Genomic DNA, 55,683 nt, shown 5'->3' with positions numbered 1-55,683 from the left:
GCGCAGAAGGGCGCGCATTTCATCGAGCTGGCCTGCCAGCGCCGCATCCCGCTGCTCTTCCTCCAGAATATCTCCGGCTTCATGGTCGGCGGTAAGTATGAGGCGGAAGGCATTGCGAAACATGGCGCGAAGCTGGTGACGGCGGTCGCCACCGCAACCGTGCCCAAGATCACGCTGCTGATCGGCGGCAGCTTCGGCGCCGGCAATTACGGCATGTGCGGCCGGGCCTATTCGCCCCGCTTCCTGTTCACCTGGCCCAACAGCCGCATCTCGGTGATGGGCGGCGAGCAGGCCGCCTCGGTGCTCGCCACCGTCCATCGCGACGCCGAGAAATGGACGCCTGAAGAGGCGGAGGCGTTCAAGGCCCCGATCCGCCAGCGCTACGAGGACGAGGGCAATCCCTGGCACGCCACTGCGCGCCTGTGGGACGACGGCATCATCGATCCGGCGCAGACCCGCGACGTGCTGGGCATCGCGCTCGCCGCGACGCTCAACGCGCAGATCCCGGAACGCCCGGCGTTCGGCGTGTTCCGGATGTGAGTTGTGCAATACTGAAATCGCTAACGGGGGGAGGCGAATTTGCAGCGAGACTATGCGCCCATCATGAACCTGGCACTCGAACTCGAGAATACCGATCCTGCCGATCACGCGCTGCGCGACGAGACTGAAGGCCGTTATCGGGCGGCGATCGACGGTTTCGTCGACCAGCTGGTCGCGGAACGCAGATCCGCCGATGCGGCGACGCGCGCGGTCAACGACGATCTGGACGAGATTTCCGCGCTCTCCGCTGCCGAGCTCCATTCGACCTACGACAAGATACGCTATGATCTGCTGAACCGGATCGAGGACGTGGCAGGCCCATCGCCCTGGCAGCGCGCTGCCCAGAAGCGCCTGGTGGGCCTTGGCGGCGTGGTGCTCGTCGTGCTTCTCGCCGCCGGCTATTTCGGCCTGCGCCAGTATAACCTGACTCCGGTGACGGCTCCGCTCGAAACTCGCGCCGGTCTGGAACAGCGGGCCAATGCCCTCGCCAAGGTGCTCCACTACGAGTCCTGGGCAAGCGGACGACGCGGCATGATCAAGAATATCCTGCTCTGGCCGTTCGAACCGCTCGCGGAAGAAGTCGCCGGTGCCCGCGAACTTTCCAGCGTCGCGCTCACCGGCGCAGCCAAGCTGATGGAGCGCGGCGAGGCGTGCGGCCTGCAGCTCGGCAGCGGGGATCAGGCACTGACGCCGCAGGAATATGGCGTGCTGAACAAGGTTTCCGATCATCTGCGCAACAAGGCATCGCAATGGCGTGACCCGCCTGTTTTGACCGTGCTCGATCCGATCCGGTCCGGCTATCCCTGCCCGGCATCCGCGGGGCAGGCCGGGCGTTGACATGAAACCTCCTCCTCTCCGCGATACGCGCGGGAGGAGCCTTGAAGGATCCGCTATGAAGCAGCTTCTCCTCGCCGCCCTCCTCACCCCGCTCCCGGCGCTGGCCCAGACCACGCCCGCGCCCAAGCTGCCCCCGGCCAACCCGCTACCCTATGAGGATGCCGAGGCCGCGGCGGTGATGACGCCGATCAACGCGATGTTCGCCGGCCTCGCCGCGCATGACGGCGCTGCGATCCTCGCCCAGACGCGAGCCGAGGGCGGCGCCACCGTCGCGATCGAGAAGCCCGACGGCAGCCGCGCGATCCGCCATCTGAGCTGGACCGAATTCGCCGCCGGCATCAAGCCGGGCCCGGAGAAGCTCGAGGAGCGCATCTCGATGCCGGCGATCGAAGTCGATGGCGACATCGCCATGGTCTGGGCGCCCTATGTCTTCCTGATCGACGGCAAGGCGCACCATTGCGGGATCAACCATTTCGACCTGGTCCGCGAGAACGCGTCGTGGAAGGTGCTCAACGTCACCTGGTCGCAGCGCGCCACCGGCTGCACCGCGCAATGAGCCGCGACACGCTCTTCCTGCTCGAGCATGAATTCGCCGATCCTGCCCTTGGCGGCAAGCGCGTCTTCTATTGCCGGGACTGCATGGTCGTCGAAGGGCTGCTGGCCACCTTCCCCGAGCGCGCCGCCAATATCGACGTGGTCCGCGTCCCCTGGCCGCGGCCGCGTGCCGCGGTGGTGGAGGCGATCGGGGAGGAAAACCAGAATCTGCCGGCCCTGATGTGGGAGGGCGGCTTCGCCAACGAGATCGAGGCGCTGCTCGCCGCCCTGGCCCAGCGGCACGGCTTTCCGGAGCGGCATCCGTGATTTCCGCTTTCAACCTAGGATTTCGCATGTACCCGTCGGCCCCCATGCAGCGCAATCTTCGCCTCGCCGCCGCCCAGCCTTCACGGCCGGCGCATCGGAGGGGAAGTCGGGGCCCCCGCAGCGTAAACTTCGTAAACTTCCGCGAGGCCGCCCGATGATCCAGTCCCTGCTCATCGCCAATCGCGGCGAGATCGCCTGCCGCATCATTCGCACCGCCCGCGACATGGGCATCCGCACCGTCGCGGTCTATTCGGACGCCGACGCGAAGGCGTTGCACGTCCGGGAAGCCGACGAGGCAGTGCATATCGGCCCCTCTCCGGCCCGCGACAGCTATCTGGTCGGCGAGAAGATCATCGCCGCCGCCAGGCAGACCGGCGCCGAGGCGATCCATCCCGGCTATGGCTTTCTCTCCGAGAATGCCGATTTCGCCGAGGCGGTGGTCGCCGCCGGCCTGACCTGGGTCGGCCCCCGGCCGGACAGCATCCGCGCCATGGGACTGAAGGATGCGGCCAAGGAACGGATGATCGCGGCCGGCGTGCCCGTCACCCCGGGCTATCTCGGCGAAAACCAGGACCCCGCGCATCTCCGGGCCGAGGCGGACAAGATCGGCTATCCCGTGCTGATCAAGGCCGTAGCCGGCGGCGGCGGCAAGGGCATGCGCCGCGTCGATGCGGCCGGCGACTTCGCCGACGCCCTCGCCTCCTGCCAGCGCGAGGCTGCCGCCTCCTTCGGCGATGACCGGGTGCTGATCGAGAAGTACATCCTCTCGCCGCGCCACATCGAAGTGCAGGTGTTCGGCGACACGCACGGCAATGTCGTCCACCTGTTCGAGCGCGACTGCTCGCTCCAGCGCCGCCACCAGAAGGTGATCGAGGAAGCCCCCGCGCCGGGCATGGACCCGGATACGCGCGCGGCGATCTGCGCCGCCGCCGTCCGCGCGGCCAGGGCGGTCGACTATGTCGGCGCCGGCACGATCGAGTTCATCGCCGACGCCTCGGAGGGCCTGCGCGCCGACCGCATCTGGTTCATGGAGATGAACACCCGTCTCCAGGTCGAACATCCGGTGACCGAGGAAATCACCGGTCAGGACCTGGTCGAGTGGCAGCTGCGCGTGGCTTCGGGCGAGAAGCTGCCGCTCCGGCAGGACGAGCTCTCCATCCAGGGCTGGGCGATGGAAGCGCGGCTCTATGCGGAGGATCCGGCCAAGGGCTTCCTGCCGAGCATCGGAGCGCTCGAGATATTCCGCCCGCACAGGGGCGTGCGGCTCGAGACCGGCGTCTATGAGGGCGCCGAGATCAGCCCCTTCTACGACCCGATGATCGCCAAGATCGTCGTGCACGAGGAGAGTCGCGACGCGGCTTGCGAGGCGCTCGCCCGCGCCTGCGCCGCCACCGACATCTATCCGGTCAAGACCAATGCGCCTTTCCTGTGGCGGGCGCTCGACGACGCGGATTTCCGTGCCGGCCGCATAGATACCGGCTTCATCGCGGCCCGGGGCGCCGCACTGCTGCCGCCCCCCGAGCCGACGGAGGACATGATCAGGCAGGCCGCGGCCGCGATCCTGGTCCAGGAATATTATGGCGAGCCGACCATGCTGGCCTTCTGGGACGGCGACCTGCTTTCCGCGCCGCAGCCAAATCCGCTGCGGGGCGCGCTCGGCTTCCGCCTCAATGCTCCGGCAAACCGCAAGGTGGCGGTGAATGTAGAGGGCAAGCTCCACCATGCCGAGTTGCCCGTCGACTGGCGCAGCGCCGAAGTCGTCGGCGAGCCGGTCTCCGGCGGCGTGGCGATCAACGACGACGGATTGTCGTTCCTGGCGTCGCTCCCCCGCGCTGCGGTGTCGGCGGCCGGCGCCGCTTCCGACGGTGCGATCCTGGCGCCAATGCCCGGCCGGGTGACCGCCGTGGAGGTAGCGGCGGGCGACGCGGTCACCAAGGGCCAGCGGCTCGTCACGCTCGAGGCGATGAAGATGGAACATGGCCTCACCGCGCCGTTCGACGGCATTGTCGGCGAATTGCCGGTGGCGCAGGGCAGCCAGGTGAGCGAAGGCACGCTGCTGGTAAAGGTCGAGAAGACGGAAGGCTGACGATGGCGGGCAGGTATTTCGACGAGTGGCAGATCGGCGACGTCGTCGTCCACGAACTGCGCCGGACGGTGACGGAGACGGACAACCTCCTCTTCTCCACGATGACGCACAACACCCAGCCGCTTCACCTCGATGCCGAGGCGGCGCGGGCGAGCGAGTTCGGCCAGATTCTCGTCAACGGCACCTTCACCTTCAGCCTGATGGTGGGGATCACCGTGGGCGACACCACTGCGGGTACGCTGGTCGCGAACCTTGGCTATGACGCGCTGCGCATGCCGAAGCCCGTCTTCATCGGCGACACGTTGCGGGCGGAAAGCGAAGTGACCGAAGTCCGCGCCAGCAAGTCGCGCCCCGGCCAGGGCATCGTCACCTGGCAGCATCGCATGCGCAACCAGCGCGACGAGATCGTCTGCGAGTGCCTGCGCTCCGCCTTGCTCAAGAGCCGGCCGGCGACGTGAAGGATCATGCCGACATCGTCGTGATCGGCGGCGGTGCGGCGGGTATCGGTGCGCTTCGCACGCTCGCCGACGCCGGCAAGGACGTGCTGTTGCTCGAGGCGCAGGACCGGCTCGGCGGTCGCGCCCATACGGTGCACGTCGCCGGCTTGCCGATCGACCTGGGCGCGGGCTGGCTTCATTCCGCCCCCCGGAACCCCTGGGTCGCGATCGCGGAGGCGCGCGGCTTCGCGGTCTATCGCGCACCTCCGCTCTGGGACGAGCAATGGCGCGAACTTGGCCTCTCGAGAGCCGAGCAGGCCGAATTGTGGGAAGTGTTCGACGCATGCATGGCGGCGATGCGCACGCCCCCGCCGAGCGATCGCGCCTCGGACCTGTTGTCGCCGGACGGCGCATGGAACGCGGCGCTCGATGCGCTCTCCGGCTTCATCAACGGCGCGCCGATGCGCGAGATGTCGGTCACCGACTGGCATGCCTATGACGAAGCCTCGATCGACATGGATTGGCGCATCGAGCAAGGCTATGGGGCGCTGGTCGCTTCGCATGCCGCGGGGCTGCCGGTGGCGCTGGCGACGCCGGCGAGCGGGATCGACAGCTCGGCCAAGCGGCTCCGCATTGCCACGCCCCGGGGCACGATCATCGCCGATGCCGCGATCGTAACTGTCTCCACCAACGTGCTCGCAAGCGGCGCCCTGCGCGTGCCGGGCCATGATGCGATCTTCCACGCCGCCTCCCAGCTGCCGCTCGGCCTTGCCGACAAGCTGTTCTTCACGCTGGAGGGCGGCGAGGAGATTGACGACAATGCCCATCTGGTCGGCAATCCCCGCAGCGCATGCACCGGCAGCTACACGCTTCGGCCCTTTGGCCGCCCGATCGTCGAGTGCATGCTCGGCGGCGAAGGGGCGCGAGCAATGGAAAGGGAAGGGCTGAACGGCGCCGCGGAATTCGCGATCGGCGAGCTGTGCCACCTGCTCGGCAGCGCCTGGCGCGGGAAGCTGCGCTTCGTCGCCGGTTCGGCCTGGGCGCGCGAGACGCACGTCCTCGGCAGCTACAGCCATGCCGTGCCCGGCCGGCACGGCGCGCGCGCGTTGCTGCGCACCCCGGTGGACCCGCGCATCCGCTTCGCCGGCGAGGCCTGTTCCGACGGCGAATTCTCCACCGTCCACGGCGCCTATAACAGCGGCGTCGCGGCGGCGCGGGCGCTGCTGGCCTAGGCGGCGGCCTTGTTCGCGGGCTCGGGGTTGGAGAATTCCATCTCCTGGTCGATCCCGCCGAACTTGAGCGCCATCACGTCGCGGGCGTAATTCTGGTTGAGCCGCCATGGCTTGCGCGTGCCCTGGCGCGGCAGCCTGTCCGCCGCGCGCTGGACATAGCCGGAAGTGAAGTCGAGGAACGGCACTTCCTCGACCGGCGCGGCCAGGCGGGGCGTCACTTGCCGCACGCGGCGCTTGCGCATCGCGTTGAGCAGGCGGGTGACGTAATTGGCGGTCAGGTCGCTCTTCAGCGTCCAGCTGGCATTGGTATAGCCAAAGGAGATCGCGAAATTGGGCACGTCGGAGAACATCATGCCCTTGTAGGTCATCGCCCTGGCAGGCTCGAAGGCCTTGCCGTCCACGCTGATCGGCATGCCGCTGAACAGCTGGATCTCGAGACCGGTCGCAGTGACGATCAGGTCTGTCTCCAGCGTCTTCCCCGAGCCGAGCGCCAACCCGGTCTCGGTGAACCGCTCGATCGTGTCGGTCACCACTTCGGCCTTGCCCTCGCGCAGCGCGGCGAACAGATCGGCATCGGGCACCAGGCAGACGCGCTGGTCCCACGGATTGTAGCGGGGGGTGAAATGGGTGGCGACGTCATAGTCCGGCCCCAGCTCGTCGCGCGCCATCTGGACGATCCGCTCGCGAGTCTTTTCCGGGTTCTTGCGGGCGAGGCGGAAGAAGAATTGCTGGAGCAGCACATTCTTCCAGCGCGTGAGGCCATAGGCGGTCATCGACGGCATCCAGCCGCGCATCCAGTTGGCAAGCCTGTCCTGCGAAGGCCGCGAGACGATATAGGTCGGCGAGCGTTGGAGCATGACGACATGGCTTGCCTGCTTCGCCAGTTCCGGCACCAGCGTCACTGCCGTCGCGCCGCTGCCGATCACCACGACCCGCTTGTCCTTGTAGTCGATATCGTCGGTCCAGAATTGCGGATGGACGATGCGGCCCTTGAAGTCGGCCGTCCCGGCGAAGTCGGGGGTGTGGCCGCGCGCGTAATTATAATAGCCGGTGCACAGGAACAGGAATGCGCAGGTGAAGGTCACCGCTTCCCCGCCCCGCTCGGCAGTGACGGTCCACAGCGCTTCCTCCGTCGACCAGCTCGCGCCCGTCACCCGCGTCGAATAGCGGATATGCTCGTCGATCCCATAGTCGCGCGCCGCTTCCTCCAGATAGTTGAGGATCGACGGACCGTCGGCGATCGCCTTGCTCGCCGTCCAGGGGCGGAAGGAGAAGCCGAGCGTGAACATGTCCGAGTCCGAACGGATGCCCGGATAGCGGAACAGGTCCCAGGTGCCGCCCAGCCGCTCGCGGCCTTCGAGCACCACATAGCTGCGGTCCGGGCTGTTCGCCTGGAGATGATATGCCGCGCCCACGCCGGAGATGCCGGCTCCCACGATCACTACGTCGAAATGCTCGGCCACGCGCCTCTCCCGCCGATCTGTTTACACCACTGTAAGCAGGGAAATCGACAGGCTCAATAATCCCGGGAATATTTCAGGCTGACGCTCGATCCGCCGAAGGAGCCCGCCTGGGAAAGCAGGCTCAGCGTGCGGCTGAGCGATATTTCGAGCTGCGTGGCGGTGAAGCCCCGCGCATCGGTGATGATCTCCACATAGATGTCGTTGGTCAGATATTTGCCGGCCGCCAGCGCCGTGCCGCGGCCGGTCGCGTCATCGGCGCCCAGGATGCGCAGCCGGTCGATGCCCGTGGCCGATTTGAGCTGACCGAGCGGATTGAGCCCGCCACCGGTGCCGCTCAGCGACTGGAGCGCGGCGGCAAGCTGGATCGCTTCGGTGGCGGAGAGGTTGGTCACGTTGGTGCCGAAGAACAGGCGCGAAAGCACTTCCTCCTGCGGCAGCGCCGGCGTCGAGCTGAACGCGATCTGCGGCTGCTGCGCGGTGCCCGAGACGGTGAGGATCGCAGTGATTCCCTCCGCGCTGGTATTCGCCTGGATGTCCACCGACGGATTGGTGAGCGCCGAGCCCTGGAAGCGGATCGTGCCGCGCGAGATGTCGAAGCGGCGGCTGGCGAAGCTATAGGTGCCGCGCACGATCTCCATCGTGCCGCGGATGTCGGGCGCCAGCGTGGTGCCGCGCACCGTCACCTGGGTGCGCCATTCCGATTCCAGGCCCATGCCGGTGACGAACAGCCGGTTGTCGGCATCGATGCGCAGGTTGAGATCGAAATCGCCGAACGAACGGCGGATCACGGGCGCCGGCCCCTGATCCTCGCCGGTCGCGCTCTTGCGGCGCACACCGGTGAGTTCGGGCACTTCGGCGGCGCCCTGGCGGATGATCTGGTAATGCGCCTCCGGGATCGTCAGCCGTCCCTCGATCCGGGAGACTTCCGGATTCTTGGTGATGCTGATCTTGCCCGTCGCGGTCGCGCCCAGCGCGTCGCTGCGGGCCAGGCGGGCATTGTTGAGGTCCGCGGTGATCGCGATCGGATAGCCGTTCGCCGAGGACAGGCTTACCCTGCCTTGCGCCGACACCGTGCCGTCCCCTGCCTTGGCGGTGAGCGAATTGAGGATGAACGCGTCGTTCGAGAAGGTGCCGTCCACTTGCATCGCGGTGAGCCGGGTGCCGAAATTCTCGTTCTCGTAATGGAGATTGGTCGCACGAACCACGCCGGTCAGCCTGGGCTCCTCGACCTTGCCGGAGAAATCCGCCGCGATGCCGATCGGCCCGTCGAGCTGCTGGCCGGAGAGGCCCGCCAGCGAAAAGGGCACCGCCGCCGGCCCATTGTAGCGGATGCCGCCCGAAAGCGGTGCGGCGAGCATGCGTTCGGTCCAGGGCCCCGCCTCCGGACCGAGCGGGCTCAGCGTCGCCACCACGCGGCCGATCGTGGCGTTGCCGCGGCGGATCAGCGCACGCGCATCGCCGCCATCGGGCAGCAGCTTGCCGACGAAGCTCACGCGCACCGGCGTCGAGACGCTGGCCAGGCCGGCGCGCGTGAAATCGGCGATCTCGAGCCGGGCATCGGCACTGGGGAAGGCCTCAAAGGAAGTCTGGGCGAAATCGAGGCTGCCCGTCGCGGTGCCGCCGATGCCGAGATCGGGCACGAAGGCGTTGACCACTGCCAGGTCGAGGCTGTCGAGCCGCGCCTGCAGCACCATGCCCTTGCCATAGCTGCCTGCCACCCGCGCGCTGCCCTTGTCGAAATCGACCTTGGTCGGCAGCAGGTGGTAGACGCCCTCGCGGATCGCAACATGCGCCGGCTGGGCCGTGCGGAACTGCACGCCGCTGCCCTGCCCCTGCACCGCCACCAGCCACGCATCGGGCGCGAGCCGGGCATTGGCGGCGATCTGGAAGGGCACGCCGGTGGAACCATTGGCGAAGACCTGCGCCGTCCCGTTGCCGCCGGCATAGGCGATCTTGGCCCGGGCAGTCTTGAGCACGAAATTGCCCTGGCGCAGGTTCGCGACCTGCACGTCGCCATGGATCTCGGGCGTGTCGGCCAGGACGACGCTGCCGTCGATCAGCGCACGGCCGATGGTGAGCCCGGCGGCACCCGGTATCTTCGCATTGGCGGCGGTCGCCTTCACATCGGCGCGCTGCAGCTTCCCTTGCGCCGAGAGCGTCGCCCGTCCCGTCACGCCCGATCCGTTGAACGCCAGCTCGCCGGCGAACGGTCCGTCCGCCGTCTGCTCGACCTTGCCGGTAACGTCCATCCCAGCGAAACGGCCCGAATTGACATCGATCGCGAGGCGGTTGCCGGTCCGCACCAGGACATCGGCATCGAACGGCCCGTAATCGGTATTGCCGTTCGCCACCACCGCCCAGGCATCGCCACGCCCGCGGACGCGCGCCTCGAGGTCGACCAGCCCGATGCCCAAGCCGGGCCTGGGTGCCTTGAGCAACATGATCGGCGCGTTCAGCGTGCCCGTCACCCGCGCGGTGAGCGGGCCATATCGATCGGAAACCGCATCGGCGTCGATCAGGATCGGGCCGGCCGGATCATAGCGCCCCGCTCCGCGCAGGACACGGAATTGCGGCGCCTTCATCTTCACGTCGCTGATGCTGATCACCCCCTTGGGATCGAGCACCAGGCGCGCCGAAGCGACGGCATTGCCCCCCAGGAACGCGCGCGCACCGTCGCTGAAGATCTTCCGCGACTGGCCGGCAATGTGTCCGCGAATGCCCCAGCCGCCGCCGGGTGCGGCGAACAGCTCGGCATCGGTCCTGAGGTCGACGACGCCGACGCCGTCGATCCGATAGTCGTTCACTCGGCCCTTGAGCGCACCGGTATAGCGTCCGCGGCCGATATCGGCGGCGACGATCGCCGTCGCGTCGATCTTGTCCGAGCGGATGCGGAGATTGTCGGAAAGCAGCTGCTGGCCCGAAATCGCAAGGTCGCCGTCGACGACAAGGTTGGTGACCAGTCCCCCGGCCGCCGCGTTGAGACCGGAAACCCGTGCCGCCCGGGCTCTGACGGGCACCAGGATGCGCTTCGCATCCACCCGTGCCCGACCCTCGGCATAGAGGTTCTCGGCAACCGTCTCGCCGAAGCCGAGCGCGCCCGCGGCGAGCTTGTAATCCACCACCGGCCGATCGAACGCCCCGTCCAGTGCCAGCGAGGCGCGCACCGAGCGACCGACCAGATCGGGCGCGATCGCCCCGGCCTTGAGCAGGATCGCATCGACCTTCAGGTCGTGGAACCGATTATGGCCGAAATCGACCTTGCCCGCCGCCTCCACCGACAGCGCGGCGGAGCGCAGCTTGACCGATCCGTCCGCGGCGCGGTCCGCCCATTTCGCGTCGAGGTCGAAATCGAGCTGCGGCGCTGCCAGCCGCGCGACCGGCCCCTTCATCCACAGCCCGGGGTGCAGCGGCCCGCGCAGCTGGAAGCGGCCATTGGTCGCGATCAGGTCGAGATCGGCGAGCGCGGCACCGCCCAGCGTGCCCCGGGCCTTGCCCTGCCAGCGGGCCCAATCCCCCTTGCCCGCCACCGCGAAGCCGAGCGGCGCCTCCAGCCCGGCCAGTCCGGCGACCAGCCCCTTGGCCGGCGCGTCGAGCTTCACGTCGATGTCCAGCCGGTTCTTCCCGGGCGTCGCGTCGAGCCTGAGGGCCAGCCGGTCGCCCCCGGGCACGCCGCGCGCGGCGACCGTGCCGCCATCGAGCAGGATCTGCACGCGTCCGTCCGCGAGATGCGCGTTGCCGGCCAGCCGGCCGAGATAACGGGCGCGACCGTCCACTTCCCTGGCGATGTCGATCCGGGCGACGTCGAGTCTGCCCACATCGATGTTGAGATCGGGCAGCAGCGGCGCATTGGGATCGCCCGAGGGCTTAAGCGCCGGCAGGCGCAGCAGCTTCACTTCGGGGCTGGCGAGGCTGCGCACGTCCACGCGATTGCCCAGATAGGCAAGGGGCCGCCAATCCATCCGGATCTCGCGCGAGGCGGCGAATACGCCCCTGGTGTCGCGCACCTGCACATTCCGCAGGACCATCGCGCCGTAGAGCGATCCGTCGATCCGGCCGATGCGGAAATTGAGGCCCGATTCCAGCGTGATCCCGGCGATCTGGTCGGCGACGAAGCGGCGGCCCGCCTGGGTGTCGAGCCCCAGCACCAGCGCGCCGATCGCCAGCACGAGGCCGGCCAGCGCGATCCCCGTCCATTTCGCCACCCGCTGCCACAAGGGCCGGCCGACAGCCGCGGCGTCGGCCTCGCCAACGGGCTCGGGCGCAGGCGTATCTTCCGCCATCAGAACGCCTGCCCGATCGAGATGTAGAGCGAGACCTTGGATTCGCCCGGCTTGCGGTTGATCGGCGTCGCCACGTCGACGCGGATCGGGCCGAAATTGGTGTAGAGCCGGCCGCCGATGCCCGCGCCGAAGCGGATGTTCTTGCCCGTGGGGTAGATGCCCTCATAGACTTGGCCGGCATCGATGAAGGGCACGATGCCGTAATTGCCGAAGCGATAGCGCGCCTCGATCGCGAATTCGTTGAAGCTGCGCCCGCCCACCGGCTTGCCGTCGGGGGAACGGGGCCCGAGCTCCTGGTAGCCGAAGCCGCGCACCGATCCGCCGCCGCCCGAATAATAGCGCCGCGACGGCGGCAGGTCGTCGCGCGCGATGCCCATGATCGATCCGACGCGCGCGCGCCCCGCGATCACGATGCTGTCGGATACCGGCTGATAATAGGTGCCCTCGAGCATGAAGCGCGCATAGGGCCGCGCCGCGCCGCGCACCGACGTTTCCGGGCTGGCATTGGCCTTGATCCGGAAGCCGCGTGTGGGATTCAGCAGATTGTCCGAGCTGTCATAGCCCAGGAACAGCGGCGCCGCCGCGATCAGCCAGGTGCCGCGATCGCGCCGGTTGCTGTTGTAGTTCCAGCGATCCTCGTTCGCGCCGACCAGTTCGGCACCGTAGAAATAGGTCCAGCGCTTCTGCCAGATCGGCGTCGAGTCGCGCGAGAAGCGGAACGAGAGCGTGCCGGTATAGCTCTCATACGCGTCATAGTCCTGGTGGTTGAGCGCCGCGGCGATCTGGAAGGTCTTGTCGCGCTGCCCGGCGTTCGAGCGCCGGAAAGTGGTGGTAAGCCCCTGTTCCTGCGTGCCGAGCACGCCCGCGACGATCAGCGCCCCTTCGGGCGGGAACAGGTTGCGGTGCGTCCAGCTGCCGGTGAGCCGGATGCCCTGGCCGGTGGAATAGCCCAGCTCGGCCGCCAATGTGCGCGGGCGGCCGGGATTCTGGCGGACGAGCAAATCGACCACCTCGGTGTCGTCCGGCCCCGCCTGGCCCGTACGCACGGGCTCGACCGAGACGGTCGAGAACAGGCTGGTGGCGATCATCGCCTCGCGCAGATCGTCGACGGCGCGGATGTCGTAGAGCGCGCCCGGCTTGTAGCGGCGCAGCACCCGGATGTGATCCGCGTCGAATGCCGGCTGGCGCACGCGGCGCCGGCGCTCCTGTCGCCGCTCGCTGCGGCTCGCCCGCTCGCCCCGTCGCGCGCCGGAATCGCCCCCGACCTCGGTACGGATATCGCCGAACACCGCGCGCGGCCCCAGTTCGATCGGCAGCGTATAGTCGCCGACATGGGTTTCCCCATCGAGCAGAATGTCGCGCTGGCCGACCTTGACGAAGGGATAGCCCTGTTGCGGCAGCCGCAGCGCTACATTCGCTTCGGCACCCTGGACGCGCTCGGCCTCGATCGGATCGCCGGGATTGAGATTGAGTTCGTCGAGCAGGAGCCCCGGCGGCACGGTGGGGTCGCTCGCCACCTTCACATCGCCCAGGCGATAGAGCGGCCCGGCCGTTGCGCTGATCGTCGCGCGGACCGTGCCCGGGGTCTGCGGGTTCTGGTCGACGGTCGAGATCGCGGTGGCGTCGTAATAGCCGCGCGACTGCAGCAGGCGGATCGCGAGGCGCTCGTCTTCCCGCGCGCGCGCTGCGACCATCGCGGTGTTCGCCGCCCGCCCACCGCCATTCTTCAGTGCGGAGAGATCCTCGAACAGCCCCGCGAGGCCGACGGCGGAAAGCCCTTCCTCATGCGTGGTGTAGCGGATCGTCAGCGACTTCTTGTCGGCAACCTTGTCTTCCACCGGCGGCTCGACCTTGAACTCGGAAAGCGGCGGTAGCGGGCGGGCGAATTCGGGATCCTCGGCAGGTGCGGCCGCGAAACTCTCCTCGGCGTGTTCCCGCACCTGCTGCACGGCCTGTCCCTGGGTGGCCGGGGCCGGCCCGGGCGTGGGCGAACCGGTGGGCGACGGCATCGCCTCCAGCGGGGCGTTGATGTCGCCCTCGATCTTCGGCATCGCGGCTTCGAACTGGGCATCGGGAACGATCGGACTCTCGTCGACGGGCGGCATGCGCACCGTGCCGTCCTGTGCAGGCGCCGGCGCCGCGGAAGGCGCAGGCGCGGGGCCGGACGGCGGCGCGCCCTGCCCCGGCTTGGGGTCTGAAATCTGGGCATGCGCAAACCCCGGCACGCATGCCGTGCCGGCGAGCGCCGCCAGCCAAATCCGCTTCACCCCTCTACGCAACTGGCTCCCTTTCGAGCCGCATTCCTAGACCGGCCCTCTCGCGAGCGTAACGACCCAAATGCGCTTTGGGTCCGCACTTTTACGAAAGCCCAGGAATTTCAGCGTGCTATCGCCTTCGCTTCGGCACGAAACCTGTGGAGAAGTGGTTCGGTATAGCCATTTGGCTGCCCCAGCCCCTCGAAGATCAGCGCCCGCGCCGCCTGGAAGGCAAGGCTCGTCGCTTCGTTGCCCGCCATCGGCCGGTAGCGCGGATCCGCGGCATTCTGCGCATCGACCTTCGCCGCCATCCGCCGAAGCGCAGCGTCGATGTCGTCGGCACGCGCCACGCCGTGGAGCAGCCAATTGGCCATGTGCTGCGAGGAGATGCGCAAGGTGGCGCGATCCTCCATCAGGCCGATGTCATGAATGTCCGGCACCTTGGAACAGCCGACACCCTGGTCGATCCAGCGCACGACATAGCCGAGAATGCCCTGGGCATTGTTGTCGAGCTCGCGCGCGACTTCCTCGCTCGACCAGTTGCGCCCCGGTGCCAGCGGCACCGTGAGCAACGGCGCCAGGCCGGGGATCGCCTCGCCGGCAATCTCGCGCTGGCGGGCAAAGACGTCGACCTGATGATAATGGAGCGCGTGCAGCGTCGCGGCGGTCGGGCTCGGCACCCAGGCGGTGTTCGCGCCGCTCATCGGATGCGCGATCTTCTGGGCGAGCATGTCCGCCATCCGGTCCGGCGCCGCCCACATGCCCTTGCCGATCTGCGCCTTGCCCGAGAGGCCGCAGGCCAGGCCGATGCGGACGTTGCGGTCCTCATAGGCACCGATCCACTCGGCCCCCTTCATCTCGCCCTTGGGCACCATCGGCCCGGCGCGCATGCCGGTATGGATCTCGTCGCCGGTGCGATCGAGGAAGCCGGTGTTGATGAACACGATCCGATCGCGCACGGCATGGATGCAGGCGGCGAGATTGGCCGAGGTCCGCCGCTCCTCGTCCATCACGCCCACCTTGATCGTGTGGCGCGGCAGCACGAGCAGATCCTCGACCGCATCGAACAGCCGGTCGGTGAAGCCGCATTCCTCGGGCCCGTGCATCTTGGGCTTCACGATATAGACCGAGCCGGTCCGACTGTTGCGGTACCGGCCCAGCCCGCGCAGGTCGTAGAGCGCGATGGTGCTCGTCAGGATCGCGTCGAGCACGCCCTCCGGCGCCTCGCCGCCACTTGGCAGGCGCACCGCCGGCGTGGTCATCAGATGCCCGACATTGCGGACGAACAGCAGCGCGCGGCCCGGCAGCGCGCCGCGATCCGGGGCGAGCCGCCGGGTGAGCGCCGTTCCGCCCTTGTCGAAACGCTCCTCCAGGTCGCCCCGCATCAGCCCCAGCCAATTGGCATAGGCCGCGACCTTGTCCTCGGCATCGACCGCCGCGATCGAGTCTTCCAGGTCGACGATCGTTGTCAGCGCCGCCTCGAGCACCACATCGGCGATCCCGGCCGGATCGCCGCGCCCGATCGGATGCGCACGATCCACGACCACTTCGATGTGCAGCCCGTGGTGCCGGAACAGCCAGGGCCCGACCTGTTGGGCCGGATCGGCGAGCACGGGCGCTTCCGCCAGCGTGGTCCAGCTCCCGCTCGCCAGCGGCACTGCCGCATCGAGGAATGCCTTGGCACGGGCAATCACCTGCGCCCCGCGCTCCGGATCATAGCCGCCCGGCCTGGCCGCTCCGGGCAACGCATCGGTGCCGTAGAGCGCGTCGTACAGGCTGCCCCAGCGCGCATTGGCGGCGTTGAGCACGAAGCGCGCGTTGAGCGCGGGCACCACCAGCTGCGGCCCGGCCATGCGGGCGATCTCGGCGTCGACGTTGCGCGTACCGATCTCGAACGGCGCAGGCGGATCGACCAGATAGCCGATCTCGCGCAGGAACGCCGCGTCCCCCGCGCGCGCCGGCGCGGCGTCGATCGCCGCCTGCAGCGCGTCCCGCTTCGCCAGCAGCGCGCGATTCTCGGGCGCGAACCGTGCGAATATCTCCGCCACGCCCGCCCACCAGCCGGCCGCCTCGATGTCGAGCCCCGGCAGCACACGCTCCTCGACGAAGCGCGCGAGCGGCTCGGCGACGAACAGGCCGGAACGAATGACGGTCATGAAAAATCCTCCTGCGGCACGGTTCTGCGTTCGCCTGGGGAGGGCATCTCCGCTTAGGCGATAGCCGGGCCCGGGATCAAGGCCTGTCCTCGAGCGCTTCCACCGCGGCTTCGATCCGGTCCAGCATCTGCCTGAGCTGCAACCGCTCCTCACGCGTGAAATCGGCAAAGACCCGCCGCTCCAGCTCGATCGCCTTGGGCGCGACTTCCTCGTACAATTCCCAGCCCGCCTTGCTGAGCGTCAGCAGGTGCGAGCGCTGGTCGCCCGGATTGCTCGCCCGGCTGATCAGCCCCCGCTCGGACAGCGCGATCGCGGCACGGCTGACCGTCACCTTGTCCATGCGCGTGCGGCCGCACAGCGCCTGCTGGCTCATCGCCCCGCCCTCGGCGAGAATGGTAACCAGGCGCCATTCCGGAATCTTCAGGCCGAACAGCGCGCGATAGGCGCTCGCCACCGCATCCGACACCGCGTTCGAGGCGATCGACAGGCGATAGGGCAGAAAATCGTCGAGTTTCAGGGCCGTCATTCCATTACCCTGCGCAGCAATTCCGGCGCACGCAACTGACAACGTTGGACAGTTGCAATTTCTGCAATGATATCGTTATCATTTCGCACTTGCGATATTTCCCGCTGCGATGCACAAAGATCGGGCCTTTCAGGCATCCTCTCCTAAGACTTTCACGGCCGTCCTTCGGGGCGGCCTTTTTTTTTGCGCGCGATCCGGGCGCTGGCAAGTATCGGCTTTCCCCGCCCAGGACCGGGGGCCAAGGGCCTTCTAATTTGGTCGGCTCAGCGTCCAGGAAGCAGTGAAGTCGGGATCGATCACGCGATCGTCCGCATCCTTCAGCTCGTAGATGCCGGGACCGGCGGGCTCGAACGCGTCAAGCTGGGGCGGCAGCCTGACGATCTCGCCGCGCCGCCTTCCCTCGAGCCGCAGGGTGATCCCTTCGGCAGGGTCGACTTCCATCACCGTGCCGAAGAATTGCTCCCGCCGCTCACCCGCGGCTTCACGGTGCGTGAGCCCGACAAGCACGGTCGCGCCTTCGAGGCGTGCGGCAATGGCGTGATCCCAGTCTTCATCTTCCCCGCTCACCTTCTCCCAGTGCTTGTCAGCCACCGCTCACCCCTTCATCTGGCGCGCGATCGCGGCGCGGGTCTTCCTGCCATAGGGCGGCTTGAGCCCGGCCAGCCCCGCCACGTCGAGCCCGGGCTGGCTGTACACCGCCTTTGCATGGCTGAACGTCCGGAAGCCGATCTCGCCATGATAGGCGCCCATGCCCGATGGGCCGATGCCGCCGAACGGCAGCTCTTCCTGGCTGACATGGAAGATCACGTCGTTCACCGTCACGCCACCGGAGATCGTCCGGTCGAGCAACTGGCGCCGCTCGGTCCGGTCGCTTCCGAAATAATAGAGCGCGAGCGGCCGGTCGCGCCGGTTCACTTCGCCGATCGCGTCCTCGATGCGGGCATAGCTGCGCACCGGCAGCACCGGCCCGAAGATCTCCTCCTGCATCACGATCATGTCGTCGGTCGGGTTGCGGATGATGTGCAGCGGCAGCTTGCGGGCATTGGCGCCGGCGAAATCCTCGTGCGCCGGGTTCACCGGGATCACCTCGGCTCCCTTGGCCCGGGCATCGTCGATCCAGCCGGTGAGGCGCTGATAATGCCGGTCGTTGATCACTGCGGTATAGTCCGGGTTCGACAGCAAGGTGGGATACATGCGCGAGGCTGCCGCGACGAGGCCCTCCACCACCGCGGCTTCCTTCTCCTCGGGCACCAGCATGTAATCGGGCGCGAGGCAGATCTGCCCCGCATTGAGCATCTTGCCCAGCGCCACGCGCTCGGCCGCCTGCGCGATGTCCGCCGAGCGCCCCACCACGACGGGCGACTTGCCGCCCAGCTCCAGCGTCACCGGCGTGAGGTTGTCGGCGGCGGCATGCAGGATGTGCCGCGCGATGCCGGTCGCGCCGGTGAACAGCAGATGGTCGAACGGCATTTCGGCGAACGCCTTGCCCGCCTCCGGCCCGCCCGCGACGAAGGCCAGCTCCGCGGGATCGAAATAGCGCCCCGCCAGCTCCGCCATCAACGCCGAGACCATCGGCGTATATTCGCTGGTCTTCACCATCGCGCGATTGCCCGCCGCGAAGACGCCGGCGAGCGGGCTCATCACCAGCTGCACCGGAAAGTTCCACGGCGCGATGATCCCCACCACCCCCTTGGGCTGATATTCGATGCGCCCGCGCCCGCCCAGCAGCCCCAGCGGGAACAGCACCGGCCTGCGCGCGGGCTTCGACCAGTGGGCCACCCGCTTCAATGCATGCTTCAATGGCCCTACCGACGCGGCGATGTCGGTGATCATCGACTGGTCCCGGCTGCGATGGCCGAAATCCTCGCTCAGGGCATCGCACAACTGCCCGGCATTGTCCGAGATCATCGCGACTGCGCGCCTCAGTCGGTCGCGGCGCGCGTCGAGCGATACCGGCAGCTCGGCCATGAAGGCTGTGCGCTGGGCGTCGAGCAGGTCGCGCATGCTCATCGCGCGATCTCGTAGACCAGGACCAGCCGCGCCGTGGTCGTGATCGCCTGCGGAGCGATCTCCACCGCCACCGGCGCGTCCATGGTGACGTTCCTCCGCGAGCCGGTTGCGGCAATTCTCTGCAACTGCTCGCCTATGACATAGCCGCCATTCGGATCGCTCACCCGCACCAGCCGGCCAAGCTTCGCGCCCGACGCAGCCGCGATCGCCAGCGCCTGCTCCTGTCCATTCGCCACCGCGGCCGCCATCGCGCGCTGCTGCGCCGCGCGCGGATCGGCGGTACGGAACCTCGAAAGGCGCACCTCGCTGGCGCCCGCCCTGCTCGCCAGCCCCGAAAGCGTGCCCGCGAGCGCGACGGGGCTGACGTCGACCGATGCCTCCATCGTCGCGACATAGCCCAGGACCGCGCATGCGCCGGTGGAAAGGCGCGGCGTGTCCTCGTCCTGGCTCGCGCCGCGGCAGTCGCGCCCGCGCACCTCATGGATCTCGACATCTCCGGTCTCGAGGCGGAACTTGGCCTCGGCCAGCGCGCCCATGTCGCGAGCCACCGCTTCCTTGCGCGCAACCAGGGCGCGCAGCGCATCATCCGATCCCTTGCCCTCGCCGCGCAGCTTGAAGGAGATATGGGCGATGGTCGGCGCTTCCTCCACCGTGCCGACGCCAAGCACCTGGATCGTCGCGTCGTCCGACTTGTCCTGCGCCATCGCCCCATTCGCCGCGAGCACGCCCAGAAGCACGCCCAGCATCATGTTCCGCATCGCCCTCTCCTCGCCTGTTCGGGCGCGAGCCTAACCCGGCATCGGCCCGATCGCCAAGCCGAGCCACACCGCGAAGGCAGCCGCCGCGAGCATCACCCCGAAGGGCAGCCGGTCCGTAGCGGTCACGCGCCGCCCGCCCAGCATCAGCCCCAGCACGCCCGCCAGCCCGATCAGGCAGGCGGCGAGCAGCACCAGCGGCAGCGCCTGCCAGCCCAGCCACAGCCCGATGCCGCCGAACAATTTGGGGTCGCCCCCGCCCAGCCCCTGCCGCCCGCGCAGCCGCTTGTAGCCCCAGGCGACCAGCCAGAGCACGCCGAAGCCGGCCACGCCGCCGATCAGGCGCGCATCGAGCGGCGGGTCGAGGCCGGCAAGCCCCGTCGCCAGCCCGGCCGCCGCCAGCAGCCCGGTCAACGCATTGGGCAGCCACAGCGCCGCCACGTCGAGCGCCGCCAGCGTCAGCAGCAGCCAGCCGAACGCCGCGCCCGCCGCACCCGCCGGATCGGGCGAGGCGATCGCCGCCGCCACGCCGATCGCGCCGCCGACCAGCTCGGTCAGCACATGGCCCATCCGGATCGGGGCGCCGCAGCCCCGGCACCGGCCGCGCTGGAGGACATAGCTCATCACCGGCACCAGCTCGCCCGCGCGCAGCCCCCTGCCGCAGCTGTCGCATTCGGATCTGCCGCGGCTGATCGCCCGCCCCTCGGGCCAGCGGATCGCCAGCGTCGCGATGAAGCTGCCGAAGACGAGCCCCAGCACGCCGAGCAGCACTGCCCAGCCCCAGACCGGATCAATCGTCATGCGTCAGCATCCGGGAATCTCGATGAGGTCCATGGTCCCTCCGTCATGCCGGGGCGCGCGGCTTTTGCAAACCGTCGCGCGCGATACTAGATGCGCCCCAACCAACGAGAGGATCCACTATGTCCGCCGACGACATCGTCATCGCTTCCTATGCCCGCACGCCGATGGGAAGCTTCCAGGGCGTGCTGAGCGAGGCAAGCGCCACCGATCTGGGCGCCGCCGCCGTCGGCGCCGCAGTGGAGCGCGCGGGTCTCAAGGGCGATGCGATCGAGCGGATCTACATGGGCTGCGTGCTGCCGGCGGGCCTGGGCCAGGCGCCGGCGCGCCAGGCGGCGCTCAAGGCGGGGCTGCCCAACCATGTCGAGGCGACCACGGTGAACAAGATGTGCGGCTCGGGCATGCAGGCGGCGATCATGGCGGCCGAAGCGCTCGCCGCCGGTTCGGTCGACCTGCTGGTCGCGGGCGGCATGGAGAGCATGACCAACGCGCCCTATCTCTCGCTGCGCCACCGCGCGGGCGCGCGCATCGGCCATGACCGGCTGATGGATCACATGTATCTCGACGGGCTCGAGGATGCCTATGAGCCCGGCAGGCTGATGGGCAGCTTTGCCGAGGAAGTGGCGCAGGAATATCAGTTCACCCGCGCCGCCCAGGACGATTTCGCCATCGCCTCGCTCGAGCGTGCCAAGGCCGCCCAGGCGAGCGGCGCCTTCGACCGCGAGATCGTGCCGGTCGAGGTGAAGACGCGCAAGGGCGCCGTTTCCGTCACGCTCGACGAACAGCCCGCCAAGGGCGATCCCGCCAAGATCCCCACGCTCAAGCCCGCTTTCGCCAAGGACGGCACGATCACCGCCGCCAACGCCTCCTCGATCTCGGACGGCGCGGCAGCGCTGGTGATGACGCGGCTGAGCGTGGCGGAAAGGCTCGGCCTGACTCCGGTCGCCCGCATCGTCTCGCATGCCGCCCATGCCCATGCCCCGGCGCGCTTCACCACCGCACCGGTCTTCGCGATGAAGAAGGCGCTCGCCAGGGCCGGCTGGGAGATCGGCGACGTCGACCTGTTCGAAGTGAACGAAGCCTTCGCCGCAGTCGCGATGATCGCGATGAAGGAACTCGGGCTCGACCACGCCGCGCTCAACGTCAATGGCGGCGCCTGTGCGCTCGGCCATCCGATCGGCGCCAGCGGCGCGCGCGTGCTCGCCACCCTTCTCTCGGCGCTCGAGGCGCGTGGCGCGCGCCGCGGCCTGGCTTCGCTGTGCATCGGCGGCGGCGAGGCGACTGCGATGGCGGTCGAGCTGCTGGACTGAGCGAAGCCCCGTCCGCGCTCCAATCCGGCATCCGCTTCCCCTCTTGGGATGAGGCCTTGTTCAGCGAACCCCGCCCTCCCCGCCTGTGCGGGGAGGACGGAAACGAATATGAATCCCCAACCTAGCGCCGCGCGAGCGCCTTGGAACGCGCGCGAGTCACGTCGACCCAGCATTGCGCAACCACCACGGGGGCCATCGTCCCGCCCTGATAGCGTTTCCCCTTGGCGATGCATCCGCGATCGCGCTCGGCCAGCCATTGGCGCTGCTCGGCCAGCAGCTTCTGACGCGCCGCCGGCCCCAGCCGGGCACGCAGCGCCGTGTAGCGTGCGCTCATCTGCGCATCGGCGACGCGCAGGTCATGCGCCGCGCAATGCTGCATGTCGAAAGTCGTGTCGCATCTGGCCGGCGCCGGATCCTTGAAGGCCGGGTTCTGCATGAAGGCGCCCGCCGTCTGCGCCGAGGCGCTCGTCGCGAACAGGAAGCCCGCGAGAAGGAAAGGGCTGCTTCGAAAGGTCATCCACGCATCTCCTTGTCCGTCGAACGCCCCGCTCCCCGCGCGGTTCAAGCCTGTCCGGGGGTGACGGCCATCGGATGTCCCTTGTCCCAAGGGAAGGACCGGCGGATCAGTTCACGGTCTCGCCCGGATCGGTGCCCCAGATATGGCTCTGCTCGATATAGCCGCCGCGCCCGGCGACGTCGAACCAGCACCAGTTGCTCGCGCAGCGGCTCACCCGCCCGACCACGCCCGGCGCCGCGCGCCAGCTCACCCGCGCATTGAAACGGGGGGCGTCGCGCATCTCGCTCACCGTGCCGATCACCATCGCAGTGCGCACGTCGTCGAGCAGATTGGCGAGCATCCAGCCCTGGGTGCCGTCGGGATCCTCGACCTTGCGCCACTCGCCATAGATGTCGACCACCTTCAGCGGCAGGCCGCGGCGCTGATAGAGCCAGTTCGAGGGATAGTTGCGCCCCGGGCCGGTGCGCATGCGCGCCTTCTCGGCCTTGATCGAAACGAAATAGGGCGTCTTGCGCTGCGCCGATGCGGGAACGGCCAACCCCAGCGCGACGACGCCGAGCACGGCCCATTTCCCAAAACGCATGCAACCCTCGTGAAATTGTGTCCGTGCTCGTTCTACGCCGAGCAGCGCCTCGTCATCAACCGTTGACTGGCGCCCCGCCACCGGCCAAGCCGCCCTTTATGGCACATGGCCCGCGCCCTTCCCGTCCCCGGGTGATCGTCACCCGCGCGCTGCCCGACGGCATCGAGGCGCGCATGGCCGAGCTGTTCGATGTCGTCACCAACGCCGGCGACACCCCGATGTCGCCCGAGGCGCTTGGCGCGGCGATGGCGGATTGCGACGTGCTCGTGCCGACCGTCACCGATCGGATCGATGCCGCCCTGCTCGCGGCCGCGCCCGGCCGGCTTCGCCTGATCGCCAATTACGGTGCCGGCATCGGCCATATCGACCTCGCCGCCGCCCGTGCGCGCGGCATCACCGTCACCAACACCCCTGGCGTGCTCACCGAAGATACCGCCGACATGGCGATGGCGCTGATCCTCGCCGTGCCGCGCCGCCTGGTCGAGGGCGACGAGCTGGTCCGCGCGGGCGGCTGGACCGGCTGGGCGCCCACCTCGATGCGCGGCCACCGGATCGGCGGCAAGACGCTCGGCATCCTGGGCATGGGCCGGATCGGCCAGGCGGTGGCGATGCGGGCGCGCGCCTTCGGCCTCCAGATCCATTATCACAACCGCCATCGCCTGCCGCAGGTGCTCGAGGCGCAGTTGGGCGCCACCTGGCATCCGGAGCTCGATTCCATGCTCGCGGCGGCGGACATCCTCACCATCCACACGCCCCATACCGCCGCCACCGGCGGATTGATCGACGCGCGCCGGCTCGACCTGCTCGGCCCGATGGGCTGGCTGATCAACACGGCCCGCGGCGAGATCGTCGACAATGAAGCAATGATCGCCGCGCTCGCCCAGGGCCGCATCGCCGGGGCCGGGCTCGACGTCTATGTCAACGAGCCCGCCGTCGATCCGCGCCTCGTCCAGCTGGGCAATGTCGTGCTGCTCCCCCATCTCGGCTCCGCCACGTTCGAAGGGCGGGAGGACATGGGCATCAAGGTGATCGCCAACATTCGCGTCTGGTCCGACGGCCATCGGCCGCCCGACCAAGTTCTCGACGGCTGGCTATAGGCTCGTCTTGCCGATACTTTGCGTATTCTGGCACGATACCTCCGATCCGGAGCATCTTCCACACGGTTAACCACGGCCGGCAAGGTGGCGGTAAGCGCGATACTGCGTAACTCCACCCGCGCGATGCCGTCCATCGGGGTAGCCGCGCCGGGGGATCATCAGATGCAACCGAGAGAATCGCGGCGGGAAGTCGTCATTCCCGCCCAGATGCGCAGCAAGAGGGGATGGTGCGACGTGACCATCCGCAACATCTCGCCGCACGGAATGATGCTGCTGGCGCCGTTCCCGCCCAGGCCGGGAACCTATGTCGAGGTCCGCAAGGCCTCGCTGGCGCTGGTCGGCCGGGTCGTGTGGGTGAAGGGCAAGACGCTTGGCATCCAGCTGCTCGAGCGGCTGAACTTCAATGCATTGCTGCGCGCCGCCAATGAAAGCTGGGCTGCCGGCCAGGGTGGCGCGCCGCAGGTCGGCCGCGGCCAGGACGAGCCAGCCGCCGCCGCCGCTCCGCCCGCCCGCGAAACACGCTATCCCCTGCTCGGCTGGCTGCTCGCCGGCGCCGCGATCGTCTTCGCCGGCACCTGCGCCGCGATCATCCTCACCCACATCTGACCGACGCTTCCCGACGCCCTCCGAGATGCGGCCCGAGCCGCGCCGGAAACCCCTCAGTCGCCCGTCAGGATCCGGTCCACCAGCTGCTTCACCGTCGGCACGAAGCCGTTCGAATAGAACGGATCGCGCTTGAAGTTGTAGGCGGCATGCCCCGCGAACATCAGATTCTCGTCGGTCGGGCCGCCATGGGCGATGTCCTGCAGCGTCTTCTGGATGCAGAAACTGCGCGGATCCGCCAGCCGGCCGGTCGAGTTGGTCTCGGTATCGGCCCAGGACGAGAAGGCGCACTGGCTCAGACAGCCCATGCAGTCCGCCTGGTCCTTGCGGATGATGCCCTTTTCCTCGTCGTTGACGAACACCAGCGTATTGTCCGGCGTCTTGAGCGCCGAGGTGAAGCCGTGGCCGAACCATTGGCGGGCCCGCAGCAGGTCGTTGCGCGTCACCCAGAAATTCTTGCCCTTCACGCCCACGTCGAGCTGGAAGGTGTGGTCGCCCGCCTCTTCGGTCGAATAGGGGATCTGGCGCTCGGAGCGCGCCTCGAGGTTGCGCAGGAACGGATTGCGCACCGCCGACGAATAGAAGCCGGTCGGCGAGAAGCGGTGGAGGAGCACCTCGCCTTCCTCGATCTCCATCAGCTTGGCCTTCCAGCCATCGGGGATCGGGCTTTCCTGCGTGAGCAGCGGGCGCGTGCCGAACTGGAAGGCGATGCGGCCGAGCTCGGGATTGTCGATCCAGTCGTTCCAGTCGCGCAGGTACCAGACGCCGCCGGCCATCACGATCGGCACTTCGTCCGAGATGCCGCCCTCGCGCATCACGTCGCGCAGTTCCTTCACCCGCGGATAGGGGTCCTGCGGCTTCAGCGGATCCTCGGCGTTGGACAGGCCGTTATGGCCGCCGGCGAGCCAGGGATCCTCATAGACCACCGCCGCCAGCCATTCGCTCGCCTTGGAATAGGCGCGCTTCCACAGCGCGCGAAAGGCGCGGCCGGAGCTGACGATCGGCAGATAGTTGACGTTGTACGACGCCGCGATCTCGCTGAGCTTGTACGGCATGCCCGCGCCGCAGGTGACGCCGGCGACCATGCCGCGGGTGCGCTCCAGCACGCCGTGCAGCACCCGCTGCGCGCCGCCCATCTCCCACAGCACGTTGATGTTGATCGCGCCCTTGCCGTCGCCGATCTCGAAAGCCTTCTTGACCTGCTGGACCGCGCCCTCGATCGCGTACTGGATCAGTTCCTCGTGCCGCTCGCGGCGCGTGAGCGCGCGATAGATCTGGGGGATGATCTTGCCTTCGGCATCATAGCTGTCGGCGTTGACCGCGGAGACCGTGCCGATGCCCCCCGCAGCAGCCCAGGCGCCCGCGCTGGCATGGTTGGTGGCAGCCACCCCCTTGCCCCCCTCGACGATCGGCCAGACCTCGCGGCCGTTGTACAGGATGGGCGACAGACCCTTGAACACAGAACCTCCAGATTAAAAATTCGCGCGACGCTAGACGGATCGGACGCAACAAGCGAGCAACAATCGTTATTGCAGTGCGTCAGGCCGTCCCATCGCCGCGCCATAGAGCCGTGCGTAGGCGGCAATCATTTCCCCCTCGTCGAACAACGCACGGGCGCGCGCGCGGTTCTCTTCGCCAACCATGGCGCGTTCCTCGGGATGCCGGGCGAACATGTCGATCCGGTCGCGCAGCACCACTTCGGTGCGCTCGGGCGGCAGGAAATGCTGGTTGCGCTCGCCGACCATCCTGGGAATGTCGCCCACCGGGGGCGCCACGACCGGCAGGCCGGCCGCCATCGCCTCGAGCACTGAGATCGGCGCCTGCTCGCTCTTCGACGAGAGCGCAAACACGTCGAACAATCCCATGTAGCGGTACGGCTCGCGCAGGAATCCGGGCAGGATCACTTCGTCCTCGATCGCCATGGCCTCGGCGGCATCGAGAATGTTCTGCCGCTCCGGTCCCTCGCCCACGATCACCAGCTTGAAACGGGTGTTGAGCCCGGCCACCGCGCGGACCAGCATCGGCAGGTCCTTCACCGGCCTGAGGCCCGCGACGCAGCCCACCACCAGCGTCCCCGGCTTCTTCTTCCTGAGCTCGGGGATCAGATCGATGTCGGGCTTGCCGGCATAGAGCTTGGTCGGGATGCCGTTGGCGACGCGGAACAGGCGCTCGCGCGGCTGGCGCCACTGGTTCAGCGCGATCCGCTCGAGCACTTCGGAAGGCACGACCAGCGCATTGGCGGCGGGCAACGCGATCCGGCGATACATGTTGCGCACCGGGTTGAGCTTCTCGGCCTCGTCCTGGTTGAAGCCGTCCTCGTGATGGATCACCGGCGGCAGGCCCTTGCCGAACACGCGCGCGGCCATCACGCCGTCGATCGCGCCCCAATTATAGGTGAGCACCAGGTCGAAGCGGCGCATGTAGCGCGCGATCGCCTCGTAGCGCTTCACCGAAGGCCGGCCCGAAAGCGGCGGCGGGTCCTGGGCGATCTCGTACTTGATCCCCTTGGCGATCATCGCCCGCGCCTCGAGCTGATCGGGCATGGCCGAGACGATCGTGTGCCGCGCCCTGTCGCCGAACGCATTCATCAGCCGCACGGCGCGCGCTTCCTTGCCGCCGAGGTTGAAAGTCGAGTGGAGGTGGAGGATGTGGATGGGCATCGTTGGGAAGGCTCGATAGCCAATCCGTCATCGCGGCGAAAGCCAGGATCTCAGGCGGCAGGGGCCCTTGGCTCTCGTCGCACCGACCCGGGGCTGGATCCGGGATCAGGGTCCGGTTCCCTGCGGGAAATGGACTGGAAACCCGAGCGGCGTCGCCCGCGGCACCTTGGATGCCGAAACGAGTTCAGCATGACGGTTGGCTATTGCGCGCTCGCCACCCTGGCCAGCAGCCGCTCGATCCCCGCCACTGCCTCGGGCTCCTCCAGCGTCGGCGCATGGCCGACCTGCGGCACCGTCACCAGCTCGGCGCCCTTGACCCGCCCGATCATCTTCGCGGCGGTCTCCTCGCTCAATATGTCGGAGCGTTCGCCGCGCACGATGAGCAGCGGCAGGCCCTGCATCGCGTCGATCGTCGGCCACATGTCCGGCCCCGCCTCGTTGCCCGGCACCCGGAACGGCTCGGCGATCTTCATGTCATAGTCGAGCACGATGCGGCCCGAGCTGTTCACCCGGTAGAGGCGCTTGGCCATGCGCAGCCAGTCCTCGATCTCATAGTTCGGATAGACATCGGCATTGCCCTCCGCGAGGCCGCGCGCGGCGTGCATCCAGGTCGGATACCAGACCGCCTTGCCGACATAGGTGCGGATGCGCGCCAGGCCGGCGGGGTTGATCTCCGGCCCCACGTCGTTGAGCACCACGCCGGCCAGCTTGTCGCGCTCGGTCGCGGCGAGCAGCATCGTCACCAGTCCGCCCAGCGACGTGCCGATCGCGACGAACTTCCCGATCTCCCGTTCCTCGAGCAGCGCCTCGACATCCTGGAAATAGGTGAGCGGCACATAGCTCATCGGGTCCTTGGCATAGCCGCTCTCGCCGCGCCCGCGGAACTCGATGCAGAGCACCCGCCACTGGCCCGCCAGTCGCTCGGCCAGCCCCTCATAGTCGCGCGCGTTGCGCGTCAGGCCGGGGAAGCAGAGGACGGGCGGCCGGTCCGCCGGCCCTGCATATTCGCGATAGTGGAGACGGATGCCGTCCCGCGACCACCAGAAACCGTCGGAATAGTTGCGCCGATCACCCATCCTTCCCCATATCGCCGCATGGACTTCACTCCGCAACAGGCGATCCTCGAACTGGGCGACGCCTTCTACGATCCGGTCGCCGCGGCGCCGTTCCCGCAGGCGATCCTGCGCTTCCGCAACGATCGGGCGGCCGCGGAAGTGGGGCTGGACGGAATGTCCGACGCGGAATGGATCGCGCATTTCGGCCGGTTCGAACCACTGCGGGACTCGCTCGCGACGCCGCTCGCGCTGCGCTATCACGGCCACCAGTTCCGCGTGTACAATCCCGAGATCGGCGACGGCCGCGGCTTCCTGTTCGCGCAAATGCGCGATCGGGGCGGCCGGCTGATGGATCTCGGCACCAAGGGATCGGGGCAGACACCCCATAGCCGCTTCGGCGACGGGCGCCTCACTCTGAAGGGCGGCGTGCGCGAGATCCTCGCCACCGAGATGCTGGAGGCGCTGGGCGTCGAGACTTCGCGCAGCTTCTCTCTCATCGAGACCGGCGAGGCGCTCCACCGCGGCGACGAGCCGTCCCCCACGCGCTCGTCGGTGCTCGTCCGCCTCAGCCACGGCCATATCCGCATCGGCACCTTCCAGCGCCTCGCCCATCTTCAAGACCGGGACGCGCTCCGCCAGCTGACCGCCTATGTGCTGCGCCACTATCATGGCGAGGAATATGGCGAGGACGGCCCGGCCCGGCTGCTCGCCCATGTCACCCGGCGGACCGCGCGGATGGCGGCGCGCTACATGGCAGCCGGCTTCGTCCACGGCGTGCTCAACAGCGACAATATCAACGTCACCGGGGAAAGCTTCGATTATGGCCCGTGGCGTTTCGCGCCGTTCTGGGACCCGGGCTTCACCGCTGCCTATTTCGACCATGCCGGGCTCTATGCCTTCGGCCGCCAGCCCGAAGCGATCTACTGGGACGCGATGCAGCTCGCCATCTCGCTCCGCCCCATCGCCGAGGAGGAACCGCTGATCGAGGCGATGGACCTCTTCCCCGAGGCCTATCGGCGCGAAGTGACCGACGCGCTGCTCTGGCGCCTCGGCGTCCTGCCGCGCGGCACAGAGGCGGATCGCGTGCTGACGGCCACGCTCGAGAAGGCGCTCGCCGAGACGCTGACGCCGCTGGACGAATTCTTCTTCGACGCCTTCGGAGGCGAGCTCCCCACGCAATATGGCGAGGCGTTCGACGATCTGCGCGGCCAGCTCGAACACTATCGTCCCCGCAAGGGGCGCGACCATGACCATTGGTCCGGCGCTCCCTGCTCGATGCTGATCGACGAGGTGGAGGCGATCTGGGCGTCGATCGCCGACTCGGACGATTGGGGGCCGCTCCACGCCAAGGTCGCCGCCATCCGGCGCATGGCTCAGGCACTGGCCTAGCCGCCAAAATTCGTGCAAGAGCGCTTGATCCTTCCTGAAAGTGCATCCCCCGACATCGAATGCCCGGCACGGAAATCATCTCGACCGAACCCGCCACCGGCGCCGTTCTCTGGCGCCAGGCCCGCGGAGACGCCGACAGGGAAGTCGCGTCCGCGCGCCAGAGCTGGGCCGCATGGGCCGCACATCCGCTCGCCTATCGCATCGAGGCGCTGCGCCGCTTCGCCAATGTCGTGCGGCAGAAGGCGGACGCCTTCACCGATCTGCTCGCCCGCGAGACCGGCAAGCCGCTCTGGGAGGCGCGCAGCGAGATCGAGACGGTGATCTCCAAGGTCGACATCTCGATCACGGCCTTTTCCGAGCGCACCGGCCAACGCCGCATCGACGCGCCGATGAACACGCGCCTGGCGCTGCGCCACAAGCCGCATGGCGTGCTGGCGGTGCTGGGCCCGTATAACTTTCCCGTCCACCTGCCGAACGGCCACATCGTCCCCGCGCTGCTCGCCGGCAACGCCGTGGTGTTCAAGCCCTCGGAGAAGACCCCCGCCTCGGGCGCCTTCCTGGTCGATTGCTACCGCGCCGCCGGCATTCCCGAGGGCTGCATCCGCCTGCTGATCGGCGGCCCGGACGAAGGCAAGGCGCTGGCCGGCCATCCGGACATCGACGGGCTGCTGTTCACCGGTTCGGCCAATACCGGGATCGCCCTCAACCGCCAGTTCGCCACCAAGCCCGAGAAGATCCTCGCGCTGGAGATGGGCGGCAATAATCCGATCGTGGTGTGGGATACGCCCGATCTCTATTCGGCCGCCGTCCTCGTCGTGCAGTCGGCTTTCACCACGGCTGGCCAGCGCTGCACCGCCGCCCGCCGCCTGATCGTCGACGAGAAGCTCCACGAGCCGCTGATGGCCGAGCTGAACAAGCTGATCGGCCGGCTGATCATCGGCGAACCGCATGCCGACCCCGCTCCCTTCATGGGCCCGGTGATCGACAATGACGCGGCCGACATGCTCACCGAGAGCTTCCTGGCGCTGCTCACCATGGGCGGCCGTCCGATCCGCCACATGGAGCGCCCGATCGAGGGCCGCCCGTTCCTCACGCCCGGCGTGATCGACATGACCGGCGCGAACGAGAAGGTGGACGTCGAGCTGTTCGGCCCGATCCTCCAGGTCTTCCGGGTGAACAGCTTCGAGGAGGCGATCGCCGAGGCGAACGACACGCGCTACGGCCTGTCGGCCAGCCTGGTCGCGCAGAATCCCAAGCTCTACGACCAGTTCTGGGCGAACATCCGCGCCGGCATCGTCAACTGGAACCGGCCGACCAACGGCGCTTCCTCCGCCGCGCCCTTCGGCGGCGTCGGCTGGTCGGGCAATCACCGGCCCAGCGCCTATTACGCAGCCGATTATTGCGCCTATCCGGTGGTCTCGTCGGAAAGCGACTCCGCCCGTGCCTCGATGGGCGTGGGCCTGCGCGACGCCTGAGCAATACTTTGTTACAGCAGCGTTATTGAAGCGGACATGACCGCCGCCTAGATTGTGCTCTGCGGACCGGGCCCCTCTGGCGAGGGCTTCTACAAGCCCTCGTGATGTCGGACCGCATCGAGCGCGCTCGGTGCAGGTTTCGGACGGCCAGTCCCCCTTCCCCACCGAGACCGGACCGAGTGGCGCTCGATCGAATGCCTTGCTTCGATTGGAGTTTTCACACGTGAACCCTCTCTACCAGATCCCCCGCACCGGCGCCGCCGCCGCGCGCTTCGACGAGGGGCTGCGCCAGCACATGCTGGGCATCTACCGCAACATGGGGATCGGTCTGGCGATCACCGGCCTCGTCGCGCTTGCCGTGGCGAACACGCCGGCGCTGGTCGCGCTGATCTTCGGCACCCCGCTCAAATGGGTCGCCATGTTCGCGCCGCTCGCCTTCATCTTCTTCTTCCAGTTCCGCATCGAGCGGATGAGCGTCGCCGGCGCGCGCACGGCCTTCTTCGCCTTTGCCGGCGTGATGGGCGTGTCGATGGCGAGCATCTTCCTGGTCTTCACCGGCCAGAGCATCGCCATGGCCTTCTTCGCCGCCGCCGCGATGTTCCTGGCGCTCAGCCTGTTCGGCTATTCGACCAAGCGCGACCTGACCGGCATGGGCACCTTCCTGTTCGTCGGCCTGATCGCGGTGGTGCTGGCGAGCATCGTCAACGTCTTCCTCGGCTCGTCGATGCTGCAGATGCTGCTTTCGGTCGTCGGCGTCGTGGTGTTCGCCGGACTCACCGCCTGGGACACGCAGCGCCTGAAGAGCGAATATGCCCATTACGGCCGCAGCGAAGCGGCCGACAAGCTCGCGATCATGGGCGCGCTGTCGCTCTATCTGAACCTGATCAACATGTTCCAGCTGCTGCTCGGCCTGATGGGCCAGCGAGAGGAGTAACCATGGCCAGCTTCACCTGCCCCGTCGACGGCACCGTGCTGGTGCCGGTCGAGCGCTCGGGGATCGAGATCGACCATTGCCCCAGCTGCCGCGGCGTGTGGCTCGATCGCGGCGAGCTCGACAAGATCATCGAGCGCAGCGCTGCCCCGGCCGCGGCCCCGCCGCCCCAATATCGCGAGGAACGGCCCCGCCATGACGAGCGCGGCCACGGCTATGGCCATGGCGGCAGCCACTATCCGCAGAAGCGCCGCAAATCGTTCCTCGAGGACCTGTTCGACTGATCCGTTCCCGCCCGCGTGCAGGCGCATTACACGCGGGCAGACGGCGGCGCGGCCCTTCCCCCTCTCTCACCTGCGAGGGTCGCGCCCCGTCACTCACTTCCTCCCCGCGCCGTTGCGGCTATGATGTGACCGCTAACAGGGGAGGAAGACCATGTTCACCCGCAGGTCCGTGCTCGGATCGGGTGCCGCCGCGCTGGCCGGCACCGCGCTGCCCCTCCCCGTCGCCGCTGCCTCGCCCGGCGATTTCGTCACGCGCCGGGGCACGGGCCTGTTCCTCGGCGGCAAGCCCCATCGCTTCGTCGGCGCGAATATGTGGTACGCCGCCTGGCTGGGCGCCGATGCCCCCTGGGGCAATCGCGATCGCCTGCGCCGCGAACTCGATGCCCTTGCCGCGATGGGCGTCCGCAACCTGCGCATCGCCGCTTCGGCCGAGGATTCGCCGCTCCGGAATTCGGTGAAGCCCGCCTTCCGCACCCGGGGCAGCGCCTGGAACCCGGCACTGGTCGAAGGCCTGGCCTTCGCGCTCTCGGAACTCGCCCGGCGCGACATGAAGGCGGTGCTCTACCTCACCAATTTCTGGGAATGGTCGGGCGGAATGATGACCTATCTCAGCTGGGCGAATGGCGGCAAGTATCTCGACATGAACGATCCCGCGCACCCGTGGCCGGCATTCCCGGACATGGCCGCGCAATTCTATGCCAATGCCGAGGCGGTGGGCCTGTATCGCGACTATGTCCGCGCCACGGTGGAGCGCCATGCCGGCGATCCGGCGATCATGGCCTGGCAACTCGCCAACGAGCCGCGCCCCGGCGGCAGCGCCAAGGCGGCCGAACCGCTGCTTTCGGCCTATTATGGCTGGATCCAGGGGACAGCCAGGCTGATCAAGTCGCTTGCGCCGCGGCATCTCGTCTCGACGGGGAGCGAGGGCTTGATGGGCTCGATCGAGCGCGCCGATATCTACAGGGCCGCCCATGGCTTCCCCGAGATCGACTATCTGACGGCGCATATCTGGCCGCTCAACTGGGGCTGGGTCGATGCCGGGAACCTGGCCGGCACCAACGAGGCGAGCTTCGCCAGGGTACGCGAATATATCGCCCGCCACATCGCGCTGGCCACCGAGCTGGGCAAGCCGCTGGTGATCGAGGAGTTCGGCTATCCGCGCGACGGCGGCGGCTATGACCCGGAGTCGGCGACGCGGTTCCGGGATCTGTATTACAAGCTGATCTACGATGCGGTCGAAGCCAGCGCGAGGGCTGGCGGGCCGATCACGGGCTCGAACTTCTGGGCCTGGAACGGCGAGGGCCGGCCCGCGCACGGCGATCACCGCTTCCGCCCCGGCGACACCGCCTGGCTCGGCGATCCGCCGCACGAACCGCAGGGCTGGTACGGCGTGTTCGACGGCGACGCGACTACGCGGGCCGCGATCCAGGCGCATGCCCATGCGCTCGCGGCAACGCATGGCGACTAGATCGCGCAAGATCGGCGCGTCAAAGCCATTTCGGACCCGATAAATTCCCGAAAAACGAAAGTTGAATATAGTATATCTCACAGTCGCATGCCGCCAATGACCGGCACTTCCTGTATGAACCCTCGCATATTGCGAGTTTCATGAAATATATGGAGATTTCACATGGAGCTAGTTCTCGAGAAATCAGCCGACATCAAGGAAGTATCGCAAGGATTCTCGGATGTTGTCGATTGGAGGAAATATGACGGTCAGCGCGTGAAGGGATCCAGTGGACCTAATATTTACCTTATGCTGAACGGAATTCTCCGGATAATTCCGAATCCCCAAACCTACGTCCAGCTCTTCCGCAATTGGGACGGCATTTCGGTGAACGATTATCTGGTGGACAATGCCCCCTCCGGCGAACCGTTGACCAACGGGTCCGTCCTCATCAACGACGGCGGCCGGATCTATCTAGTCACCCTGTCCCACAAGATGTGGGTGCCGGATATGCCCACCTACAACAGGTTCAACTTCGGCATGGCGATCGCCGTGCCGCCGATCGTCGCGCAATATATCCCGACGGGGCCGAACGTCGGCTGATTCCGGGGGCCGGGATAGTTTCGCTAGCCCGGCCCCAATCAAGCCTCGGTTGTCGCGAACGTCTGCGGGGGCCATTTGCCGCAAATGGCAACGCTCCTCGATCCTACCGCGCGCGGGCGCGTGATCCTTGTCGGCGCCGGCCCGGGTGATCCGGGCCTGCTCACCGTGCGCGCCGTCGAAGCGCTGGGCCAGGCCGATGTGCTCGTCCATGACGGGCTGGTCGATCCCCGCGTGCTCGACCTAGCGCCCCAGGCGCACCGCATCTCGGTCGCCAAGTCGCGCTCGAAGCACACCCTGCCACAGGATGCGATCAACGCCCTGATCGTCGCGCATGTGAAGACCGGCGCGATCGTCGTCCGCCTGAAGGGGGGGGACCCGTTCATCTTCGGCCGCGGCGGCGAGGAAGTCGAAGCCGTGCGCGCCGCCGGCCTGCCCGTCGAAGTCATCCCGGGCATCTCCGCGGCGCTGGGCGCGGCCGCCGAGGTCCACCTGCCCCTCACCCATCGCGACTGGTCGAGCGCGGTCAGCTTCGTCGCCGGCCAGTGCAAGGGCCTGAGCGCGCAGGACTGGTCCGGGCTGGCGGGCAAGGGCCGCACGCTGGTGATCTATATGGGCGTCGCCACCTGCCCGGACATCTCCGAGAAGCTGATGAACGACGGCGTCTCGCCCGACATGCCCGTCGCCGTGCTCGAGCGCGGGACGCTGGAGGGCAGCCGCGCCATGCGCACGCTGCTCGCCGATCTCGGCCCGATGGTCGCGCGCGAGAAGGTGCGGAGTCCCGCGATCATCATCGTCGGCGAGGTCGTGATGCTCGCCGACGCCGAGGACAAGCTCGCCAACTGGGCAAACGCGGCGGAGGCGCTGGCATGAAGCTGCTCACCGGAAACGACCTCCCCACCGGAGACGTCACCTGGTGGACCGGCACCGGCTGGTCGCGCCATGTGGAGGATGCCGTCGATGTCGGCGACCAGGGCGAGGCGATCGCGCATGCCGAGGAAGGCGCGCGACGCGTCAACGGCCCCTATGTGATCGACGCCACCGCGACGCCCGAGGGTCCGCGCCCCGCGCACATCAAGGACCGCATCCGCGCGCTCGGCCCCACTGTCCGCCCGGACCTGACCCTCAAGCCGGCGGATCCGAATGCCGGAAGCTGGGTAATATGAGCGCGATTTTCAGCTCCTCCCCGGAACGGGGAGGAGAACCGCTCGCGCCGCGAGTGGTGGAGGGGGCCCTGCCCCAGGCGAGACATGCGTGGCGGGCCCCCTCCACCATGTTTCGCATGGTCCCCCTTCCCGTTCCGGGGAGGAATTAACATGTACAAATACGACGAATACGACCATTCCATCGTCGCATCCCGCGTCGAGGAGTTCCGCGACCAGGTGCAGCGCCGCCTCGCCGGCCAGATCACCGAGGACCAGTTCAAGCCGCTGCGGCTGATGAACGGCCTCTATCTCCAGCTCCACGCCTATATGCTGCGCGTCGCGGTGCCCTATGGCACGCTCGACAGCCGCCAGATGCACATGCTGGCGCACATCGCCCGCAAATATGATCGCGGCTATGGTCACTTCACCACGCGCCAGAACCTGCAGTACAACTGGATCAAGCTCGAGGACGCGCCGGATATCCTCGCCGATCTCGCCACGGTCGAGATGCATGCCATCCAGACGAGCGGCAATTGCATCCGCAACATTTCGTCGGACCAGTTCGCCGGCGCCGCCGCGGACGAGTTGACCGATCCGCGCCCCTGGGCGGAGCTGTTGCGCCAGTGGAGCAGTTTCCACCCGGAATTCAGCTATTTGCCGCGCAAGTTCAAGATCGCGGTGATCGCTGCCGAGGAAGACCGCGCGGCGATGCGCCTGCACGATATCGGCCTGCGGATCGTCGAGCGCGACGGCCGGCTGGGCGCCGAGGTCTATGTCGGCGGCGGCATGGGGCGCACCCCGATGATCGCGCCGCTGATCAAGGATTTCGTGCCCTTCGACGATTTCGTCAGCTATCTCGAGGCGTGCCTGCGCGTCTACAATCGCTATGGCCGGCGGGACAACATGTACAAGGCGCGGATCAAGATCCTGATCCATGAGCTGGGCGCGGAGCAATACGCCGCCGAGGTCGAGGAGGAGTTCCGGGCCGTGAAGGCGCTGGGCATCGATCCGCCCCAGGCCGAGTTCGACCGCATCGCCGCCCATTTCGCCCCGCCCGCCTATGATGCGCGCGCGGCGGACGAGCTCGACCGCAGCGACCCCGATTTCGCGGTCTGGCTCGACCAGAACGTCTCGGCGCACAAGCAGCCCGGCTATGCGGTGGTGACGATCAGCCTGAAGCCGATCGGGGGCATCCCGGGCGACGCCAGCGCCGACCAGATCGACCTCATGGCCGATCTCGCCGAGCGGTTCAGCTTCGACGAACTGCGCGTCACCCATGCCCAGAACATCGTGCTGCCGCATGTCCGCAAGGCCGATCTCCACACGGTCTGGCAGCAGCTGCGCGACGCCGGGCTGGCCGAGGCCAATCTCGACCTGATCAGCGACATCATCGCCTGCCCGGGCCTGGACTATTGCTCGCTGGCCAATGCCCGCTCGATCCCACTTGCGCAGAAGATCGCCACCCGCTTCTCGGATATCGGCCGCCAGCGCGAACTGGGCGAGCTGAAGCTCAAGATCAGCGGCTGCATCAACGCCTGCGGCCATCATCACGCCGGCCATATCGGCATCCTCGGCGTCGACCGTAAGGGCGTGGAGAACTATCAGCTGCTGCTGGGCGGCTCGGGCGCGGAGGACGTCTCGCTCGGCACGATCACCGGTCCCGGCTTCAGCGAGGACGGCATCGTCGACGCGATCGAAAGGGCCACCGACGTCTATCTGCGCGAGCGGGACGAAGGCGAGCGCTTCCTCGACACCTATCGTCGCCTCGGCATGGCCCCGTTCAAGGAGGCGATCTATGGGTGACCTGCTGCGTTACCGTACCGACGAGGCGCATGAGGAACCCGCGGTCACGCTCGACGGCTTCCTCGGCCAGTCCAACGCCACCGCCGTCCGCATCGAGGCGGGCGAGGATGCGCGCGCGCTCCTGCCCCATCTCGATCGCCTCGCCCTGGTTGAAGTGAGCTTTCCCAAGTTCCGCGACGGCCGCGGCTATTCCACCGGCCGCATCCTGCGCGAGGCGGGCTATACGGGCGAGCTGCGCGCGCAGGGCGACGTGCTGGTCGATCAGATTCCGCTGATGCGCCGCTGCGGCTTCGACAGCTTCGCGCCCGAGGCGCCGGTCGACGAAGCTGTGCTCGCCGCCAGCCTCGCCCGGTACGAATATCACTACCAGGCCGCCGCAGACCCCGCGATGCCGGTGTGGAAACGCCGGCATGGCTGAGGCGGCACGCAAGCTGGAACGGGAGATCGATCGCCTCGATATCGCCCCGCGCTGGACCGCGGCGGACGCGATCCGCCTCAACAACCTGTTCCGCGGCACCGACACGCCGGAGATGCTGCGCGAGGTGCTGGGCAACCACATGCTCGGCGACGCCGCGCTCGTCTCCTCCTTCGGCGCCGAGAGCGCGGCGCTGCTGCATCTGGTGGCCCAGGCCGACCCGAATACCCCGGTGATCTTCCTCGATACCGGCAAGCATTTCCCCGAGACGCTGGCGTATCGCGACCAGCTCGCGGCCCATCTCGGCCTGAACGATCTCCGGATCGTCGCCCCCGATGCGGAAGCGATCGAGAAGCGCGACGCCACCGGCCTGCGCTGGTCCTATGATCCGGACGGCTGCTGCGAGATCCGCAAGGTGATACCGCTGGAAAGGGCCCTGGCGGGTTTCGACACCAGCATCACTGGCCGCAAGGCGTTCCAGGCATCGACCCGCAATGCCCTGCCCCGCTTCGAGCTCGACGGCGACCGGCTGAAGTTCAACCCGCTGGCCACCTGGACCAAGGCGGATATCGAAGCCTGGTTCGAACGGCACGACCTGCCCCGCCACCCGCTGGAGGCGCAAGGCTATCTCTCGATCGGCTGCGCTCCGTGCACCAGCGTGGTCAAGGCGGGCGAGGATCCGCGCTCGGGCCGTTGGCGCGGTTGGGACAAGACCGAATGCGGCATCCACACGCCGGTAGAGGATGGCGACCCCAACCAGCCGAGCTTCTGAAATCCGATTGCGTCCGCCCCTCCCCGCGCTAGGCTGAACCGCCGCGACAGGAAGGAATCCGATGACCAATCCCGGCGATTGCCCGAAATGCGGCAGCCAGTTCAGCGAGGGCCATATCGCCGACCATCTTATGATCGGCTCTGTGGTCAGCACCTGGGTCGAGGGCGCACCGGTGGGCCTCCTCGCCGATATCACGCGCGGGGGCACCGAACGCCACAAAATCCGGGCATGGCGCTGCACCGGTTGCGGATATCTCGAAAGCTACGCGCCTAACGCTCGCGCATGATCCGCTCGACGCGGGCGGTGAGGTCGTCGACCGCGAAGGGCTTGGTCAGCACTTCCATGCCATGCTCGATATGGCCGTGGTTGAGCACGGCGTTCTCGGCATAGCCGGTGATGAACAGCACCTTGAGGCCGGGTCGCCCCGCCCGCGCCGCGTCCGCCACCTGTCGCCCGTTGAGCCCGCCCGGCAAGCCGACATCGGTGATCAGCAGGTCGATCCGTTCGGCACTCTCCAGCAGCTTGAGGCCCGCCGGACCGTCTGCCGCTTCCAGGCAGGAATAACCGAGCTCGCCCAGCGCATCCACGATCAGCATCCGCACCGTCGGCTCGTCGTCGACCACGAGCACGATCTCGCCTTCATGGCTGGCAGGCGCCGCAACGCTGCCCGGCGCCAGCCCCGGCTCGTCTTCGTCGCCCGGATAGCGCGGCAGGTAGACGCACACCATCGTCCCCTGGCCCAGCTCGGAATAGATCCGGACCTGGCCATGGCTCTGCCGCGCGAAGCCATAGACCATCGACAGGCCCAGGCCCGTCCCCTCGCCCAGCGGCTTGGTGGTGAAGAAGGGATCGAATACCCGGTCGAGTATCTCCTTCGCGATGCCCGTGCCGGTGTCGCTCACGCAGACTGCGACATATTGGCCCGGCTCCAGCCCCCGCTCGCGCGCGGTGCGGTGGTCGAGCCACTTATTGCCCGTCTCGATGGTGATCTTGCCGCCGCCCGGCATCGCGTCACGTGCGTTGATGCAGAGGTTCAGGATCGCGTTCTCGAGCTGGTTGGCGTCCACCAGGGTGGGCCAGAGCCCTCCTGCCGCCACCGTCTCCACTTCGATCGCCGGCCCCACGGTGCGGCGCACCAGCTCGACCAGGTCGGAGAGCAGCCGGTTGATCACCACTGCCTTGGGCGAAAGCGTCTGGCGCCGCGAAAATGCGAGCAGCCGATGCGTCAACGCCGCGGCGCGCCGGGTCGCCCCCTGGCCCGCCGCAAGATATTTCTCCACCTCGCGGCCGCGCCCCTGCGACAGCCGCGTCCCGATCATCTCGAACGCCCCCGATATGCCGGCGAGCAGATTGTTGAAATCGTGCGCGATCCCGCCGGTGAGCTGGCCCACCGCCTCCATCTTCTGCGCCTGGCGCAGCGCCTCCTCGGCGTGGCGGAGCCGCTCCTGCTCGCGCAGCCGTTCGCTCACATCGTAGACGAAGGAAAAGGCGCCGATCTTGCGCCCCTCGGCATCGCGCAGCGAGCTGAAGCGCTGCTCGTAGAAATGGAGCGCACCGTCGGGCGCTTCATATTCGACGATGTTCGAATAGCCGTCCTCGGCCAGCGCGCGCTCCCATACGCCGCGCACCTTGTCCTGGTGCGCATGGCCCTCGAGCAGATCGACCTGCCGCGCGCCGATCTGCGGCTGCACCCCGAAGATCCTCTCGAACTCGACCATCGCCGCGTTGTTCACCGCAACCCAGCGCCCTTCCATGTCGACCACCTGGACAAAGGCTTCGCTGCCGTTGACGATATCGGCAAGTACCGCGCGTTCGGCCAGCGCCTCGGCCACGCGCGCTTCCAGCGTGCGGTTGAGCGCAAGCAGGTCCCTCTCCGCCCGGCGCCGCCCGGTCACGTCCTGGAACAGCACCGCAACCTGCCTGCGGCTGGGCGGTTCGATCCGGAAGGCCGATAGCGAAAGATAGCGCCCGGTCGCCTCCAGCTCGCGCTCGAAGCGGATCGGATTGCCCGTGCGCAGCACGTCGCCATAGCGCGCGATCCAGTCGTCCGCCTCGTCCGACACCATTTCCCGCAGCCGCTGCCCCACCACATCGGGTATGCCCGCATGCAACGCATAGGCGGCGTTGGCCTCGACATGGACATAGTCGCTCATCGGCCCGTGCGGTCCGTCGAGGAACTCGATGATGCAGAATCCCTCGCCCATGGTGTCGAACAGCGTGCGGTAGCGCAGGTCGCTCTCGTCGCGCAGCTTGAGCTCGCGCCGGAGGTTGAGCTGGTGCATCACCTGATGCCCGAGCACTTCGAGCGTGCGGCGCTGGAGGTCGTCGAGGCCACGGGGCTTGGCATCGAGCACGCACAAGGTTCCGATCGGCAGCCCCTCGGCGGTGCGCAACTGGGCACCCGCATAGAAGCGGATGTGCGAATCGCCAGCCACCAGCGGCGTTTGGGCGAAGCGCGGATCCTGCGAGGCGTCGGGCACGAGCATCAGCTCGTCCTGGAGCAGCGCGCTCTCGCAGAACGACATATCGCGATCCATGCCGAGCAGGTCCACGCCATGCGCCGCCTTGAAGAACAGCCGGTCGTTGCCGACGAAGCTCACCAGCGCGATCGGCGCCTCGCAAATGTCGGCCGCCAGCCGCACGACCTCATCGAACGCCGGCTCGCGCGGCGTATCGAGGATCTCATATGCCTCCAGCGCTTGCAGCCGCAGCCGCTCGCGATCTTGCCGCTCCTCCGTCATCAGGCCGGATCGCCGCCCTCCTTTCCGCGCTGCCCGTCGGCTTCGCGTTGCTAGGACGCATCTTGCCCGATTTTGTTTCGTCGCGCGAACGAAAGCGTCAATAGCCGCCGGGTGCCAGGTCGCTGAACTTGGTGAACTGGCGATCGAAGCGCAGGTCGACCGTGCCGGTGGCGCCGTGGCGCTGCTTGGCGATGATCACGCTCGCCTTGTTCGCCACCTGGAGCTGATGGTCGTGCCAGGCCTGGTATTTGGCGATCTCGTCGGGCGTCGAGTTGCCGTCGGGGGCCTTGGGCGCCTTGAAGTCGTGATAATATTCGTCGCGGTACACGAACAGCACGATATCGGCGTCCTGCTCGATCGAGCCCGATTCGCGCAGGTCCGAAAGCTGCGGCCGCTTGTCCTCGCGGCTTTCCACCGCACGGCTGAGCTGGGAGAGCGCGAGCACCGGCACGTGCAGTTCCTTGGCCAGCGTCTTCAGGCCGCGGCTGATCTCCGAGATTTCCTGCACGCGCCCGTCGCCCGATGCCTTGGCCGAGCCGGTGAGCAGCTGGAGATAGTCGACCACCACGAAACCGATCTTGTGCTGGCGCTTCAGCCGCCGCGCCCGGGTGCGCAGCGCGGCGATGGTGAGGCCGGGCGTGTCGTCGATATAGAGCGGCAGCCGCTCCAGATCGCCTGCCGCGCGTGCGAACTTCATGAACTCGGGGCCGGAGATATTGCCCGTGCGCAGCTTTTCCGAACTGACTTCCGACTGTTCGGACAGAATACGCAGCGCCAGCTGATCGGCCGACATTTCGAGGCTGAAGAATGCGACCGGCGCACCGATCGACTTCTCCTCGGGGATGCCGGCCTCCATGTCGTCGAGATAGCGCTTGGCCGCATTGAACGCCATGTTGGTGGCGAGCGAGGTCTTGCCCATGCCCGGGCGCCCGGCGAGGATCAGCAGGTCCGATCGGTTGAGGCCGCCGGTCATCGCGTTGAAGTCGGTCAGGCCCGAAGTGATGCCCGAAACGCTGCCGCCCGAGTTCATCGCCCGCTCGGTATGGCGCACCGCCACCGTCGCGGCGCGGGTGAAGCTCTTGGCGCCGGTATCCTCGCCGCCCTTTTCCGCGACTTCATAGAGCTTGAGCTCGGCCTGCTCGATCTGCTTGGCCGGATTGATCTCCTGGCTGGTGTCGAGCGCATTGTCGACGAGCGCCCGGCCGACGCCCACCAGCGCGCGCAGCATGGCGAGATCGTAGACCTGGTCCGCGAACGCACGCGCACCGATCAGGCTGGCCGGATTGCCGGTCAGCTGCGCCAGATAGGCCGGGCCGCCCAGCTCCTTCATCGCCGCGTCGGCCGCGAACAGCGGCTTGAGCGTCACCGGGGTGGCCAGCCGGTTGTCGCCCACCAGCGTCGCGATCGCGTCGTAGATCCGGCCGTGCAGCGGCTCGAAGAAATGCTCGGGCCGCAGCTTCTGGAGAACATCTTCCGCGACTCGGTTGTCGATCATCATCGCGCCGAGCAGCGCCGCCTCCGCCTCCACGTTCGCAGGCAGGCTCAGGCCCTCGGGAGAATCGGGAATCGGAAGGGGGATAGGCTGCGCCATGACTCTCCTGTGACGCGCTCGTCCGGCGGCATCAACGTTGCGTGCTTGTGGATAACGGGCATGACCGGATAGGAGCCGGTCATGGCCGATCCGCGCATCATAGACGTGACGCTCGACGAACGCACTATCCTTTGGCGCTCGGCGGACATCGAGCAGGAACGCCGGATCGCGATCTTCGACCTGCTCGAGGAGAACAGCTTCGCGCCGCAGCGCCCGCAGGCGGACGGCTATGCCGGCCCCTACAAGCTCCACCTCGCCGTGCAGGAGGGGCGCCTGGCGCTGGAGATCAAGCGCAAGGACGGCGCCCTGCAGGAGGCGCTGATTCTCGGCCTCGCTGCCTTTCGGCGCCCGATCCGCGATTACTTCGCCATCTGCGACAGCTATTATGCCGCGATTCGCAACGCCACGCCCGCTCAGATCGAGACCGTCGACATGGCGCGGCGCGGCATCCACAACGACGCGGCGTCGCTGCTCAAGGAACGGCTGGAAGGCAAGATCGAGGTGGATTTCGACACTGCCCGCCGCCTGTTCACGCTGATCTGCGTGCTTCACATCAAGGGCTAGACAGGTGCACCTCCGCGTTCTCGCGCGCCGGCTGCGCTTCGTCGTGCCGGGGCTGATCCTTCTGGGCCTGCTCGGCTGGAGCGCATGGCTGTTCGCCTCGCGCTGGCGCCCCTCGCCCGGCGATTTCCCCGTGCAAGGGGTCGACGTGTCCGAAGAAGCCGGGCCGATCGAATGGTGGACCGCCAAGAAGGCCGGTATCGACTTCGCCTATATCCGTGCCACCACCGGCGCCGATGCACGCGACCTGCGCTTCCCGGAAAACTGGCGCTGGACGTTCGAGGCCGGTATCCGCCGCGGGGCGCTTCACGTCTATTCGCTGTGCCGACTCGCCGCCGACCAGGCAGGCAATTTCATGACGACGGTGCCGCGTTCGGGCGATCAGCTGCCGCCCGCGGTGGAAATCGATTTCCAGCCCGATTGCCCGGCCCGGCCCGAGCGCCAGGTCGTGCTCGGCGAGCTGGGGCGCTTCCTCCACGATGTCGAGACGCATATCGGCAAGCCTGCGATCCTGATGGTCTCGAGCCGCTTCGAGAGCCAATATCGCCTCGGCGATGCCTTTCCGCGCCTGCTCTGGGCCCGCCAGGCCTTCTTCCCCCCCTCGTATTTCGTGCGGCCATGGTCGATATGGCAGGCATCGCGCCACCGCCGCATCGAAGGCATCGGCGCACCGGTCAATTGGGACGTGATGGCGAAATGAGCGAAGTGAACCCCAGGGCGCTGATCGAGGCCGCGCGCGCGGCGTCGAAACATGCCTATGCCCCCTATTCCAATTTCGCGGTCGGCGCCGCGGTGCTGCTCTCGGACGGGACCATGGTGACCGGCGCCAATTTCGAGAATGCGAGCTACGGCCTGTCGCTCTGCGCCGAGACGGTGGCGCTGGCCAAGACGAGCAGCGAGGGGCGCCTGGCGGAGGTCGTCGCGATCGGCGTGATCGGCGGCCGGATGGGCCATGCGGACACCGCGCCGGTGAGCCCGTGCGGTCGCTGCCGCCAGATCATCAACGAAGCCGCGCAGCTCGGCGGCCACGACCTGCCGGTATTCTGCGGTGGTGCCGCGGGCGACGAGATCGCCGCGTACACGCTCTCGCAGCTGCTCCCCGCCGCATTCGGGCCGCGCGACCTCGGCATGGTCTGAGCCGGGCCGGCGCGACGGGGACTTGCCCTGTCGCGCGCTTCCGGCAAAACCGGCGCCATGATCCTTTCAGACCGCTGGATTCGCGAACAGGCCCTCTCCACCGGGATGATCGAGCCCTTTGTCGAGGCGCAGCGCCGCGAGGGCTGCATCAGCTACGGCCTCAGCTCCTATGGCTATGACGCGCGCGTCGCCGACGAGTTCAAGATCTTCACCAATGTCGATTCGGCGGTGGTCGATCCCAAGGATTTCGCGGCGAACAGCTTCGTCGATCGCAAGACCGACGTCTGCATCATCCCGCCCAACAGCTTTGCGCTGGCCCGCACCGTCGAATATTTCCGCATCCCGCGCGATACCCTGGTCATCTGCCTCGGCAAGTCGACCTATGCGCGCTGCGGGATCATCGTGAACGTGACGCCGCTCGAGCCCGAATGGGAGGGGCACGTCACGCTCGAATTCTCGAACACCACGCCGCTCCCCGCCAAGATCTATGCGAACGAGGGCGCGTGCCAGTTCCTGTTCCTCAAGGGCGATCAGCCCTGCGAGACCAGCTATGCCGATCGCGCGGGCAAATATATGGGCCAGCGCGGCGTCACGCTGCCGCGGCTCTAGGGCTTTCCCGAAAATGAAATCGGCGCCGCGATGGGGCGGCGCCGCTTGTTGGCCGCCGGCCGCGCATCACGCAGCCAGGCGGCGGGAAATGGGCTCAGCGCGCGCTCAGCTGGAGCGTGCGGATATATTGAAGCCCCTTGTTGGCGATCGCATGCGAAGTCGACACGCGGTCCGCCGAGAGGTCCATCTCGAAGTCGCGCTGCTCGAGCACGCGCAGATAGAGCGCCCGCGCTTCGGACGTGCGTCCGGTCTGCGCATAGACCGCGGCTAGATTGAGCAGCAGTTCGGGCTGGTCGGGATCGAGGCGAAGCCGGCTGTTGAGCTGCTGCTCGGCCTTCGAGAAATTGCCGTCGAAGATCGCGGCACTGGCGACAGGATCCCCGTTGCCACGCTGGGCCTGCGCCGGAAGCGCGGCGAGCGCGAACGGGGCGGCGGCAAGGACAATGAGCGCGATGCGCATAACTCCTACTCCTTCTATTACGCCACAAAGACAGTTTTGTGACTCTTTGAAGTCATTAGTGTTACACTTCCGCGTCAGGCATACAAGCCACTTGTCGCATGCGTCCGGGCTCCGGAGCAAAAAAGAAAGGCGGCCCCGAAGGACCGCCTTCCCTTGTCTCAAATCCGGCCCCGCTGGGGCGGCGGATCAGAAATCGTTGCGATACTGCTCGTTGCCGACGAAGCCGAGCTTGTTCACGTTCGCACGCTTGATGATCGCGAGAACCCGGTCGACGACTTCGTAACGCGTCTGCGGGTCGGGCTGGAAGTGCAGCTCCGGCTCCGGCGACATCTGCAGCGTCTGATCCAGATACTGGCGCAGCGTCACGTCGTCGATCGGCGCGCTGTTCCAGTAAACCTGGCCCTGCGCATCGATATAGACCTTGTTCTTCTCCGGCTCGACGATGTTCTGCGGCTTGCTGTTCGACTGCGGAAGGTCGACCTTCACCGCGTGCGTCTGAATCGGGATCGTCATGATGATCATGATCAGGAGCACCAACATGACGTCGATCAGCGGCGTCGTGTTGATTTCCATCATCGGGCCGTCGTCACCGCCGCCGCCCACGCTCATACCCATAGTCTAAACTCCTTTGAGCAGGCCGTCAGAGACGGACCGTGGCCGAGCCGGCGGGCGGTTCGGAAATGAAGCCGACCTTGACGAAACCCGCCATCTGCATGGCGAAGATCGTGCCGCCGATGCAGCGGTAGGGCGTGTTCACGTCGCCGCGGATGTGCACTTCGGGAAGCTCGAGGCCGGCAGCGTTGATGCCGCCCTGCTTGTCGATTTCCTTCTTCAGCTTCTCGACCGCCTTGTCGACCAGTTCCTTGCTCGTCACCGGGGTCATGCCCCAGAACACTTCGCACTTGCCGCCATTGGCCGTGACCGAGAGCGAGACGTTCTCGGGCTTGGTGGTCGTCGGCTCGAACTGAACCTTGGGGAGCTCCAGCTTCACCGTCTGGATCACGACCGGAACCGTGATCAGGAAGATGATGAGGAGCACCAGCATCACGTCGACGAGCGGCGTGGTATTGATGTCCGACATGGGAGCGTCTTCACCGCCCCCGCCTACGCTCATCGCCATTGCGCGCTATCCTATCCTTCTAATCCAAGCTCCGGCCGAAGCCGGAGCCGGACCGCGCATCCCGGGGAATGCGCGGCCCGCATATTCCAGATCGCTTAGGCGCGCGGCGCGGTGCTGGTCGTCGCGGCCGGAGCGGCCTTGGCGGGAGCAGCCTTGGCGGCGGCCGGACGGACGCGGCCGTCCGAAGCGAGATAGCCGAGCAGATCGTTCGAGAACGCGTTCAGGCTCTCCGAGATCTTCTTGTTGCGGGCCTGCAGCCAGTTGAAGGCGAGCACGGCCGGCACGGCGACGGCGAGACCGACGGCGGTCATGATCAGCGCTTCACCGACCGGACCGGCGACCGCGTCGATCGACGCCTGGCCAGCGGCACCGATCTTCACGAGCGCGCGGATGATGCCGATAACGGTACCGAACAGACCGATGAACGGCGCGGTCGAACCCACGGTGGCGAGGAACGACAGGCCGCTCTTCAGCTGCGAGTTGATCAGGTCCTCCGAGCGGGCGAGCGAGCCGTGCAGCCAGTCATGCGCCTCGACCGGATCGGTCAGCTTCGAGTGCTGCTCCTGGGCGGCCAGGCCGTCGTCGACCAGCTGGCGATAGGCCGAGTTCTTCTCGAGCTTCGCCGCGCCTTCGCGCAGGCTGTTGGCGTTCCAGAAGCCGGCGCGGACGCGCTTGGCCTGGTTGAGGATCTTCTGCTGCTCGAACAGCTTGGTGAACAGGATGTAGAGCGAGAAGAACAGCATCAGCACCAGGATGCCGAACACCGTCTGCGAGATCAGGCCGCCCTCACGGAGCGCCGGAATCAGGCCGTACGGATTTTCCTTGGGCGCCGCGGCGGCGAGAATGGTCGTGAGCATTGTCGGTTCTTTCCTCTAACTAAATAGCGCTTTTTATCCAATCGCCCGACGCGCCCCGCGGGGAGCGCGCCGGTGAAACACACGGGCTAGCTCGGGATCTTCCAGGTGAAGCTGCCGTTATAGGGTGCAGGGATCTTGTTCCCGCTCTCGTCCTCGGCCGGATTGAACCGGGCGCGGCGCTTGAGCAGCGAGCAAGCCGTGCTGTCGAGAACGGACACGCCGCTCGAACCCGTCACGGTGCAGTTGGTCACCTTGCCCGTCGCGTCCACGTCGAGGCGGAAGCGGACGGTACCGGCCTGCTCAGCGCGCAGCGCCGCGGCAGGATAGTCGTCGTCCGTCACCCAGCCCTGCGGCGAGCCACGCGGCGTGAGCTTCTTGGCGATCCGCGGCGGAGCCGGCGGCGGCGGCGGAGGAGCCGGCTGCGCAGGCGGAGCCGGCGGCGTGATCGGCGGCGGCGGCGGGATGATCGACGTGGTCGGGATCGGCGGCGCCTGGGTAGGCACCGGAACCGCGGCCGGCGGCACGACGATCTGGGTGGGCGGCGGCGGCACCGGAGTATCCGGCGGCGGCGGCGGCGGCGGCACTTCCTCGGGCGGGGGCGGCGGCTCTTCCACGTCGAACGTGTTCAGCTTCTCCGCCTGCTTCTTGATATATTGATATGCAAGGCCCGTGACGAAGGCGTACCCCATGCCAGCCACGATGATCGCGACCAGTATGATCGCGATGACGCGACTGCCACTTGTATTACGGTCAGCGTAAGACATCCGGCAACGTCACTCCTCTAATCCTGACATGCAACCCCGTGCGGCGGGATTCTGCGACCCGTGCACAAGCCTGCCCGCCGTGCGCTATATGCGTCATGATCGGCAGCGGGCGAGTCTCTATCGCGCGCACCGGGTGGACGCAAACCCTTTGTCGGACAATCAGGGCGTACGGTCGCCCAACGGCAGAATTATTTCTGTATAGCCGTGGCACAATCCGGTAATCCGAACGATATGAACCGCACCTTTCCAGCCATGTTTTCTTGCGCGATTGCGCTCGGTGCACCCTTAGGTGCAGCCGCTAAGCCCCAGCAAACGCAGGCACAAACCGCCGCCGTTTTACCCAGCTACGCCACCTTGGCGCGGCAAGTGACCACGGCCCCGCTGATCATTGACGCGCACATCCGCAAGGCCGACCGGCTGAAGCCCGAAGAATCGCCCGGTCTGGCCGCCGGCGCGGCCCGTTTCCTGGTCGAAGCCGATGTTTCCGCCCTGATTCGGGGCAACCAGGCCATGGCTACGCGCATCACCTACACGGCCGATGTTCCGCTCAATGCCAAGGGCAAGCCGCCCAAGCTCGCCAAGCTGCGCGTGCTCCTGTTCGCCCGCCCCGTCCCCGGCCGCGCCGGCATGGTGCAGCTCACCGGATTGCAGAGCCAGATGAACTGGTTGCCCGAGCTGGATGCCCAGATTCGCGCGATCACCAAGGACGCGCTTGCAGCCGACGCGCCCCCCGCGATCACCGGCGTCGGCAATGCCTTCCACGTGCCCGGTTCGCTGCCCGGCGAGGGCGAGACCCAGGTCTTCCTGCAGACCGCGAGCGGCGCGCCCGTATCGCTCCAGATACTCCGCCGTCCGGGCGAGGCGGCGCGCTGGAGTGTTTCATTGGGGGACATTGTCGACGAATCGGCGGGCGCGCCGAGCGCGAACAGCTTCCTCTGGTACCGTCTCGCCTGCGGTCTGCCGCGCAGCCTGCCGGCCGAGAGCGTCGAGTCGGATGATCCCCAGAACGCCGCGAAGGCGCGCGAGGACTATCAATTCGTCCTGCGCTCGCTGGGGCCTTGCGCCTGAATTCGAGCGTCGCCCCGGCAAGGGCCGGGGCGACGGCTATTTCCGGTCGCGCACCAGCGTGATGCCGATCGATTCGCCCTGCTCGGCAATGGCGAGCTTGACGATGCGCACCTCGACCCGCCGGACCCGCGCATCGCCGACGAACAGCGTGTCGCAGATATGTTCGGCCACGGCCTCGACCAGCGTGAAGTGCACGTCCTTGGGCAGCGCGTCGGTCGCCGCGTGCTTCACGTCCATATAGTTCTTCGAAGCCTTGAGCGGCGTGTCGGGTTCGAAGCGCTCGGGCATGGCGATGTCCACCGTTACCGAGATGCGCAGCGGCTGCGGCAGGTGCGTCTCTTCCGAATAGACGCCGGTGAGGACTTCGACTTCCAGGTCATGCACCTGGAGCTGGAGGGAATCGGACAAGTGGCCTGGGCCTTTCAGGGAGGACAGGCCGCGCCCAATAGCAGATGCGCGCGCCCGCGAAACCCCGCCCCTCCGCGCGTGCGTGCGGCGCAACATGCGGTGCAGATATATTCAGTATTGCGAAAGCGCCGATCGGCGCTATCTCGCGCGGCCCCGAGTTCGATCTCGGGGCGTTACGAAGGGAATATATGAAGTGATCGCATTGCTGCCGCTCGAGACCATGGACCCTCAGGCCGTCGAGACTCTGCTCGACCGTGCTTTTGGTCCGGGCCGACGCGCGCGCACTGCGTACCGGGTCCGCCTGGGCACTTCCGAGATTCCCGAACTCAGCTTCGCCGCGGTGGCGGACGATGGCAGCCTGATCGGCACGATCCAGTGCTGGCCGGTCGCGCTCGAATGCGACGGCGGCGGCAGCGCGCCGATGGTGATGGTGGGGCCCGTCGCGGTCCAGCCCGATCGCCAGCAGGGCGGCATCGGCCGCATGCTGATGGAGCGGATGCTCGAAGCTGCGGAAGGCTCGCCGCTTCCCGGCGCCGATGCGCTGATGCTGGTCGGCGACCCCGAATATTATGGCCGTTTCTTCGATTTCACTGCGGAAAGGACCGGCGGCTGGCGCCTGCCCGGCCCGTTCGAGCCCCGCCGCCTGCTCGCGCGCGGCGCCGGCGTACCGGCGGGCCCGGGCATGGTCGGGGCCCGTCTTCGACGTGCCGCCTAAGCGTTGAGTGTCGCTTCCGGGGCTTCCAAAACAGACCTTTGTCTGCTTGGGTCCCCGGCATGGCTGATCGTCCGCCACGCCGCCTTCATGCCCTTCGCTCCCCGGATCGTCGGGCATGCGGGAAACGGGGCCTTTGCGGCGTATGTTTCGTAAACTTCCGCGGCCCCGTCCGCCCTGCCGGCTGAAGCGAATCGATGCCTCCCCCGCCTCCACCCGACTTCGCCAGCCTCTCGCTCGCCGAGATCGCACGCCTGGCCCAGGAGAACCGGCTGCCGCCGGTCGACAGCTGGAACCCGGCGCATTGCGGGCACAGCGACATGCGCATCGCCCGCGACGGCACCTGGTTCCACCAGGGCTCGCCGATCGGCCGCATGCCGATGGTGCGGCTGTTCTCGACAATCCTGCGCCGCGAAGCCGATGGGCGTTTCGTCCTCGTCACGCCCGTCGAAAAGCTGGATATCGACGTTGAAGACGCGCCGTTCGTCGCAGTCGAGATGAAGCGCGAGGGCGAAGGCCCGGGCATGAAGCTCGCCTTCCGCCTGAACACCGGCGAACTGGTCGCCGCCGGCCCCGATCGCGGCCTGCGCTTCGAGGAGCGCGAGGACGGCCCTCGTCCCTATCTCCATGTCCGCGGCGGGATCGAGGCGCTGGTCGCGCGCAGCGTCTATTACGAACTGGCCGAGCTCGCCCTGGCCAATGGGAGCACGCCCCCCGGCATATGGAGCAACGGCAGCTTCTTCGCGCTGGAGCCCGGTGCATGAGCCTGGCCGATCGCCTGCGGGCCGCGCTTGCGGCCGATCACTCGCCGCTGCTGCTGCCGGGCGACCATTACGACTTCGACCCCGCGGTGCAGGGCAATCCCGCCGCGGTGCTGATCGCAGTCACCGATCGCCGCGTCCCTGGCGTGATCCTCACCCAGCGCACCGAGACGCTGCGCCGCCACGCCGGCCAGGTCGCCTTTCCCGGCGGCCGCATCGATCCGGGCGACGACGGCCCGATCGGCGCGGCGCTGCGCGAGGCACAGGAGGAGATCGCGCTGCCGCCCGCTATCGTCGATGTGGTCGGCGTCGCCGACAGCTACCGTACCGTCACCAACTATGTCGTCACGCCGGTGATCGGCGTGGTCCCGCCCGACCTGCAGCTCACGCCGTCCGAGGCCGAAGTAGCCAGCGTCTTCGAGGTGCCGCTCGATTTCCTGCTCGATGCCGCCAACCAGCGCGAACAGGTGACCGAATATCAGGGCCGCGAGCGACATTATTACGAGATACTCTGGCAGGATCGCCGGATCTGGGGGGCGACGGCTGCGATGCTGGTCAATCTGTCGAGGCGGCTGCAATGGGCGGTATGACCCTTCCCGACGCCGAATGGCGCCATCGCGCCGGGCTGGCGCAGCTGGTCGAGGTGCTTGCCGACGTGCGCTTCGTCGGCGGATCGGTGCGCGATACCCTGCTCGACATCCCCGTCTCGGATCTCGACGTCGCCACGCCGCTCGCGCCCGAACGCGTGGTCGAGCTGCTCAAGGGCGCCGGCATCCGCGCCGTTCCTACCGGCATCGGCCACGGCACCATCACCGCGGTGCTGGAGAGCGGCCCGGTCGAAGTCACCACGTTGCGCCGCGACGTCTCGACCGACGGGCGCCGCGCCACCGTCGCCTTCACCGACGATTGGCGCGAGGATGCCGCCCGCCGCGACTTCACGATCAATGCGCTCTATGCCGATCCGGCGACCGGCGCGATCTTCGACTATTTCGGCGGCCTGGCCGATCTCGAGGCGCGGCATGTCCGCTTCATCGGCGATCCGCTCCAGCGCATCGCGGAGGATCACCTGCGCATCCTCCGCTTCTTCCGCTTCCTCGCCCGGTTCGGCGACGTGGCGGACCCGGCGGGGCTGGCGGCCTGCACGGCCCGCTCCAGGGACCTGATGGCACTCAGCCGCGAGCGGATCGCCGACGAGCTGCTGAAGCTGCTCATCGCGCGCGACGCCGTGCGGGTGGTCGAATTGATGATCGCACACGGCATCTTCGCGCCCGTGCTGCCCGAGATCGTGTCGGCGGCGCGCTTCACCCATATCGCCGCCCGCGAAACCGCAGCCGATGTCGCGCCCGATGCGATCCGCCGCCTCGCCGCGCTGATTCCGGCCGATCCCGTGGTGGCGGAGCAGGTCGCGGCACGGCTCAAGCTCTCCAATGCCCAGCGCCGGCGCCTCGCCGCCGCCGCGGTGGCCCCCCAAGGCACGCCGCATGCCCTTGCCTATCGCGCCGGTGCCGAGGCCGCGCTCGACCAGCTGCTCCTGTCGGACCGTCCGCTCGCCGATGCGCTTGCGGTTCGCGACTGGCAGCCGCCGCGCTTCCCGCTCGGCGGCGGCGCCATCGTCGCGCGCGGGATCAAGGCCGGGCCCGAAGTGGCGCGGCTGATGAAACAGGTCGAGCAGGCCTGGATCGCCGAGGGTTTTCCCGACGCGGACCGCGTGTCGGCCCTTGCCGACGAAGCGGTGGCTCAGGCCTTGGGTTCGCCGAGCAGCGTCCAGGCCTCGTCGCGTTCGAGCGCGCGCGAGTAGAGAAAGCCCTGGCCATAGGTACAGCCCAGCGCCGCCAGGGTCTGGGCGAGCTCGTTGGTCTCGATGCCCTCGGCGGTGGTCTGCATGCCCAACGCCTGTGCGAGGCTGAGAATGGCGCGGACGATCGCGATCTTGTCGCGGTCGGCCAGCATGCCGGAGACGAAGCTGCGGTCGATCTTGAGCAGGTCGATCGGCAGCTTCTGGAGATAGGCGAGATTGGAATAGCCGGTGCCGAAATCGTCCATCGCCAGCGTGGCGCCCATGTCCTTGAGGGCGTGCATCGTCTGGGCGATGCGGTCGGGATCGGTGACGATCGCGCTCTCGGTGAGTTCGAGAGTCAGGCGTTTGCCGTCCACCCCGTGCCGCTCGAGCGCGCCCCTGACCATGGCGGGGATATGATCGCGCTGCAGCTGGATCGCGGACAGGTTGACCGCCACCTTGATGTCGCAATCGCCGCCCGAGGCGCGGTCCCAGGCCGCGATGGTCTGCGCCGCTTCCTCCATGGCCCAGCGGCCTAGCGGAATGATCAGGCCCGATTCCTCGGCGACCGGAATGAAATCGTTGGGCGATAGGCGCACCCCATCTTCGGTGGTCCAGCGGGCCAGCGCCTCGAACGACGTGATCTTGCCGGTCGCGAGGTCGCAGATCGGCTGGTAGCAGAGCGTCATCTGCCCGTTTTCGATCGCCCGACGCAGTTCGGTCTCGATGCCGAACTGTTCCCGGGCGATGTCGAAGGTGTGGGTCTGGTACATCTCGGTACGACCGCTCTTCTTCGCCCGCTTCACCGCGAACTGGGCGTTGCGCACCAGGTCCTCGGGATCGCCGTCATTGTCGGCGCCCAGGGCGATGCCGATCGAGCAGTCCACCCGGATCTCGAAGTCCGAGAGGCGAAACGGGTTGGCCAGCGCCGCCTGGATGCGCTTGGCCACGTGCAGCGCATCGCCCGGCCCCTCGTCGAGCGTGAGCAGCACGCCGAACTCGTCGCCGCCCATCCGGGCCAGCGTGTCGCGGCTGCGCAGCGCACCCTTCAAACGGCGCGCCACCGTGATCAGCAACTCGTCGCCCGCCAGGCCGCCCATACAGGCGTTGACGCGGCTGAACCGGTCGAGATTGACCACGAGCACCGCGAAGTCCCGCGCATTCTCCGTGGTGATCGCGTGCTCCAGCGCATCCGAGAATCCGGCGCGATTGGGCAGGCCGGTGAGGCTGTCGGTCGCCATTTCCCGGCGGAGGCTGTATTCCGTGCGCAGTTCCGAAGTATGGTCGACCAACGTGACCATGCACCGCGGAAAGGCCCGGCGGTCGGCGCGCTTGGCGAGCATCACCCGGAAGTGGCGGGCATCGACTTCGTCGCCGAACTGCCAGCTGATCTCGCACTGGATTTCGCTCGATTCGATGAAGCGGCGCAGGCGCGGGCCAAGCAGGCGAATGAGCGGCGATTCGCCGGCGACGGTGCCGAGCCCGGCGAGCCGGAAGGGCCGGTTCACCGCATCGAAGACGAAGCCGTGCTCCTGCAGCTCGATGATCGCGGCCGGCACCGGCAGCATGTCGAGCATCATCGCGGAAGCGCCCGGACCGAAGGCAAACGAATCCGCCGGCTGCGGCAAGGGCAGCGGAGCCGCGACACGGCTTTTCTTCGTCCTGGCGAAAACCATCGCCTCCGGCCTAGCCCCGATTGGTTAAGACCGCCTGAAACAACAGCGATTAGAACGAGATCAGAAACGATTGTCGCGCGGAAAACCGTTGGGTGCCATCCGTCCCGCCGCGCCCCGCGCCGCCCGCCAGGGCGAGAGGTCGGTTTCGGTGCGCGTCCGGCCGCTCTCGCCGCCCATCGCCCAGCTCAACCCCTCGGCCATCCGGAACGTCCGCACGTCGCTCAGGCCGCCGTCACGGTAGCGCTGCAGCTGCACGCCCTGCCCGCGCGCCAGCTCGGCGACTTCGCCGAGCGGGAAGACGAGCAGCTTGCGATTGTCGCCCACCACGGCCACCGCATCGTCCTCGGTGCCGACCGGCCTGACCAGCTTCAGATGCGCGCCGGCCCGCGGCGTCACTACCTGCTTGCCCTTGCGGGTCTCGGCGACCACGTCCTCGGCCTTCACCACGAAGCCGCGCCCGTCGTCTGCCGCGACCAGCAGCCTGGCCGCCGAACTCGCCGGCAGCAGGGCGACGATGTTCCGCTCGCCCTCCAGGTCGATCATCAACCGCACCGGCTCGCCAAAGCCGCGTCCGCCGGGCAGCTTGTCCGCCGCCAGCGTGTAGAAACGGCCATTGTCGGCGGCGAGGAGCAGCTTGTCGGTCGTCTGGGCGTGGAAGGCGAGATAGGCGGCGTCGCCTTCCTTGAACTTCAACGCCTCGCCCGACAGGTCCTCGACATGCCCCTTCATCGCGCGGATCCAGCCGCGCGCCGAGAGGATCACGGTGATCGGCTCGCGCTCGATCATCGCCTCCAGCGGAATCTCGCGCGCCGGCGCCGCTTCCTCCACCAGGGTGCGGCGCTTGCCGAGCGGGGTGTCCGATCCGTAGCGCTCGATCATCTTCGCCAGGTCGCGCTTCATCCGGGTCCGCTGACGCGCATCGGACGAGAGCAGCAGCTCCAGCTCGGCCTTCTCCTTCTCCAGGGCCTCCTGCTCGCGCTTGAGTTCCATCTCCTCGAGCTTGCGCAGCGAGCGCAGCCGCATGTTGAGGATCGCCTCGGCCTGGCGATCGGTGAGCTGGAATTCGGCGATCATCACCGGCTTGGGCTCGTCCTCGGTACGGATGATCTCGATCACCCG

Annotated in this window: 55 protein-coding genes (2 of these 55 running past the window's edge); 31 read left to right on the top strand and 24 right to left on the bottom strand. The window is 67.7% G+C overall.

Annotated features, from left to right (window positions below; all coding sequences use genetic code 11):
• The 7 genes from BGP17_RS02795 to BGP17_RS02765 all read left to right on the top strand — a co-directional run.
• On the top strand, positions 1 to 540 hold the final stretch of the coding sequence (locus tag BGP17_RS02795; protein WP_286710938.1) for a carboxyl transferase domain-containing protein. It extends 1,062 nt beyond the left edge of the window; only the last 540 of its 1,602 coding nucleotides appear in the window; its start codon lies off the left edge, out of view; its stop codon occupies positions 538 to 540.
• A 63-nt stretch (positions 541 to 603) separates the two neighbouring features.
• The gene (locus BGP17_RS02790) at positions 604 to 1,377 is read left to right on the top strand and encodes a hypothetical protein (protein WP_286710937.1); all 774 of its coding nucleotides are present in this window, start codon (positions 604 to 606) and stop codon (positions 1,375 to 1,377) included.
• Positions 1,378 to 1,432: 55 nt separating this feature from the next.
• Positions 1,433 to 1,933, top strand: coding sequence for a nuclear transport factor 2 family protein (locus BGP17_RS02785; RefSeq protein ID WP_286710936.1), 501 nt, complete (start codon positions 1,433 to 1,435; stop codon positions 1,931 to 1,933).
• Positions 1,930 to 2,238 (top strand): DUF3088 family protein, encoded by a 309-nt coding sequence (locus tag BGP17_RS02780; protein ID WP_286710935.1) that lies wholly within the window; start codon positions 1,930 to 1,932, stop codon positions 2,236 to 2,238. The genes BGP17_RS02785 and BGP17_RS02780 overlap by 4 nt, the downstream gene beginning before the upstream one ends.
• Positions 2,239 to 2,392: 154 nt before the next feature.
• Entirely contained in the window at positions 2,393 to 4,324 is a 1,932-nt protein-coding gene (locus BGP17_RS02775) for an acetyl/propionyl/methylcrotonyl-CoA carboxylase subunit alpha (RefSeq protein ID WP_286710934.1), read from the top strand.
• Between the two features lie 2 nt (positions 4,325 to 4,326).
• Positions 4,327 to 4,782 carry a MaoC family dehydratase gene (locus BGP17_RS02770; protein ID WP_286710933.1) on the top strand — a complete coding sequence of 152 codons (456 nt, stop codon included), beginning with the start codon at positions 4,327 to 4,329 and terminating at the stop codon, positions 4,780 to 4,782.
• Positions 4,740 to 5,993: a flavin monoamine oxidase family protein gene (locus BGP17_RS02765; protein WP_286710932.1), complete on the top strand. Its 1,254-nt coding sequence runs from the start codon at positions 4,740 to 4,742 to the stop codon at positions 5,991 to 5,993. Before BGP17_RS02770 ends, BGP17_RS02765 begins: the two co-directional genes overlap by 43 nt.
• Here the strand turns inward: BGP17_RS02765 and BGP17_RS02760 are convergent.
• From BGP17_RS02760 to BGP17_RS02720, 9 genes are all read right to left on the bottom strand, one after another.
• A complete protein-coding gene (locus BGP17_RS02760) occupies positions 5,990 to 7,456 on the bottom strand; it encodes a flavin-containing monooxygenase (protein ID WP_286710931.1) in 1,467 nt (488 codons plus the stop codon). The genes BGP17_RS02765 and BGP17_RS02760 overlap by 4 nt on opposite strands.
• Positions 7,457 to 7,509: 53 nt before the next feature.
• Complete coding sequence (locus tag BGP17_RS02755; protein ID WP_286710930.1) at positions 7,510 to 11,736, bottom strand: translocation/assembly module TamB domain-containing protein; 4,227 nt, start codon at positions 11,734 to 11,736, stop codon at positions 7,510 to 7,512.
• Positions 11,736 to 14,003, bottom strand: a complete 2,268-nt coding sequence (locus tag BGP17_RS02750) for an autotransporter assembly complex protein TamA (RefSeq protein WP_286710929.1) — start codon at positions 14,001 to 14,003, stop codon at positions 11,736 to 11,738. The genes BGP17_RS02755 and BGP17_RS02750 overlap by 1 nt, the downstream gene beginning before the upstream one ends.
• A gap of 110 nt (positions 14,004 to 14,113) precedes the next feature.
• Positions 14,114 to 16,147, bottom strand: coding sequence for a malate synthase G (locus BGP17_RS02745; RefSeq protein WP_286710928.1), 2,034 nt, complete (start codon positions 16,145 to 16,147; stop codon positions 14,114 to 14,116).
• A gap of 76 nt (positions 16,148 to 16,223) precedes the next feature.
• Entirely contained in the window at positions 16,224 to 16,673 is a 450-nt protein-coding gene (locus tag BGP17_RS02740; RefSeq protein ID WP_167299147.1) for a MarR family winged helix-turn-helix transcriptional regulator, read from the bottom strand.
• A gap of 249 nt (positions 16,674 to 16,922) precedes the next feature.
• On the bottom strand, positions 16,923 to 17,264 hold the full coding sequence (locus BGP17_RS02735; RefSeq protein WP_286710927.1) for a hypothetical protein: 342 nt from the start codon (positions 17,262 to 17,264) through the stop codon (positions 16,923 to 16,925).
• A 3-nt stretch (positions 17,265 to 17,267) separates the two neighbouring features.
• Positions 17,268 to 18,683 carry a coniferyl aldehyde dehydrogenase gene (locus tag BGP17_RS02730; RefSeq protein ID WP_167299149.1) on the bottom strand — a complete coding sequence of 472 codons (1,416 nt, stop codon included), beginning with the start codon at positions 18,681 to 18,683 and terminating at the stop codon, positions 17,268 to 17,270.
• A complete protein-coding gene (locus tag BGP17_RS02725; protein WP_286710926.1) occupies positions 18,680 to 19,441 on the bottom strand; it encodes an SIMPL domain-containing protein in 762 nt (253 codons plus the stop codon). Before BGP17_RS02725 ends, BGP17_RS02730 begins: the two co-directional genes overlap by 4 nt.
• 30 nt (positions 19,442 to 19,471) lie before the next feature.
• Entirely contained in the window at positions 19,472 to 20,239 is a 768-nt protein-coding gene (locus BGP17_RS02720) for a prepilin peptidase (protein WP_286710925.1), read from the bottom strand.
• A 119-nt stretch (positions 20,240 to 20,358) separates the two neighbouring features.
• Here BGP17_RS02720 and BGP17_RS02715 point away from each other — a divergent pair, with 119 nt between their 5' ends.
• On the top strand, positions 20,359 to 21,546 hold the full coding sequence (locus BGP17_RS02715) for an acetyl-CoA C-acyltransferase (protein WP_286710924.1): 1,188 nt from the start codon (positions 20,359 to 20,361) through the stop codon (positions 21,544 to 21,546).
• A gap of 121 nt (positions 21,547 to 21,667) precedes the next feature.
• Here the strand turns inward: BGP17_RS02715 and BGP17_RS02710 are convergent, their stop codons facing one another.
• The gene (locus BGP17_RS02710; RefSeq protein WP_286710923.1) at positions 21,668 to 22,063 is read right to left on the bottom strand and encodes a lysozyme inhibitor LprI family protein; all 396 of its coding nucleotides are present in this window, start codon (positions 22,061 to 22,063) and stop codon (positions 21,668 to 21,670) included.
• Positions 22,064 to 22,169: 106 nt separating this feature from the next.
• On the bottom strand, positions 22,170 to 22,646 hold the full coding sequence (locus BGP17_RS02705; protein WP_167299153.1) for an SH3 domain-containing protein: 477 nt from the start codon (positions 22,644 to 22,646) through the stop codon (positions 22,170 to 22,172).
• A 98-nt stretch (positions 22,647 to 22,744) separates the two neighbouring features.
• On the opposite strand from BGP17_RS02705, the gene BGP17_RS02700 reads away from it, so the two are divergent.
• Complete coding sequence (locus tag BGP17_RS02700) at positions 22,745 to 23,743, top strand: 2-hydroxyacid dehydrogenase (RefSeq protein ID WP_286710922.1); 999 nt, start codon at positions 22,745 to 22,747, stop codon at positions 23,741 to 23,743.
• Positions 23,744 to 23,866: 123 nt separating this feature from the next.
• The gene (locus BGP17_RS02695) at positions 23,867 to 24,349 is read left to right on the top strand and encodes a PilZ domain-containing protein (RefSeq protein ID WP_353681859.1); all 483 of its coding nucleotides are present in this window, start codon (positions 23,867 to 23,869) and stop codon (positions 24,347 to 24,349) included.
• Positions 24,350 to 24,402: 53 nt separating this feature from the next.
• Here BGP17_RS02695 and BGP17_RS02690 read toward each other — a convergent pair whose 3' ends face one another.
• From BGP17_RS02690 to BGP17_RS02680, 3 genes are all read right to left on the bottom strand, one after another.
• The gene (locus BGP17_RS02690) at positions 24,403 to 25,806 is read right to left on the bottom strand and encodes an NAD(P)H-dependent flavin oxidoreductase (RefSeq protein ID WP_167299156.1); all 1,404 of its coding nucleotides are present in this window, start codon (positions 25,804 to 25,806) and stop codon (positions 24,403 to 24,405) included.
• A 66-nt stretch (positions 25,807 to 25,872) separates the two neighbouring features.
• Positions 25,873 to 27,006, bottom strand: a complete 1,134-nt coding sequence (locus tag BGP17_RS02685) for a glycosyltransferase (RefSeq protein ID WP_286710920.1) — start codon at positions 27,004 to 27,006, stop codon at positions 25,873 to 25,875.
• Positions 27,007 to 27,206: 200 nt separating this feature from the next.
• The gene (locus tag BGP17_RS02680; protein WP_286710919.1) at positions 27,207 to 28,082 is read right to left on the bottom strand and encodes an alpha/beta fold hydrolase; all 876 of its coding nucleotides are present in this window, start codon (positions 28,080 to 28,082) and stop codon (positions 27,207 to 27,209) included.
• 18 nt (positions 28,083 to 28,100) lie between these two features.
• Here BGP17_RS02680 and BGP17_RS02675 point away from each other — a divergent pair, with 18 nt between their 5' ends.
• From BGP17_RS02675 to BGP17_RS02620, 12 genes are all read left to right on the top strand, one after another.
• Positions 28,101 to 29,450 carry a protein adenylyltransferase SelO family protein gene (locus tag BGP17_RS02675; RefSeq protein ID WP_286710918.1) on the top strand — a complete coding sequence of 450 codons (1,350 nt, stop codon included), beginning with the start codon at positions 28,101 to 28,103 and terminating at the stop codon, positions 29,448 to 29,450.
• 59 nt (positions 29,451 to 29,509) lie between these two features.
• Positions 29,510 to 30,925, top strand: a complete 1,416-nt coding sequence (astD, locus tag BGP17_RS02670) for a succinylglutamate-semialdehyde dehydrogenase (RefSeq protein ID WP_167299159.1) — start codon at positions 29,510 to 29,512, stop codon at positions 30,923 to 30,925.
• 223 nt (positions 30,926 to 31,148) lie between these two features.
• A complete protein-coding gene (locus tag BGP17_RS02665; protein WP_286710917.1) occupies positions 31,149 to 31,859 on the top strand; it encodes a Bax inhibitor-1/YccA family protein in 711 nt (236 codons plus the stop codon).
• A 2-nt stretch (positions 31,860 to 31,861) separates the two neighbouring features.
• Positions 31,862 to 32,140, top strand: coding sequence for a TFIIB-type zinc ribbon-containing protein (locus BGP17_RS02660; RefSeq protein ID WP_167299161.1), 279 nt, complete (start codon positions 31,862 to 31,864; stop codon positions 32,138 to 32,140).
• A 151-nt stretch (positions 32,141 to 32,291) separates the two neighbouring features.
• Positions 32,292 to 33,608, top strand: coding sequence for a glycoside hydrolase 5 family protein (locus tag BGP17_RS02655; protein WP_286710916.1), 1,317 nt, complete (start codon positions 32,292 to 32,294; stop codon positions 33,606 to 33,608).
• 162 nt (positions 33,609 to 33,770) lie between these two features.
• Positions 33,771 to 34,190 (top strand): hypothetical protein, encoded by a 420-nt coding sequence (locus BGP17_RS02650; protein ID WP_167299163.1) that lies wholly within the window; start codon positions 33,771 to 33,773, stop codon positions 34,188 to 34,190.
• A gap of 84 nt (positions 34,191 to 34,274) precedes the next feature.
• Positions 34,275 to 35,060, top strand: coding sequence for a uroporphyrinogen-III C-methyltransferase (gene cobA, locus BGP17_RS02645; protein WP_167299164.1), 786 nt, complete (start codon positions 34,275 to 34,277; stop codon positions 35,058 to 35,060).
• The gene (locus tag BGP17_RS02640) at positions 35,057 to 35,353 is read left to right on the top strand and encodes a DUF2849 domain-containing protein (RefSeq protein WP_086129961.1); all 297 of its coding nucleotides are present in this window, start codon (positions 35,057 to 35,059) and stop codon (positions 35,351 to 35,353) included. The genes cobA and BGP17_RS02640 overlap by 4 nt, the downstream gene beginning before the upstream one ends.
• 150 nt (positions 35,354 to 35,503) lie before the next feature.
• The gene (locus tag BGP17_RS02635; RefSeq protein ID WP_286710915.1) at positions 35,504 to 37,135 is read left to right on the top strand and encodes a nitrite/sulfite reductase; all 1,632 of its coding nucleotides are present in this window, start codon (positions 35,504 to 35,506) and stop codon (positions 37,133 to 37,135) included.
• Positions 37,128 to 37,553 (top strand): DUF934 domain-containing protein, encoded by a 426-nt coding sequence (locus BGP17_RS02630; RefSeq protein ID WP_286710914.1) that lies wholly within the window; start codon positions 37,128 to 37,130, stop codon positions 37,551 to 37,553. Before BGP17_RS02635 ends, BGP17_RS02630 begins: the two co-directional genes overlap by 8 nt.
• Positions 37,546 to 38,322: a phosphoadenylyl-sulfate reductase gene (locus BGP17_RS02625; RefSeq protein ID WP_286710913.1), complete on the top strand. Its 777-nt coding sequence runs from the start codon at positions 37,546 to 37,548 to the stop codon at positions 38,320 to 38,322. The genes BGP17_RS02630 and BGP17_RS02625 overlap by 8 nt, the downstream gene beginning before the upstream one ends.
• 61 nt (positions 38,323 to 38,383) lie before the next feature.
• Entirely contained in the window at positions 38,384 to 38,608 is a 225-nt protein-coding gene (locus BGP17_RS02620) for a hypothetical protein (RefSeq protein ID WP_286710912.1), read from the top strand.
• Here the strand turns inward: BGP17_RS02620 and BGP17_RS02615 are convergent.
• Together BGP17_RS02615 and BGP17_RS02610 are read right to left on the bottom strand one after the other, a co-directional pair.
• Positions 38,592 to 41,063 (bottom strand): ATP-binding protein, encoded by a 2,472-nt coding sequence (locus BGP17_RS02615; protein ID WP_286710911.1) that lies wholly within the window; start codon positions 41,061 to 41,063, stop codon positions 38,592 to 38,594. The genes BGP17_RS02620 and BGP17_RS02615 overlap by 17 nt on opposite strands.
• Positions 41,064 to 41,160: 97 nt before the next feature.
• The gene (locus BGP17_RS02610; protein ID WP_167299169.1) at positions 41,161 to 42,654 is read right to left on the bottom strand and encodes a replicative DNA helicase; all 1,494 of its coding nucleotides are present in this window, start codon (positions 42,652 to 42,654) and stop codon (positions 41,161 to 41,163) included.
• An 81-nt stretch (positions 42,655 to 42,735) separates the two neighbouring features.
• Here BGP17_RS02610 and BGP17_RS02605 point away from each other — a divergent pair, with 81 nt between their 5' ends.
• The 4 genes from BGP17_RS02605 to dcd are packed head-to-tail and all read left to right on the top strand — an operon-like array spanning position 42,736 to position 44,961.
• Positions 42,736 to 43,218, top strand: coding sequence for a UPF0262 family protein (locus BGP17_RS02605; protein ID WP_167299170.1), 483 nt, complete (start codon positions 42,736 to 42,738; stop codon positions 43,216 to 43,218).
• Positions 43,219 to 43,222: 4 nt separating this feature from the next.
• Entirely contained in the window at positions 43,223 to 43,915 is a 693-nt protein-coding gene (locus BGP17_RS02600) for a GH25 family lysozyme (protein WP_286710910.1), read from the top strand.
• Positions 43,912 to 44,352: a cytidine deaminase gene (locus tag BGP17_RS02595; RefSeq protein ID WP_167299172.1), complete on the top strand. Its 441-nt coding sequence runs from the start codon at positions 43,912 to 43,914 to the stop codon at positions 44,350 to 44,352. Before BGP17_RS02600 ends, BGP17_RS02595 begins: the two co-directional genes overlap by 4 nt.
• Positions 44,353 to 44,409: 57 nt before the next feature.
• Complete coding sequence (dcd, locus tag BGP17_RS02590; protein ID WP_086129970.1) at positions 44,410 to 44,961, top strand: dCTP deaminase; 552 nt, start codon at positions 44,410 to 44,412, stop codon at positions 44,959 to 44,961.
• A 94-nt stretch (positions 44,962 to 45,055) separates the two neighbouring features.
• Here dcd and BGP17_RS02585 read toward each other — a convergent pair whose 3' ends face one another.
• From BGP17_RS02585 to BGP17_RS02565, 5 genes are all read right to left on the bottom strand, one after another.
• The gene (locus BGP17_RS02585; RefSeq protein WP_086129971.1) at positions 45,056 to 45,421 is read right to left on the bottom strand and encodes a tetratricopeptide repeat protein; all 366 of its coding nucleotides are present in this window, start codon (positions 45,419 to 45,421) and stop codon (positions 45,056 to 45,058) included.
• Positions 45,422 to 45,607: 186 nt separating this feature from the next.
• Entirely contained in the window at positions 45,608 to 46,030 is a 423-nt protein-coding gene (locus BGP17_RS02580) for an ExbD/TolR family protein (RefSeq protein WP_086129972.1), read from the bottom strand.
• A gap of 31 nt (positions 46,031 to 46,061) precedes the next feature.
• Positions 46,062 to 46,541, bottom strand: coding sequence for an ExbD/TolR family protein (locus BGP17_RS02575; RefSeq protein ID WP_286710909.1), 480 nt, complete (start codon positions 46,539 to 46,541; stop codon positions 46,062 to 46,064).
• A 95-nt stretch (positions 46,542 to 46,636) separates the two neighbouring features.
• Entirely contained in the window at positions 46,637 to 47,398 is a 762-nt protein-coding gene (locus BGP17_RS02570) for a MotA/TolQ/ExbB proton channel family protein (RefSeq protein ID WP_086129974.1), read from the bottom strand.
• A gap of 86 nt (positions 47,399 to 47,484) precedes the next feature.
• The gene (locus tag BGP17_RS02565) at positions 47,485 to 48,162 is read right to left on the bottom strand and encodes an energy transducer TonB (protein WP_167299173.1); all 678 of its coding nucleotides are present in this window, start codon (positions 48,160 to 48,162) and stop codon (positions 47,485 to 47,487) included.
• A 231-nt stretch (positions 48,163 to 48,393) separates the two neighbouring features.
• Here BGP17_RS02565 and BGP17_RS02560 point away from each other — a divergent pair, with 231 nt between their 5' ends.
• Positions 48,394 to 49,230 (top strand): hypothetical protein, encoded by an 837-nt coding sequence (locus BGP17_RS02560; protein ID WP_286710908.1) that lies wholly within the window; start codon positions 48,394 to 48,396, stop codon positions 49,228 to 49,230.
• A gap of 36 nt (positions 49,231 to 49,266) precedes the next feature.
• On the opposite strand, the gene BGP17_RS02555 is transcribed toward BGP17_RS02560, so the two are convergent.
• The gene (locus BGP17_RS02555; protein ID WP_167299174.1) at positions 49,267 to 49,638 is read right to left on the bottom strand and encodes a dihydroneopterin aldolase; all 372 of its coding nucleotides are present in this window, start codon (positions 49,636 to 49,638) and stop codon (positions 49,267 to 49,269) included.
• Between the two features lie 193 nt (positions 49,639 to 49,831).
• On the opposite strand from BGP17_RS02555, the gene BGP17_RS02550 reads away from it, so the two are divergent.
• The 4 genes from BGP17_RS02550 to BGP17_RS02535 all read left to right on the top strand — a co-directional run bounded on the left by BGP17_RS02550 (position 49,832) and on the right by BGP17_RS02535 (position 52,909).
• Positions 49,832 to 50,353, top strand: coding sequence for a GNAT family N-acetyltransferase (locus BGP17_RS02550; RefSeq protein WP_286710907.1), 522 nt, complete (start codon positions 49,832 to 49,834; stop codon positions 50,351 to 50,353).
• 194 nt (positions 50,354 to 50,547) lie between these two features.
• Positions 50,548 to 51,114 carry a DUF1285 domain-containing protein gene (locus tag BGP17_RS02545; RefSeq protein WP_286710906.1) on the top strand — a complete coding sequence of 189 codons (567 nt, stop codon included), beginning with the start codon at positions 50,548 to 50,550 and terminating at the stop codon, positions 51,112 to 51,114.
• Positions 51,111 to 51,701 (top strand): CoA pyrophosphatase, encoded by a 591-nt coding sequence (locus BGP17_RS02540; RefSeq protein WP_286710905.1) that lies wholly within the window; start codon positions 51,111 to 51,113, stop codon positions 51,699 to 51,701. Before BGP17_RS02545 ends, BGP17_RS02540 begins: the two co-directional genes overlap by 4 nt.
• Positions 51,689 to 52,909: a CCA tRNA nucleotidyltransferase gene (locus BGP17_RS02535; RefSeq protein WP_380926248.1), complete on the top strand. Its 1,221-nt coding sequence runs from the start codon at positions 51,689 to 51,691 to the stop codon at positions 52,907 to 52,909. Before BGP17_RS02540 ends, BGP17_RS02535 begins: the two co-directional genes overlap by 13 nt.
• Here the strand turns inward: BGP17_RS02535 and BGP17_RS02530 are convergent.
• The gene (locus BGP17_RS02530; protein WP_286710904.1) at positions 52,849 to 54,465 is read right to left on the bottom strand and encodes a putative bifunctional diguanylate cyclase/phosphodiesterase; all 1,617 of its coding nucleotides are present in this window, start codon (positions 54,463 to 54,465) and stop codon (positions 52,849 to 52,851) included. The genes BGP17_RS02535 and BGP17_RS02530 overlap by 61 nt on opposite strands.
• A gap of 159 nt (positions 54,466 to 54,624) precedes the next feature.
• On the bottom strand, positions 54,625 to 55,683 hold the 3' portion of the coding sequence (gene parC, locus BGP17_RS02525; RefSeq protein WP_286710903.1) for a DNA topoisomerase IV subunit A. The gene runs 1,182 nt beyond the window's last position; 1,059 of the gene's 2,241 nt are visible here — the last part of the coding sequence; its start codon lies off the right edge, out of view; the stop codon is at positions 54,625 to 54,627.

Origin of the sequence: Sphingomonas sp. 67-41 (genome assembly GCF_001899725.1) — a bacterium.
Lineage (GTDB): Bacteria > Pseudomonadota > Alphaproteobacteria > Sphingomonadales > Sphingomonadaceae > Sphingomonas > Sphingomonas leidyi.
The sequence above is the reverse complement of the archived record's forward strand: the minus strand, read 5'-3'. Positions and strand labels throughout refer to the sequence as shown.

What these genes read in the sequence shown, in the direction of transcription:
- BGP17_RS02790 (WP_286710937.1), top strand. Translation starts at nt 604, where the DNA reads ATGAACCTGGCACTCGAACTCGAGAATACCGATCCTGCCGATCACGCG.
- BGP17_RS02785 (WP_286710936.1), top strand. Translation starts at nt 1,433, where the DNA reads ATGAAGCAGCTTCTCCTCGCCGCCCTCCTCACCCCGCTCCCGGCGCTG.
- BGP17_RS02780 (WP_286710935.1), top strand. Translation starts at nt 1,930, where the DNA reads ATGAGCCGCGACACGCTCTTCCTGCTCGAGCATGAATTCGCCGATCCT.
- BGP17_RS02775 (WP_286710934.1), top strand. Translation starts at nt 2,393, where the DNA reads ATGATCCAGTCCCTGCTCATCGCCAATCGCGGCGAGATCGCCTGCCGC.
- BGP17_RS02770 (WP_286710933.1), top strand. Translation starts at nt 4,327, where the DNA reads ATGGCGGGCAGGTATTTCGACGAGTGGCAGATCGGCGACGTCGTCGTC.
- BGP17_RS02755 (WP_286710930.1), bottom strand. Translation starts at nt 11,736, where the DNA reads ATGGCGGAAGATACGCCTGCGCCCGAGCCCGTTGGCGAGGCCGACGCC.
- BGP17_RS02745 (WP_286710928.1), bottom strand. Translation starts at nt 16,147, where the DNA reads ATGACCGTCATTCGTTCCGGCCTGTTCGTCGCCGAGCCGCTCGCGCGC.
- BGP17_RS02740 (WP_167299147.1), bottom strand. Translation starts at nt 16,673, where the DNA reads ATGACGGCCCTGAAACTCGACGATTTTCTGCCCTATCGCCTGTCGATC.
- BGP17_RS02730 (WP_167299149.1), bottom strand. Translation starts at nt 18,683, where the DNA reads ATGAGCATGCGCGACCTGCTCGACGCCCAGCGCACAGCCTTCATGGCC.
- BGP17_RS02725 (WP_286710926.1), bottom strand. Translation starts at nt 19,441, where the DNA reads ATGCGGAACATGATGCTGGGCGTGCTTCTGGGCGTGCTCGCGGCGAAT.
- BGP17_RS02720 (WP_286710925.1), bottom strand. Translation starts at nt 20,239, where the DNA reads ATGACGATTGATCCGGTCTGGGGCTGGGCAGTGCTGCTCGGCGTGCTG.
- BGP17_RS02715 (WP_286710924.1), top strand. Translation starts at nt 20,359, where the DNA reads ATGTCCGCCGACGACATCGTCATCGCTTCCTATGCCCGCACGCCGATG.
- BGP17_RS02710 (WP_286710923.1), bottom strand. Translation starts at nt 22,063, where the DNA reads ATGACCTTTCGAAGCAGCCCTTTCCTTCTCGCGGGCTTCCTGTTCGCG.
- BGP17_RS02705 (WP_167299153.1), bottom strand. Translation starts at nt 22,646, where the DNA reads ATGCGTTTTGGGAAATGGGCCGTGCTCGGCGTCGTCGCGCTGGGGTTG.
- BGP17_RS02700 (WP_286710922.1), top strand. Translation starts at nt 22,745, where the DNA reads ATGGCACATGGCCCGCGCCCTTCCCGTCCCCGGGTGATCGTCACCCGC.
- BGP17_RS02695 (WP_353681859.1), top strand. Translation starts at nt 23,867, where the DNA reads ATGCCGTCCATCGGGGTAGCCGCGCCGGGGGATCATCAGATGCAACCG.
- BGP17_RS02685 (WP_286710920.1), bottom strand. Translation starts at nt 27,006, where the DNA reads ATGCCCATCCACATCCTCCACCTCCACTCGACTTTCAACCTCGGCGGC.
- BGP17_RS02680 (WP_286710919.1), bottom strand. Translation starts at nt 28,082, where the DNA reads ATGGGTGATCGGCGCAACTATTCCGACGGTTTCTGGTGGTCGCGGGAC.
- BGP17_RS02675 (WP_286710918.1), top strand. Translation starts at nt 28,101, where the DNA reads ATGGACTTCACTCCGCAACAGGCGATCCTCGAACTGGGCGACGCCTTC.
- astD (WP_167299159.1), top strand. Translation starts at nt 29,510, where the DNA reads ATGCCCGGCACGGAAATCATCTCGACCGAACCCGCCACCGGCGCCGTT.
- BGP17_RS02660 (WP_167299161.1), top strand. Translation starts at nt 31,862, where the DNA reads ATGGCCAGCTTCACCTGCCCCGTCGACGGCACCGTGCTGGTGCCGGTC.
- BGP17_RS02655 (WP_286710916.1), top strand. Translation starts at nt 32,292, where the DNA reads ATGTTCACCCGCAGGTCCGTGCTCGGATCGGGTGCCGCCGCGCTGGCC.
- BGP17_RS02650 (WP_167299163.1), top strand. Translation starts at nt 33,771, where the DNA reads ATGGAGCTAGTTCTCGAGAAATCAGCCGACATCAAGGAAGTATCGCAA.
- cobA (WP_167299164.1), top strand. Translation starts at nt 34,275, where the DNA reads ATGGCAACGCTCCTCGATCCTACCGCGCGCGGGCGCGTGATCCTTGTC.
- BGP17_RS02640 (WP_086129961.1), top strand. Translation starts at nt 35,057, where the DNA reads ATGAAGCTGCTCACCGGAAACGACCTCCCCACCGGAGACGTCACCTGG.
- BGP17_RS02635 (WP_286710915.1), top strand. Translation starts at nt 35,504, where the DNA reads ATGTACAAATACGACGAATACGACCATTCCATCGTCGCATCCCGCGTC.
- BGP17_RS02630 (WP_286710914.1), top strand. Translation starts at nt 37,128, where the DNA reads ATGGGTGACCTGCTGCGTTACCGTACCGACGAGGCGCATGAGGAACCC.
- BGP17_RS02625 (WP_286710913.1), top strand. Translation starts at nt 37,546, where the DNA reads ATGGCTGAGGCGGCACGCAAGCTGGAACGGGAGATCGATCGCCTCGAT.
- BGP17_RS02620 (WP_286710912.1), top strand. Translation starts at nt 38,384, where the DNA reads ATGACCAATCCCGGCGATTGCCCGAAATGCGGCAGCCAGTTCAGCGAG.
- BGP17_RS02615 (WP_286710911.1), bottom strand. Translation starts at nt 41,063, where the DNA reads ATGACGGAGGAGCGGCAAGATCGCGAGCGGCTGCGGCTGCAAGCGCTG.
- BGP17_RS02610 (WP_167299169.1), bottom strand. Translation starts at nt 42,654, where the DNA reads ATGGCGCAGCCTATCCCCCTTCCGATTCCCGATTCTCCCGAGGGCCTG.
- BGP17_RS02605 (WP_167299170.1), top strand. Translation starts at nt 42,736, where the DNA reads ATGGCCGATCCGCGCATCATAGACGTGACGCTCGACGAACGCACTATC.
- BGP17_RS02595 (WP_167299172.1), top strand. Translation starts at nt 43,912, where the DNA reads ATGAGCGAAGTGAACCCCAGGGCGCTGATCGAGGCCGCGCGCGCGGCG.
- dcd (WP_086129970.1), top strand. Translation starts at nt 44,410, where the DNA reads ATGATCCTTTCAGACCGCTGGATTCGCGAACAGGCCCTCTCCACCGGG.
- BGP17_RS02585 (WP_086129971.1), bottom strand. Translation starts at nt 45,421, where the DNA reads ATGCGCATCGCGCTCATTGTCCTTGCCGCCGCCCCGTTCGCGCTCGCC.
- BGP17_RS02580 (WP_086129972.1), bottom strand. Translation starts at nt 46,030, where the DNA reads ATGAGCGTGGGCGGCGGCGGTGACGACGGCCCGATGATGGAAATCAAC.
- BGP17_RS02575 (WP_286710909.1), bottom strand. Translation starts at nt 46,541, where the DNA reads ATGGCGATGAGCGTAGGCGGGGGCGGTGAAGACGCTCCCATGTCGGAC.
- BGP17_RS02570 (WP_086129974.1), bottom strand. Translation starts at nt 47,398, where the DNA reads ATGCTCACGACCATTCTCGCCGCCGCGGCGCCCAAGGAAAATCCGTAC.
- BGP17_RS02565 (WP_167299173.1), bottom strand. Translation starts at nt 48,162, where the DNA reads ATGTCTTACGCTGACCGTAATACAAGTGGCAGTCGCGTCATCGCGATC.
- BGP17_RS02560 (WP_286710908.1), top strand. Translation starts at nt 48,394, where the DNA reads ATGAACCGCACCTTTCCAGCCATGTTTTCTTGCGCGATTGCGCTCGGT.
- BGP17_RS02545 (WP_286710906.1), top strand. Translation starts at nt 50,548, where the DNA reads ATGCCTCCCCCGCCTCCACCCGACTTCGCCAGCCTCTCGCTCGCCGAG.
- BGP17_RS02540 (WP_286710905.1), top strand. Translation starts at nt 51,111, where the DNA reads ATGAGCCTGGCCGATCGCCTGCGGGCCGCGCTTGCGGCCGATCACTCG.
- BGP17_RS02535 (WP_380926248.1), top strand. Translation starts at nt 51,689, where the DNA reads ATGGGCGGTATGACCCTTCCCGACGCCGAATGGCGCCATCGCGCCGGG.
- BGP17_RS02530 (WP_286710904.1), bottom strand. Translation starts at nt 54,465, where the DNA reads ATGCTCGACATGCTGCCGGTGCCGGCCGCGATCATCGAGCTGCAGGAG.